This is a genomic window from Mycobacterium sp. 852014-52144_SCH5372336 (assembly GCF_001665615.1).
GTDB lineage: Bacteria > Actinomycetota > Actinomycetes > Mycobacteriales > Mycobacteriaceae > Mycobacterium > Mycobacterium neumannii_A.
In genome coordinates, this window is sequence record NZ_LZSW01000020.1 from 1 (window position 1) to 57671 (window position 57671).

Consider the following 57671-nt stretch of genomic DNA (forward strand, 5'->3'; position numbering starts at 1 on the left):
CGCGGATGCGGATAACCACTTGGCATGCGCAACGCTCCTAAATCCAGGGATGTTGCACTGACCGTATGAATCTGCCCCACGAAAGGTGTGCGGGTAACCCACGTTCGGCGGAGGCGGCCGCCGGGCGGTCCCTCAGCCGCCGGTGTTCCCGATCAGCTCGACGCCGTTTCCGTTCCAGCGGAACCTGACCACGCTGTCGAGGCCGGGAACGCCGTTGGAGTAGCGCAGCGCGACCGTGTCGCCGGTGCTCTCCGAGGTGTCGACGCCGTTGAACCCGTAGGTGTCGGGCGCCCCGCTCGGGATGAACTTGCCGAGGTGGAACATGACCGCCCGCGTGTTCGGGTTGGTGGCGTTGGTGTTGGCCTTGACGATGACGACCGATAGCTGCGCGCACTCGTTGTAGTTGCCTGCGATCGGCTCCGGGTTCCAGCCCTGGTCGCTGCGCGGGTCGCGGGGCAACTCGGCCACCGCCCTGGTGATCTCCGGCGCGGCGAGGTTGACCGCGCACGGATCGGCCGCGGGTGCGCTGGACGCCGCCGCGTTCGGGGCTGGCGGCGGCGGCCCGGCCGGGGGAGGTGCGGCGGGGGGCATCGCATCGGGCGTCTTGGAGACCGTCGAGTCGCCCGCTCCGCAGCCGACGGCGACCACCAGCACCGCCGAGAGCGCCGCCGCCGATCGCATGAGGCCGTTGAGCCGAACCGTGCACATCACCTGAGCCACCCTTGCAAATCGCGTCGACCAGGTCGCGCCGACACACCGCGTGGCGAATCGGGCTGCTCGCGGGCACTAGACTCGACGCCGATGACCTCCGCCGAGTCGGATGCGAGCCACGACGGCTCGACCGGCGACCTGACCTTCGACGACCTGCAGATTCACCCTTCGGTGCTGCGGGCCGTCGTCGACGTCGGCTACGAGACGCCGTCAGCGATACAGGCGGCCACCATTCCGGCCATGATGGCGGGTTCCGACGTGGTGGGTCTGGCCCAGACCGGTACCGGCAAGACCGCCGCGTTCGCGATTCCGATCCTGTCGAAGATCGACACCGACAGCCGGGCGACCCAGGCGCTGGTCCTGGCGCCGACGCGCGAACTGGCGCTGCAGGTGGCCGAGGCGTTCGGCCGCTACGGCGCGCACCTGCCGGAGGTCAACGTCCTGCCGATCTACGGCGGGTCGTCGTACGGCCCGCAGCTGGCGGGGCTCAAACGCGGCGCCCAGGTCGTCGTCGGCACGCCGGGCCGGGTGATCGACCACCTCGAGAAGGGCCGCCTGGACCTGTCGCGGCTCGACTACCTCGTGCTCGACGAGGCCGACGAGATGCTGCAGATGGGCTTCGCCGAGGACGTCGAGCGCATCCTGTCCGACACCCCCGAGTTCAAGCAGGTCGCGTTGTTCTCGGCGACCATGCCGCCGGCGATCCGAAAGATCACCAAGAAATACCTGCACGACCCGGTCGAGGTCACGGTCAAGGCGAAAACCGCCACCGCAGAGAACATTTCGCAGCGCTACATCCAGGTCTCCGGCCACCGCAAAATGGATGCGCTGACGCGCGTGCTCGAGGTGGAAGAGGGCGACGCGATGATCGTGTTCGTCCGCACCAAACAGGCCACCGAAGAGGTCGCCGAGCGGCTCAAGGCGAGAGGCTTCGCCGCGGCAGCGATCAACGGAGACATCCCGCAGGCGCAGCGCGAGCGCACCATCGCCGCATTGAAGGACGGCAGGATCGACATCCTGATCGCGACGGATGTCGCCGCACGCGGTCTGGACGTCGAACGCATCTCGCACGTGTTGAACTACGACATCCCCAACGACACCGAGTCCTATGTGCACCGCATCGGTCGCACGGGCCGGGCGGGCCGGTCCGGGTCGGCGTTGCTGTTCGTCACCCCGCGTGAGCGCCATCTGCTCAAGGCCATCGAGAAGGCCACCCGGTCCAAGCTGGTCGAGGCGGAACTGCCCACGGTCGAGGACGTCAACGCCCAGCGGGTGGCGAAGTTCCTCGACTCGATCACCGAAGCGCTCAATGCGCCGGGCGTCGACGTCTTCCGCAGCATCATCGAAGAATACGAACGCGAGCACGACGTGCCGATCGCCGACATCGCTGCGGCGTTGGCCACACAGGCGCACGGCGGTGACGAGTTCTTCATGGTCGAGCCGCCACCGGAGAAACGACGCGAACGCGAAGAGCGTCCCCGCCGCGACAAGCCCGACCGCAAAGCGCGGGAAGGCCTGGCCACCTACCGCATCTCGGTGGGCAAACGGCACAAGGTCGGACCCGGCCACATCGTCGGCGCCATCGCCAACGAAGGCGGCCTGCACCGCAGCGACTTCGGCCACATCACCATCCGCCCGGATTTCTCGTTGGTGGAGCTGCCCGCCGATCTGCCGAGGAAGACACTCAAAGCCCTTGAGAACACCCGTATCTCGGGGGTGAAGATCAACCTGCAGCCCGACCGACGGCCGGACAAGGGCCGGCACAAGCAGAGATGACGCTGTCGCGCGACTTGGACGCGCAGGGCGGACTGGAATCCGTCAGCAGGGTCGAACGTGTCTCCTCGCTCACCGGTATCCGCGCCGTCGCCGCGTTGTTGGTGATGCTCACCCACGCCGCGTACACGACCGGCAAGTACCCGCAGGGCTATGTCGGCCTGGTGTACTCCCGCGCCGAGATCGGAGTACCGATCTTCTTCGTGCTCAGCGGATTTCTGTTGTTCTCGCCGTGGGTGAAGGCGTCCGCGGCTGGGAGGCCCGGACCTTCGGTGCGCCGCTACGCCTGGCGCCGGGTGCTTCGCATCATGCCCGCGTACGTCGTCACGGTCCTTACGGCATACCTCGTCTATCACTTCCGCACGGCGGGCCCGAACCCCGGACACACATGGGAGGGGTTGCTGCGTAACCTCACGCTGACCCAGATCTACACCGACAACTACCTGTATTCGTTTCTGCATCAAGGGCTTACGCAGATGTGGAGCCTGGCGGTCGAGGTCGCGTTCTACGCGGTGCTGCCGCTGCTGGCGTGGTTGTTGCTGGTGGTGCTGTGCCGACGACGGTGGCGTCCGGGCCTGCTGATCGGCGGACTGGCCGCCCTGGCGCTGATCACGCCCGCGTGGCTGATCCTGGTGCACACCACCGACTTTCTGCCCGACGGTGCGCGGCTGTGGCTGCCGTCGTACCTCGTCTGGTTCATCGGCGGGATGCTGCTTTCGGCGTTGCAACCGCTGGGGGTGCGGGCGTACGGCCTGGCGTGCATACCTCTGGCGGTGGCGTGCTATTTCATCGCGTCCACACCCATCGCCGGGGAGCCGACGACCTCGCCCGCCGAGCTGCGCGAGGCGCTGGTGAAGGTGTTCTTCTACACGGTGATCGCCACGCTGGCGGTGGCGCCGCTGGCGCTCGGTGATCGCGGCGTCTACGCCCGGTTGCTGTCCAGTCGGCCGATGGTGTTCCTCGGCGAGATCTCCTACGAGATCTTCCTGATCCACCTGATCTTGATGGAGCTGGCGATGGTGGAGGTGCTGCACTATCCGATCTACACCGGTTCGATCGTCATGCTGTTCCTCGTCACCTTCGTGATGACCGTCCCGCTGGCGTGGCTCCTGCACCGGTTCACCCGCGTGCGGTCCTGACGGCACCGCGTTGACGGGTTGATCGCACGCACCAGGTGGGTGGGATCAACCCGCTTAGGCCCCCAAGCGGGCAATCTGCCGCTTCCGCACATCGGAGATTAGGGTAGCCTAACCGGGACAGCGACACGGAAGGCTAGTGATGTCGGACAAGAAGCCAACGCGAGGTTTCCAGGGCGCGGTGCTCAAGCTGCTGCGCGCGGGCGACTATCGGCTGACCGTGACGGGTAAACGCGAGATCAGCCCGCACTACCTGCGGCTGAGCTTCGACGCAGGCGGCATGCTCGAAGGCTCGCCGCTGCACCCGACGATGTGGATCCGGATGTGGTTCGCCGACGGCGAGAAGCTGCATCAGCGCGGCTACACGCTGGTCGACCCGAACCCACAAGCCGACACCGTCGACATCGAGTTCGCGCTGCATGACGGCGTCGCCTCGCACTGGGCGGAAAACGCGCAGCCCGGGGACACGATCGAGGTCACGGTGCTCGGCAGCAACTTCACGCTGCCCGAACCGCCGCCTGCCGGTTACGTGATCGTCGGCGACACCGCGTCGCTGCCCGCCATCAACTCGTTGCTGACCGCCATCGGCGACACCCCGGCGCGGGTGTTCCTGGAGGCGGCACACGACGACGACCGGCAGCTACCGGTCGGCCGCACCACCGACGTGATGTGGGTGGACCGCAAGAACGCAGGCGAGGCGCTGGTGGAAGCGGTGGCCGCAGCCGCGTTCGACGCCCCCGACCACTTCGGATGGGTCGCATGCGACAACCGCACGACCCGCGCGGTGGCCAAGGTCTTTCGCGAGCAGTACAAGATCTCGAAGAAGGCGATCAAGGCTCAGGCTTACTGGGTGGCCTGACGCATCCGGCGCTAGAGCGTCGGCTCCCGTTGGCCCGGCAGCACGATCGGAACGACGAACTCCTCGAGCATCGACCGCTCGTCGTCCTCGTCATGGCCGGGGAACAGCATCAGCGAGGTCATCACCCGCACCAGCCACCGCGCGCGGTGTGCGACCAACTCCGGTGCGTCGGGACCGAGCGAGATGACGAACGCCTCGGTCAGCGCCTTGATCACCTCGGACTCCTCGGCCATCTCCGCACCGATCGGTCGCTGGGTCGTGGCGAACCACGATGCCAGGGCTGGGCTTTCGCGAACGTTGCGCAGCGAGGCCAGCATCCCCTCGATCAACCGCTCACGCGGATCGGTCAGCGCGTTGATCTGTTCGGTCATCTCGCGGTACAGCCGGTAACTCTCGCGGTGCACGTAGGCGGTGTAGAGCGCTTCGCGGTTCTCGAAGTACCGGTACAGCGTGGCGCGAGAACATCCTGCCGCCGAAGCGATCTCGTTCATGCCGACGGTCGCGGCCTCCTTCTGGGTGAACAGCTCACCGGCCGCGTCGAGAATGCGGTCCGCGGCCACCTCGGTGCGCCGCGCGGCCAACCAGTCACCGGCCATCAGGCGACCACCTCGAACGGAACGGACAGCGGTCGTCGCACATAACTACCACCGGCCCAGACGATTCCGTTCTCGTCGACCTCGAAGTCGGGGATGCGTGTCAGCAGTTCGGTCAGAGCGACGCGCGACTGCATGCGCGCGGCGGCCGCGCCGAGGCAGTGGTGTGCGCCGTGGCTGAAGGTCAGGATGTTGCGCGGTCTGCGGGTCACGTCGAGTTCGGATGCGTCATCGCCGAATTGGCGTTCGTCGCGGTTGGCCGATGCGTAGAGGAACAGCACCCGCCTGCCCTCCGGGATGGTGGTGTCGGCCACCGTCACATCGCGGGTGACGGTGCGGGCCAGCCCCTGCACCGGCGAGGTCATGCGCAGAAACTCGTCGACCGAATCCGGTATCAGCTCCGGGTTTTCGACAAGAAGGCGACGCTGGTCGGGTCGCTGATGGAGCAACTGGACCGAGCCGCCGAGCATGCCGGTGGTGGTGTCGTTCCCACCGGTGACCATGGTGAAGGTGAACGCGAGGATCGACAGCACACCGGCGATGTCGCCGTCGGCACCCACACCCGCGGCCACCAGATGCGACACGGTGTCGTCCTCCGGCTGGACCCGTCGACGCTCGATGAGATCGGTGAAGTAGGCCATCATCTCGCCCAGCTTGTCGCCCAGCGTCTCGAGCGCACCGCCGATTCCGCCGTCGGCGGTGTTGGCGGCCACGATCGCCTCGGTCCAGCCGTCGAACTTGTCGCGATCGGCCTCCGGTACGCCGAGGTAGTGGGCGACGACCATGGACGGCAGCGGTTTGAACAGTTCGGCGACGATGTCGCCGCCGCCGTTGCTCCGGATGCGCTCGATGCGCTCGATGACGTAGTCGCGGACCTTGGGCTCGACCGCCTCCACCTGTCGAGGCGTGAATCCCCGCGACACCAGCTTGCGGAACTCGGTGTGCACGGGCGGGTCCTGCATGACCATCGGCGGGTTGTCGGCCAAGCCGATCAGTTCGAGCTCCCCGTAGTTGACCGTGAGCCCCTGCGCCGAGGAGAACGTCTCGTGATCACGCGCGGCGGCCCAGATGTCGGCATGGCGCGACATGACGTAGTAGTCGTGATCGGGCCGGTCGCTCGGCACGACGTGGTGTACGGGATCGTGGTCGCGCAGCGACTGATACATCGGCCACGGATCGGCCCACGTGTCGGCGTTGGCGAGCTGGAATCGAACCGGCGTGTCATGAGACAGAGCAGCCGTCATGTCTCATTGGTACGACAGAACCGGGGGCCATGTCAATAGCATCAACGTCGAAACCGACGAATTGGTCGAATCCGGCGAGTGATTTCAACCAATACGTCGGTCTCGGCGCAATCAGATCGCGGCACCCGGGTTGAGGATGTTGTCCGGATCGAGCGCGGCCTTGATCCGCCGGTTGAGCTCCATCGCCTCCGGGCCGATCTGACCGGCCAGCCACGGCCGCTTCAGCCTGCCGACCCCGTGTTCGCCGGTGATCGTGCCGCCCAGGCTCACGGCCAGATCCATGATCTCGCCGAACGCCTGGTGGGCGCGGTCGGTCATCGCGGGATCGACGGGGTCGTAGACGATCAGCGGATGCGTGTTGCCGTCGCCGGCATGCGCGATCACCGAGATCAGCAGTTCGTGGTTGGCCGCGATCTTGGCCACGCCGCCGACCAGATCGGCCAACGCGGGCAATGGAACTCCGACGTCCTCGAGCAGCAGCGAGCCCTTCAACTCCACGGCCGGAATGCAGAACCGCCGCGCGGCGACGAAGGCCTCGCCCTCCTCGGGGTCCGACGTCGAGACCACTTCCTTGGCGCCGTGTTCGGTGAAGACGTCGGCCATGAACCGGGCGTCTTCGGCGCCGGACGGACCACGGTCGTCAGAGGCGGCCACCAGCATCGCGGCAGCGCTGCGGTCGAGGCCCATCTTCAGCTTGTCCTCGACGGCGTTGATGGCCGCCGAGTCCATGAACTCCAGCATCGAAGGCCGGATCCTGGCCGTGATCGCGACGACGGCCGCCGCCGCGGATTCCACCGAGCCGAAGGCCGCGACCACAGTGCACGCCGCCGACTGCGCGGGCAGCAGCTTCAACGTCACCTCGGTCACCACGCCGAGCGTGCCCTCGCTGCCGACGAACAACTTGGTCAGCGGCAGCCCGGCGACGTCTTTGAGCCGCGGACCGCCGAGCCGCACCGCGGTTCCGTCGGCGAGCACCACCTGCAGTCCGAGCACGTAATCCGTTGTGACGCCGTACTTCACGCAGCACAGGCCACCGGCATTGGTGGCCACGTTCCCGCCGATGCTGCAGATTTCGAACGACGACGGGTCCGGCGGATACCACAGCCCGAACTCCGCGACCGCCTTCTTGACCTCCGCATTGAGCAGACCGGGCTGGACGACGGCGGTGCGCGTCACCGGGTCGACGGCGATGTCGCGCATCTTCTCGGTCGTCAGCACGATGGCGCCGTCGAGGGCCGATGCGCCGCCGGACAGTCCGGTGCCCATACCGCGTGGCACCACAGCGATCTTGTTTGCGGTGGCCCAGCGCAGTACGGCTTGTACCTCTTGGGTGCTGCGTGGCCGTACCACCGCCAGCGGTGTGCCGGCGTTCGGGTCGAACGCCCGGTCCTGCCGGTATGACCCCAGGATGTCCGGATCGGTGACGACGGCTCCCTCGGGCAGCGCGTCGACCAGATCGGCCAGGGGTGACTCCACGCCGCCATGGTACGAGCCGGCGGGTTCGACTGGTCCGCTGCCGCGTGACGGCGGCTCGAAAACCCGCGCGGGTGGGAGAACTGCGGGATATAGTTCCGCGGTGATCAGCGGGGATCCGCTGGCGGGACGTGACGGCGAACTGGCAATCATTCGCCGCGCACTCGGGGGCAGCGACAAATCCGGCGTCGTGATCGTCGGCGCCGCAGGGGTGGGCAAGACCCGGCTCGCACGTGAGGTGCTTCGGCTCGCCGACCGCGCGGGCGACCGTACGAACTGGATCGTCGGCACCGAATCCGCGAAAGCGCTACCGTTGGGCGCGTTCACCGCCGTCATCGACGAGGCCGTCGCCGAGCAGGTGCCGAACGTACGCCAACTAATCAATTCCCTTGTCGGGCAACATCGTCACGGCCGCACCCTGATCGGGGTCGACGACGCGCATCTGCTCGACGGGCTGTCTGCGCACCTGGTGCATCAGCTTGCGCAGACGCGGGCGACCCGTCTTGTCGTCACCCTTCGCGCGGGCGCCGACGAACCCGATGCGATCACCGCGCTGTGGAAGGACGGACTGCTCGTCCGCCTCGACCTCGAACCGCTGTCCGTCGACGCGGCGCGCGCCGTGATCGAGCAGATCCTCGGTGGTGCGGTGGACGCCCGTAGTGCTCACCGGTTCTGGAAGCTGACCGGTGGTAACGCACTCTTCCTGCGCCAGTTGGTCATGGACCAGATCGACGCAGGCCGGCTGCGGCAGACGGCTGGGGTATGGATCTGGGACGGCGGCGTGGCGGTGTCGCAGAGCATCAGTGACATGGTCGGGCGCCAACTGCGTGAACTGACCCCGGCTGTCGCCCTCGTCGTCGACACGCTGTCGCAGTGCGAACCGCTGGCGGTCGACGCCCTGTGCGACGTGGTGGACCGGGACGCGCTGGAGACTGCCGAGCGAATGCGGCTGGTGACCGTCGAGCGAAGCGGGGCGAATTTGGCGGCGCGCCTGGCCCATCCGCTGTTCGGCGAATTGCGTCGGGCCACCGCCGGCGAGCTCTACCTGTCGAGGATCCGCGGCAGGTTGGCCACCCGGCTCGCCCACGACGGTGAGCCCGACGGTCAGGCGACGGTGCGACGGGCACTGCTCGCGCTCGAATCGGACCTGCCACCGGACCCCGACCTCTTTCTGACGGCGGCTCGGGGCGCGATGACGCTGCTCGACCTCGAACTCGCCGACCGGTTCGCGACCGCGGCGGCCGACGCCGGTGCCGCCGAGGCGCCGGGGCTGCGCGCGTTGAACCTCTTCCTGCTCGGCCGCGGCGCGCAGGTCGAGGAAGTGTTGAGCCGGATGGTCGGCGACGGCACCGCAAGCGCACACCGCTGGTCGATTGTGAGGGCGGCCAACCTGATCTGGATGCTCGGCCGCATCGACGACGCGGGTGCGGTGCTGACCCGGCTGGCATCGGGTCCCGAGTCGACGGCCGAGCAGTTCGCGCGCATGGCCGTCGAAGCGTGCGTCGACGCCGCATCGGCGCGATGTGACGCCGCAGCCCAAAAGGCCACGGCCGCACTGGAGTCGGGACTGCTGACCGACTTCGACGCGATGTTGGCGGCGGTGGCGCTGACGATGGCGCTGGGTGCGCTCGGCCGGGCCGACGAACTTACCGCGGTCGCGGAGTCGGCGCTGGAGCGGGCGATGACGTCGTTTCAGGCGTCGCACATGCGGTTCTGGTTCGCCAGCGTGTATGCCCGGGCCTGCCGGTTGACCGGACGCGTCGACGAATGTGAGGCCATGACACGGCGAATCGCGGACTCCGCCAAAGAGATGCCGAGCCTGGCCTACGCCAATCTTGCGTCGCTGCTGGGTAACGCCGAACTCATGCGGGGCAACGTCCGCGCAGCGGTGACGCTGTTGCACGAGGCGTTGGCCGGTGTGCAAAGGCATGGTGTGACAAGCGGTTTGCGGCCGGCCACCTGTTTCGCCCTGGCCGAGGCGCACGCGAAACTGGGTGAGGGGAAGGCGGCCGAGGACGCAATCGCCGAGGCGTGTGAGAGCGTGCCACCCGACTACGTGTTCATGCAGACGGCGCTGAGCATCGCCACCGGATGGTCCTTGGTGGCCAACGGATGCGTCACCGACGCCATCGCCACCGTGCGAGCGGCGGCGTCCCAAGCCCGCACGCGTCGCCAGCCCACTCACGAGCTGGCGTGTCATCAGGCGGCGGCGCAGTGGGGTGACACATCGTGCGCCAAGCCCGCACGTGAACTCGCCGACGCACTCGGGTTGCCGTTGGCCGATGCCGTTGCGCGCCATACAGAAGCGTTGGCCGCCGACGACGGCGAAGGATTGCTCGCGGCCGCCGACGCCTACCGCACCATCGGTGACCGGGCGGCCGCAGCCGACGCCGCCGCGCAAGCGGCGGTCGCGTTCACCCGCGGCCAGCACCGCAAGCGCGGCCTGTATGCCGCCGCCGTGGCCAAAGAACTCAGCGACGCCTGCGGGGGACTGTGCACACCGGCCCTGAGGGTTCCGGCCAGTCAGCCGCTGACCGGCCGTCAGCGCGAGATCGTCGAGTTCGTGGTGGCCGGTTTGTCGAACCGTGAAATCGCCGAACGGCTGGTGATGTCGGTGCGCAGCGTCGAGGGCCACATCTATCGCGCGTGCCAACGGGTGGGGGCGAGTTCTCGTGAGGAACTCGCCGCAATCGCCAGGCAGGGCCCTGCTCGCTAAACCGTTGGCGGGTGGTCGAGTTCGCGCAGGCCGGGCAGGAACACGGCGATGATGCCCAGCAGCAGCATCGGCAGCGCCAGTGCGAGAAACGTGGTGTGCAAGCCGGCCGAGTCGGCAAGCGGCCCGGCGATGATCAGTCCCAGCGGACCCGCCGCATACGCCAGCGATCCCATCACGCCCACCACCCGGCCGCGCAGATGCTGCGGTGCCCGCGTCTGCATGACGTAGTTGTAGATCGGTTGAATCGGCCCGTAGACCAGCCCGACGATCGCCGAGAGCACCAGGATCAGCGGTAGCGGCGGCAGGAATGCGATGACCGTCATCGCGACTCCCAGCGTCAGCACCGCGGTCAACATCGTCACCCGACGGCTGATGTACTTCGAGGACACCGCATAGCCGAGCGCGCCCACCAGGCCGCCGATGCTCAACGCCATCAGCACCCAACCGAGTTGCACGGGTTCGTCGCGGTCGGTGAAGTACTTGGGGAACAGGACCGACTCCATCGGCATGTAGAGCCCGGTCACCACCAGGTCGACGATCGCCAGCGTGCGAAGGACCCTGTTGTGCCAGACGAACCTCAGCCCTTCCACGACGCCCGCCCACACCCCCTCGGGCAGGGAGGTGCGGTCGGGCGTACCGGCTCCCTCCAACCGCAGGACGGCGATCGCGGCGATCGAGAGGACGAATGCCGACGCGGTGACCCACATCGTGTTGATGCCGCCCAGTGTGGCGATCAGCAGGCCGCCGATGCCGGGTCCGACGATGTAGGCGAGGTTGAACACCGCCTCGTAGACGCTGTTGGCGCGGTCCAGCGTCCACCCGGCGCCAATCGCCGCTTCGGGCAGCATCGTCTCGCGAGCGGTCATCCCCGCCGGGTCGAAGAAGGCGCCCAGCGCAGCCAACGCGGCGAGCACCGCGACGTTGACGGCCTCGACGCCGAACGTCAGCGCCAGCACGGGCACGGCGGCCACCGACAGCGCGGAAAGGGCATCGGAGATCATCGAGACCAGCCGCCGGCCCAGATAGTCGACGGCGGCCCCTGCGATCAGCGTCGCGACGAGCAACGGCAGCGAGCCCGCCATCGCCACGATCGAGGCGTCGAGCGCAGAGCCGTTGCGTTGCAACACCAGCCATGGGAACGCGACGAGCGAGATTCCGTTGCCGGCACCGGCCGTGAGCGCGGCGAAGAAAATCAGTATCAGGGGACCGCGCCGGCTATCCGTCATGAGTTATCGCGGCAGAATCTAACAGCGCACAGGCCCGTTCGGCATCAGATTTCCCTACCAGGCACAGTGGTGCTGTGCAGCGCTTGCCTCACCCGCGGACCGGTGGGCGGTTCACGTCGCCGGTTCCTCCCGGCTCGGGCTGGCCGGGTGACCCCGCCACGTCTAGGACCGCCGTCGCGCAGACCGCCGCGCACGTCGTGTCGATGGCCGCGGCGACGCAGTCGCTCGCAGAGCTCGACGCCGAGGTATCGGTGTGCCGCGCCTGTCCCCGTCTGGTCGAGTGGCGTGAGGAGGCCGCTGTCGTCAAGCGCAGGTCCTACGCCGACGAGCCGTACTGGGGCCGTCCGGCTCCGGGCTGGGGGTCATCGCGGCCCCGGGTGTTCGTCGTCGGTCTCGCGCCCGCGGCCCACGGGGCCAACCGCACCGGCCGGATCTTCACCGGCGACCGGTCGGGCGATTTTCTGTTCGCGGCGCTGCACCGGGTGGGCCTGGCGAACCAGGCGCTGTGTGTCGACGCGGCAGATGGCTTGGCGCTCAACGAGACCCGCGTGGCCGCCGCCGTGCGCTGTGCACCGCCGGCCAATGCGCCGACACCCGCCGAACGCGCGACCTGCGCTCCGTGGCTGGATGCCGAATGGCGGCTGACGGCTGCGCACGTGCGCGTGGTCGTCGCGCTCGGCGGGTTCGCATGGCGGGCGGCGCTGCAGATGCTGCGCACGGGCGGTGTGCCGGTGCCGGTGCCCGCGCCGAAGTTCGGCCACGCCGCCACCGCCGAGATGGGCGGCGTCACGTTGGTGGGCTGCTACCACCCCAGCCAGCAGAACACGTTCACCGGCAAGCTGACGCCGCGGATGTTCGACGACGTGTTCCGCACGGCTAAGGCGCTAGCGTCCGTCGAATAGTCGCGAACTGGGCGACGGCCAACTCCTGCAGGGCCGAATCCGCGAAGTCGTCGTAGTGCGCGATGGTCCATTCGTCGAAGACCTGCAGAATTCGGAAAACGAGCTCCGCCTGCAACGGCTCGGGCAGGTCGGCGCGGACGGCACCGGATCGACGACCGACGTGCAGCACCCGGCGCACCCACTCCCGGACTGCTCCGAGCGCTCCGCCGACGGCGGTTTTCGCCGGGCCGGGGGCCTGCAGGTAGAACATCCGTCCCAGCAGCAGGAACGTGGGCTCGCGCTGCGAGGCCCAGACGAGCTTCGTGAAGTACCGTTCGATTTTCGGCCAGAATTCCGTTCCCGCGAATTCCTCGGGCTCGACGACGTCGATTTCGGCTGCCACGTCAGCGATCAATTCCCCCACCACGAATTCGTAGAGTTCCGCCTTCGAAGACAAGATGTAGTAGAACGAACTCTTGCTCATCGCGCAGTGCTCGATGATCCGGTTGAGCGACGCGTGTTCATAACCCGCGGAACCGAATTCGAGGGCCGCCGTCTTTACCAAACGCCGCCGCCTCTCTGCGGGCATGCGGGCGATTCTTGCCGAGGTCACGATTCAGGATAACAGAGTGGACCACCCGGTCCACTCAATGGTAGCGTGGAAAATATGTTGAGTCCGATAAGCCTAGAAGAGCAATACCAGCAGGCGACCGCGGACGAATTGCGAATTTTGGTTGTCGGCGCCGGGATCGCCGGTGTGACGGTTGCGCAACTGCTTCGCGGGGACGGCAGGCACCCGGTCCTGATCGAGCGCGCCGAAAGCGCGCCCGCGCAGGGTTACATGCTCGCGTTGATGCCGATGGTCGACGCCGCACTCGACGACCTCGCCGTGCGCGACGCGTACCGCGCGGCGAGCGTTCCACTGAAGCGGTACGCCGTGCACGGTCACACCGGCCGCATGCTGCGGACGGACTCGACCGTCGACCTGATGTCGCGGTACGGCGACTACCGCGGCATTGCCCGCGGTCGGCTGATCGATGTACTGGCCGATGCGGGCTGCCCGGTGACGTACGACTCGGTGGTCACCGACCTGGCGGAGACGTCGGCGGGTGTCGACGTCCGCGTGAGGAGCCAAGGCGCCGATCACCGCATGCATTTCGATCTCGTCGTGATCGCCGACGGAATGCACTCGAAGTCACGCGATTTCGTGCTCGACGGGCAATCGGTGCAGTGGGTGGACACCGGCTGGGGCGGCTGGGTGGTGTGGGCGCCCGACGAAGGCGACTCCGATCTCGGTGAGGAGTTGTGGGGAGCGGGCGGCATGGTCGCGATGTATCCGGTGGCCGATGCGCTCGGGGTGTTCCTCGGCGGGCCGCGTGAGGACACCGCGGCAGGTCCCGCGCCCTTCGTCACGGCGATGCGCCGTGGCCTCAAGACCGTCAACCCCAGACTGGACCGCGCGATGGCCGCCGTCGCCACCGACCCCGATCCCTACTACTGGTCATTGACCGACTGCCGCGCCCCGCGCTGGACCACCGAGCGCACCGTTCTGCTCGGTGACGCGGCGGCCGGGTTCCTGCCGACCGCCGGCGTGGGTGCGGGCATGGCGATGGAGTCGGCGTGGGTGCTCAGCCGCGTGCTCCGCCATGCGCCCCGCATCGCACTCGGTGAGCTGCTGCGCGCCTACGAACGCGGACAACGTCCCCGCATCGAGGCGGCCCAAGACAACTCGCGCCAACTCGCCAAGGTGATGTTCCGCCGCAGCCGGTCGCTCGCCGTCGCCCGTGAGCTCGCGATGCGCGTGATGAGCGTCGAACGCGCGCTGCGGCCGATCCAGCGCCTCCTGCAACAGCAGCCCGACCCGGAAGCGCTGGTGGACGCGGTACGGGGAACGTCCATGCGCTCAAATGCGTTGTGATTGCTATGCGTCTCTCAGTCCTTGATCTCGTACCGGTGCGCACCGACCAGTCGACCTCCGATGCACTGGCAGCGTCGACGCGGCTCGCGCAGACCGCCGACCGCCTCGGGTACACCCGCTTCTGGGTCGCCGAGCACCACAACATGCCCTCGGTGGCGGCCACCAGCCCACCGGTGCTCATTGCGCACCTCGCTGCGCACACCGAACACATCCGGGTCGGATCCGGCGGGGTGATGCTGCCGAATCACGCGCCGCTGGCAGTCGCCGAGCAGTTCGCACTCTTGGAGGCGGCCCACCCGGGACGCATCGACCTCGGCATCGGCCGCGCGCCCGGCTCGGACCCGGTGACGTCGATGGCGCTGCGCGGTGCCGCCGGTCGCGACGATCGTGACATCGAGGCCTTCCCCGACTATCTCGACGACGTGGTCGCTTTGATGAGCGCGCGGGGCGTGCGCGTGCCGATTCCGAATCAGCGTTACGTCCTCAAGGCGACACCCGCTGCGGTGAGCGAACCGAAGCTGTGGCTTCTGGGGTCGTCGATGTATTCGGCGCACCTGGCCGCCGCGAAGGGACTGCCGTACGTGTTCGCCCACCACTTCTCGGGCCAGGGCACCGCGGAGGCGCTGGAGGTGTACCGCTCGGAGTTTCGGCCCAGCGAGCTGGCGCCCGAACCCGTCACCTTCCTCACCGTCAACGCGGTCGTCGCCGAAACACGTGAGGAGGCAGAGGCTTTGGCGTTGCCGAACCTTCAGATGATGGCGCGGCTGCGCACCGGTCAACCGTTGGGTCCGTTGGATCTCGTCGAGGACGCCCAACAGCAGGAGCTCACACCGCAGGCGCAGCGCATCGCCGAAGCCTCCTTTGGGCGCGCTATCGTCGGGGATCCAACCGAGGCGGCCGAGCAGGTGCGCGCGCTGGCCGACCGGTTCGATGTCGACGAGGTCATGGTCAACCCGGTGGCTTCGGCCCGCCGCGGCACCGACCCGGCGACCGCGCCGGCCCGCGACAAGACGCTGGAACTGCTGGCCAAAGAGTTGTTCTAGGCGGGCGTCAACTGGCGGGCCGGTTATCAGGCGTCAACCGGCGGGCCGGTTATCAGGCGTCAACCGGCGGGCCGGTTATCAGGCGTCAGCCTGACCACCGGGATCGGACGTGACGTCCGCTTCTGATAGCCGATGTAGCGGTCCTTGTTGCCGCGCATGTCGTTGACGATCTTCCACAGTCGCGGGAAGTCGGGATCATCCTGAGTGACCGGAATCGCCGTGACCTTGATGCGCTTGGGGCCGACGTTGATCTCGACGTTCGGATCGGCCTTGAGGTTGTGATACCACCCGGGCGCCTTCGGTTCGCCTCCCTTCGATGCGACCACCAGATAGTCGTCTCCGTCGCGCGCATAGGCGAGCGAATTGGACCGCCGCAGACCGGTTTTCGCACCGACCGTGTGCAAAATCAGCATCGACGGTGCGCCAGGGATGGTGTGGCCGATGCGGCCGTTGGTGCCCTTGTAGATCTTGTCGTGCAGCAACAGCATCGGGTAACCGATGTACTTCTCGTACCAGGGCATGCTCATGGGCTCAGTCTTGCGCAGCCGAGTCGAGTTCCGCCAGCGCCTCGCGCAGCAGCCGTCCCGACTCCTCACGGTCCGGGTCGCGGCGAAGGAGCATGTTCTTGGCGAACGAGAGCTTGTCGCCCTGCTGCCGCGGCAGCACGTGCAGATGGATGTGGAACACCGTCTGAAACGCGGCCTTGCCGTCGTTGATCACCACGTTGTTGCCGTCGGCGTGCAAACCGGACCGGCGTGCGGCACGCGCGATCCGCTGGCCCACCCGCGCCAAGGTGGCGACGGTCTCCGGCGGCGTGTCGGTCAGGTCCACCGTGTGCCGCTTCGGGATCACCAGCGTGTGTCCGCGGCTGAACGGGCGGATGTCGAGGATGGCGAGGACGTCGTCGTCTTCGTAAATGCGGATGGCGGGGGCCTCGCCGGCGACAATGGCGCAGAACACACAGGACATGCCGCCACGGTAGCGCTCAGCCCGCGACGTTCTCCTTCGCCCATGCGGCCAACCGCCGATCTCGCTCCTCACCAGAGATGTCCTCGACGCGTGTCATCACCGACCAGCGAGTGCCGAACGGGTCGACTATCGACGCGAACCGGTCGCCGGTGACGAACGTCTGCGCCGGTTCTCGCACGACAGCTCCGGCCTGTTCGGCCCTCGACACGACCGCGTCAACGTCCTCGCAGTACAGCCCGATCGAATACGTGGCAGGTCCGGATGGGTCCGGCGCGGCGATCTGGTACGCCTCGGCGGGATCGCCGAGTTGCAGGCGGCCGTTGCCGAAGTCGAGTTCGGCGTGCGCCACGGTGCCGTTCGGACCGTCCATGCGGTCGACCAGCGTGGCGCCGAACACCGAGGTGTAGAAGTCGATCGCGGCCGCGGCGCCGTCGAGGCAGAGGAAGGGGGTCAGGCTGGTGTAGCCCTCGGGCATCTTGTTGACGGTCATGGTCGCCACTTTGGATGCCCCGTGCCCCGGGGTTATTGGAATTTCGCGACAGTCCGAATGCCTCGGGCATGGCGACGTTTCGTAGCCTCGATCCCATGTGCGATGGCGGAACGTCGGTACATGCGAAGCCCGTGCGCGGTGTCGTCGGGCGCGCCGCGAGCGCCTCGGTATTCGACCTCGACCGCTGCGCTCCTTCGCGCCGAGCGGCTCCGTTCGTTGAGCACTTCTGGTCGGTTCAGTGGGATCTCGCTGACGAAGAGCCGTTCACCAGCACGGTGATCACATTTCCGTCGGTGCACATCACTCATGAATGGGGCAGTGACAAAGCGCGCCACGGCTTTGCGTTACCGAACAATTTGGTGCACGGCGTCGTGGACCGCGTGTTCGAGACGACCATCGGCGGACGCGGCGCAGTGGTGGGCGCGCGATTCCACCCCGGAGGCTTCACCGCGCGCTTCGATCGCGACGCGTCGACCCTGACCGGACGAGTGGCGCCGGTGGACGATGGTCTCTTCGGCTCGGTGGTCGATCTCCACGACGATGTGGCATCGGCCGCCCTGCGCCTCGACGATTTGATCGCGGCACACAGCGGTGGACTCGGCGAGACCTACTTGGCCCTCCGCGATCTGGTCGACCGGATCAGTGACGACGATCGGCTGCACCGGGTGGAACAGGTGATGCAGCTGTCGCCGTGGAGCACGCGCACCACACAACGGGTCTTCCGCCGGTATGTCGGCGTGCCGGTCAAGTGGGTGCTGTGCCGTTACCGACTGCAGCAGGCGGCGCTCGAGATCGAGACGAACCCGGGCGTGGACTTCGCCGACCTCGCCGTGCGCCTCGGGTGGTACGACCAAGCGCATTTCATCAACGATTTCCGGACGATGCTGGGTGCTACACCCGGTGAATACGCCGACCGACACCGGGTCTGAGCGGCTACGCTGCGGCCGTGGACACCAGCGAGCTTGTCTTCGCAGGCGCCGCTGAGCAGGCGCGGTTGCTCGCGTCCGGCGTCATCACCGCTCCCGAATTGCTCGGCCACTATCTTGAGCGGATCGCTCGACTCGACACCACGCTTCGCTCGTACCGCGTGGTGCTCGAAGCCGGCGCACGACGCGAAGCGGACGCCGCGCAACGGCGGCTTGACGCGGGGGAGCGGGCGCCGTTGTTGGGCGTGCCGATAGCGATCAAGGACGACGTCGACATCGAGGGTGAGACGACGACCTACGGCAGCGCCGCACACGGGCCCGCCAAGACCCGCGACGCGGACGTGGTGCAGCGGCTACGCGACGCGGGCGCGGTGATCATCGGCAAGACCACGGTGCCGGAGATGATGCTGTGGCCGTTCACCGAGACGGTGACGTTCGGCGCGACCCGCAACCCGTGGAACGTCGACTTCGCGCCCGGCGGCAGCAGCGGCGGAAGTGGCGCGGCGGTGGCCGCCGGTCTGGCGCCGATCGCGCTCGGTTCCGACGGAATGGGCTCCATCCGCATTCCGGCGACGTGGTGCGGATTGTTCGGCCTCAAACCGCAACGAGACCGGGTGCCGATCGCGCCGCACGACGACGCGTGGAACGGCCTCAGCGTCAACGGCCCGATCACCAGAACGGTGGAGGACGCGGCGCTGTTCTTGGAGGCGACGACGGGGGAGTCCGGATTCGTCGCGGCCGCCTCCGCAGAGCCTCGACGCCTCCGAATTGCGTTGAGCGACAAGCTTCCTCCGCTGCTGATGAGCCGGGTGGGGCGCGCGCAGCGCGCGGCGTTGAAGGAGTCGGGTGAGCTGCTGCGGGAACTCGGTCACGAGGTGGTCGACCGCGACCCGGATTACCCGGCCTCGGTGATGTTCGACCAGGCACTGCCGCGGTATTTCAGGGGCTGCTACGACGACGTCCAGACGCTGCCCCATCCGGAGCGGCTGGACGCCAGGACACGCAGCTTCGCTTGGGTCGGCGGAATGATCTCCGATCGGCGGATGGCGGCGATCCGCGACGCGGAAGCCCGTACCCGCGACCGGATTCAGTCCATTTTCGACGACGTGGACATGGTGCTCACCCCGGGAACGGCCAGGGGCCCCTCGCGCATCGGGACGTATCAGCGCCGGGGGATGCTGTCGACGCTGTTGTCGGTGGCCTCGCGAGTGCCGTTCCAGGCGTTGTTCAACGTGACGGGTCAGCCGGCGGCGGTGGTGCCGTGGGGTTTCGACGGTGCGGGCGTACCGACGTCCGTGCAGTTGGTGGGCAGGCCCTTCGATGAGGCGACGCTGCTGTCGCTCGCCGGGCAGATCGAGCGCGTACGCCCGTGGGCGCACCGGCGTCCGCCCGTGTCCTAAGTCGCCGCCTCGGAAAGGGCTTCGCGCCAGATCGTGAGCTTGTCGGCGAATGGCATGGTCTGCGCCGGGCTTGTCGACGGCAGTCGTCGGTACCGCAGATCGCTCGCGACGCGGACGAGCCGCGTGAAGTTTCTCTCGGCCGCCGCACCGTTGAACAGCACCACTTCGATGCCGCGGTGTTCATCGAAGAACCGCTGAAAATCGTTCGGAACCATGCTTTCCGGCCTCACCGCGGAGTCGAGGCTGCCCTCGCGCTGACAGGAGTGCAAGACGTCCCAGGCGGCGATCCCGTGAGCCGTCAGGGCGGCGCAACGCTGCTCGTACGGCGCGTCGGCCGTGAACCCGAAGACGTCGCCCATGATGCGCCAGAAGGCATTGCGTGGGTTGTCGTAATACCGCTGGGCGGCGAGCGAGATGACGCTGGGCATATTGCCCAGGATCAAGGTGTGTGCATCATCGCCGACAATCGGCGGCAAGCCGTACAGCACCGCTGAACCCATTCCTCGACTATCGCACGCGGTATACGTTGGGCCGGTGGCCGATGACTTCGACGTCGAAGGGTCGGGTCTGCTCGACGGGCTCGAAGGTGACGAGCGCGCCGAGCGCGCCGAGCTGGTCGAGTGGTTGGTGAGCAAAGGCGTCGACGTCGAGGTGATCCGAGAGGCGTTCCTGCCGATGCTGCTCGGCGCGCGTCAGGCGCTCGGCGACGACGGGGTCTACGTCTCCGCGCGCGAAACCAGCGAGAAGACCGGTATCGATCTCGAACTGCTGCAGCGTATTCAACGCGCGATGGGACTGCCTACAGTCGATGACCCCGATGCCAAGGTCTATCTGCGTGCCGATGCCGAAGCCGCGGCGTACGGTCAACGTTTCATCGAGATCGGAATCCTGCCGGACCAGATCATCCAGATCACGCGCGTGCTCGCAGAGGGGCTGTCGAAGGCCGCGGAGGTGATGCGGTACGCCGGGCTGGCTTCGGTGCTCGACCCTGGCGCATCCGAAGTCGTCATCGCCAAGAACGCCGAGGCCCTGGTGCGTACGGCCGATCCGCTGCTCGGTCCGATGATCCAGGACATGTTGCGGTTGCAGTTGCGCCATCTGATGGAGACCGAGGCGATCACCGCGTCAGAGCGCGCGAAGGGTCAACGGCTGCCGGGCGCACGGCTGGTGACGATCGCGTTCGCCGATCTCGTCGGTTTCACCAGACTCGGCGAGGCGGTGCCCCCGGAGGATCTGGAACAGCTCGCCCATCGGCTGTTCGATCTCGCGCATGAGGCGTCCGTCCCGCCCGTGCGGTTCGTCAAGACGATCGGCGACGAGGTGATGCTCGTGAGCCAGGAACCGGTACCCCTGCTCGACGCGGCGCTGACCCTCGTCGAGCAGACCAACGACGACGAGGACTTCCCACGGCTGCGCGTCGGCCTGGCCACCGGAATGGCGGTGAGCCGCACCGGTGACTGGTTCGGCGGGGCGGTGAACCTCGCGAGCCGCATCACCAGCGCCGCGCGGCCCGGCACCGTTCTGGGCTCGGAGTCGACGCGCGACGCCGTCGGGGACGATGAGGGGTTCTCGTTCTCGTTCGCGGGGGCGCGACATCTCAAGGGCATCAAGTCGGATGTGAAGTTGTTCCGCGTGCGGCGGGGAGGCGACTGAACTTGGCAGCGGTTCGAACCATTGTTCGAGGCAGCGAAGGGCCGTGAGACGACCGCTGGCATTTCGAAACGGCTGCTGGCGTAGGTGATCTACGATCCAGGAATGAGCCGCGTCGCAAAAGCCGTGCTGGTCACGCTGTTCGTCGCATCATCCGGGCTGCTCGGTGTGGGTGCGGCGAACGCCCAACCGCCGCAGCCGGCATGCGGCTACACGCTGTCGCCGCCGCAGGTTGTGAACACCGGCGGCGTGAGCAAGGTGACGGCGACGGTCTCGTTCCTCGCTTGCGGCGCGCCGTTCCAGCCGGCGTACAGCGTCGCGTGCGTCCACCAGGCCGGCCATGATTCTCAGGGGCAGTGCACGCAGGCGCGGGGGCCGGCCGCCGCGCAGGTCTTCTTCGAGCCGTATCAGCCGGGCGGGACCTACATCGCGAGCGGGCGCGGCTGCGGCAAGGTCTTTCAGGACGCGCTCGAGCCGAACTGCGACATGCTCGGCCCGATCAACGCGACGCTGTAGATCACCGCGACGCGGTAGCCGAGAACCGGCGCAGCCGAAGGCTGTTGCTCACGACGAACACCGAACTGAATGCCATCGCCGCACCGGCGATCATGGGGTTCAGCAACCCGGCCGCCGCCAACGGCAACGCCGCGACGTTATAAGCGAACGCCCAGAACAGGTTTCCCTTGATCGTCGCCAGCGTCCTGCGAGACAGGCGGATTGCGTCGGGGACCGCGTTCAAGTCGTCGCGGACCAAGGTCAGATCGCTCGCCTCGATCGCGACGTCGGTGCCGCTTCCCATCGCGAGTCCGAGATCAGCCTGGGCGAGGGCCGCCGCGTCGTTGACGCCATCGCCGACCATCGCGACCACCTTGCCGTCAGCTTGCAGGCGCTGAACGGCATCCACCTTGTCCTGCGGCAGTACTTCGGCGACGACATCCTCGATGCCCACCTCCGCGGCGATCGTGCGGGCCGCGGCCTCGTTGTCGCCGGTCACCATGATCGGCTTCAGCCCCAGCGCACGAAGCCGCGAGATCGCTTCGGGTGAGGTCGGTTTGATCGCATCCGCGACCACCAGCACCCCCCGGGCCTCACCGTCCCATCCGACGACGACGGCGGTGCGACCCTGTGACTGCGCCTGCCGCACCGTGACTTTCAGCGACGCGGGAAGCTCGTGCGACGACAGCAGCCGTTGCCGTCCGACGGTCACATCGCGCCCGTCGACCCGTCCGCGCACCCCGAGACCGCGCAGGTTGGTGAAACCTTCCACCGTCGACAGCTCACCCAGCTTCTCCCGCGCGCCTGTCACGATGGCCCTGGCGATCGGATGCTCGGAACCATCCTCGACCGCACCGGCCATCCGTAACACGTCGTCGGGCCGTTCAGCGTCGGCGGCGACGACGTCGATCAACGTCATCCTGCCGGTGGTGATGGTCCCCGTCTTGTCCAACACGATGGTGTCGATCCGCCTGGTCGACTCCAGCACCTCGGGCCCCTTGATCAAGATGCCCAGCTGCGCGCCGCGACCCGTACCGACCATGAGCGCGGTCGGCGTGGCCAACCCCAGCGCGCACGGGCATGCGATGATCAGCACTGCCACCGCCGCGGTGAAGGCCATCGCGGCCGACGCCCCGGTGCCCAACCAGAAGCCCAGAGTCGCAACCGATAGCGCGATCACAACCGGCACGAACACACCCGAGATCCGGTCGGCCAGCCGCTGTGCGTCGGCCTTCCCGCTCTGGGCGTCCTCGACCAGCCGCGCCATCTGGGCAAGCTGCGTGTCGGCGCCGACCCGCTTGGCCCGCACCACGAGTCGGCCGTCGACGTTGACCGTCGCACCCACGACCTCGTCACCGGGTCCGACGTCCACCGGAACCGCTTCGCCAGTCAGCATCGACGCATCCACCGCCGAGGCGCCCTCGACCACGACGCCATCGGCGGCGATCTTCTCACCGGGCCGCACCACGAATTCGTCACCGACACCGAGCTGATCGATCGGAATCCGTTGTTCGCGGCCATCGCTGCGAGTCACGACGTCCTTGGCGCCCAGCTCCAGCAAGGCACGCAGGGCCGCGCCCGCGCGCCGCTTGGAACGCGCTTCGAAATATCGCCCGGCCAGAATGAATGTGGTGACGCCTGCGGCGACCTCGAAGTACACGCTGCCCGAGCCGTCGGTGCGTGACAGCGTCAGCTCGAAGCCATGGGTCATTCCCGGGGTGCCTGCGGTGCCCCAGAACAACGCGTAGACCGACCATCCCAGCGCGGCGAGCGTGCCCATCGAGATCAGCGTGTCCATGGTGGCGCTGCCGTGGCGCAGGTTCGCCCATGCGGCACGGTGGAAGGGCCACGCTCCCCACACCACCACCGGCGCCGTCAGCGTCAGCGAGAGCCACTGCCAGTTCGTGAACTGCAGAGCGGGGATCATCGCCATCGCGATCACCGGAACCGTCAAGGCGAGCGAGACCAGCAGCCGGTGCCGCAGGGTGGCGGTCGGATCGTCTTCGACGGCGGTCGCCTGTTCGGTAGGCAGGTGCGCTTGATACCCGGCGTCTTCGACGGTGGCCACCAACGCCTCCGGGGTCACGTCTGCGCTGTACTGGACGCGCGCCTTCTCGGTGGCGAAGTTGACGGTGGCCGTCACGCCCTCGATCTTGTTGAGCTTGCGCTCGATTCGGTTCGCGCATGACGCACAGGTCATACCGTCGATGGACAGCTCGATCGTGTCAGTGGCCATGGTCGGCCTCGCCGTGGTCGTGGGTAGGGACGTCCTGCTGCGCGGAGGAGGGATCGACCGACACGGTGAACTCGGCTGTGCGCACGACGTCGCGGTGTTGGAAGTCAAGGAAAAGGCGGTACTTCCCGGCGCTGGGGAACGTGGTGTGGAACTCGATCGCCGGGCCCGGGCGGGTACCCGCGTCACCGGGTCCGCCCATCGGATGCACGTGCAGATATGCGAGGTCGGCGGCCCGCAGCGCAACGAGGTGGCCGTAGGCCCCCAAGTACGGCTGCAGGTTGTCGACCGGAATCCCGTTGCGGTGGACGTTGAGCGTAAGAGCCGATGCCTCACCGGCTTTTGGGGTCCCGCTGAGCGTGACGGTGTAGTCGTCGACGGTCGCTGACGTGTCGGCCGCGGGCAGTGGAACGGGGGAGTATGGGCCTGCGACATGCACGTTGGCCCCGAGCGTGAGCGCGGGACCGCCGCTGGGCACGAAGTCGGCGAAGACGCGGTAGTCGCCCGCGCGGCCGAAATCCACGAGAGTCCGCCATGCGCCGCGGTCGTCGAGCACAGGGTGAAGGTGCTGGAAAGCGGACAGGTCGTTGCGGACCACGATCAGGTGCAACAGCTTCTCGTGAGTTTCGTCGAAATTCGTCACCGGAGAACCCTGCTGGTCGAGGATCCTGAACTCCAGAGGAGAGTCTCGGTTCGCCGGCGGGAGCGGTTGTGGCACGTCCAGCGTGTAGCCGCTCTCGGTCACCTCTAAGCCGCCGGGCGCCTCGGTGGGCTGTGCATCTGCGTGCGCGGTGGAGTGCTGCGCGGTAGCGGCATCACCCTCAGGGCCGAACGAGCGGCCGACCCACATCGAGGCTGCGAACACCACCGCGAGCGCGGCGATGAACGCGGCGATCCGAGGGGCGGTCTTCATCAGCTCGCCAACTTATAGCCGGCCTCTTCCACGGCGGCCTTGATGGCGTCGGCCCCGACGGGTGCGTCACTGTCGATGGTCACCGCTCCGCTGGCGACATCCACGTCGACCGCCTTGACGCCCGGGATCTCCCCCAGTTCCTCGCGCACCGATGCGGCGCAGTGTTGGCAGGTCATTCCGGTGACTGTGACAGTGGTGGTAGCCATGGAACCAGCGTACCTGATACCCCCTAGGGGTATTCATTCAGGTGCGCTTCCCGGCCCCGGCGCGGCCACCGTGGCAGCATCGGCATCCATGCGTGTTCTCACCCAACGGGTCACTTCAGCAGCCGTCACGGTGGACGGCGAGGTCGTTGGGGCGATCGAGCCCAAGGGGCAGGGTCTGCTCGCCTTGGTCGGCGTGACGCACGACGACGACGCTGCCAAGGCTCGGCGGATGGCCGAAAAGGTCTGGCAGCTCCGGATTCTCGACGACGAGAAGTCCGCCTCGGATGTCGGCGCCCCGATCTTGGTGGTCAGCCAGTTCACCCTGTACGCGAACACCGTCAAGGGCCGGCGCCCGGCATGGAACGCCGCCGCGCCGCGCGCGACCGCAGAGCCGTTGGTCACCGCGTTCGCCGATGCGCTGCGTGACCTTGGTGCGTCGGTGTCGACCGGCATATTCGGCGCTCACATGCAGGTTCAGCTGGTCAACGACGGCCCGGTGACCGTGCTGCTCGAGCTGTGACTATGTGGTGGCGACCGGCGGTGCGCCTTCCGAGGGCTGCACGATCACGAACCCCTGCCCGTGGAACGCGACCTGGATCGCCTCACCGGAGCCGCGGCCGATGAGCGCGCCGGCCTTGAAGCTGGTCTTGAGCTGAGTCTGGAGATTCGCCGACCACGCCACCACCGCATTGGTGTCGGCGAACGTCGGCGCCTCGGCGGCATTGAGCACCACCGGGGGCCCGTCGGTCGTCAGCGCCACCCAACCGGTTCCGCGCAGCGTGGTGTTGAACAGGCCGCCGGTCGCGATGCTGCCGCCCCGCACGCGTTCGATGTTCCAGTTCAGGTTCGAGGAGAACGCCAGCACGTTCTTGCCGCTGATCGACAAGCCGGAGTTGGTCAGCTGCAGCAGATGCACGTCGTAGCCCCGCTCGGCGAGGAAGACGTCGCCCTGTCCCTGGCAGCGCATCAGCGGCAGCCCTTCACCGGTCAGTGCCTTCTTGATGAACTTCGAGGCACCGCCGCCCTCGAACGCGAAGTCGACGTTGCCCTGGTACGCCACCATCGAGCCCTGCCGCGCCATGAACGGCTCCCCAAGGCGCACCCGCAACATTTTGGTGTTTTGATTGGCGATGGCCTTGGCTTCTTTTTCGCTGAACCGGCCGTCCACCAGATCGCCGCTGATCCCTCCGAAGCCGTCGCCTGCAGGCTGCCCGACCGCCATCGCCTGCGCAGGGGCGGCCTGCTGTGGTGGAGCCTGGCGTGCTGGGGGAGGTCCCCCGAGCGAGGTCAGCGGTGCCCTGCCGACCTGCCCTTGGTGCGACACCTGGTCGGTCCAGTTGTGCCCGTCCCACCAGCGGTACTCATAGCGACCTTCGGGATCGGGTCGCCAGCTTCCGTTGCTCGGTGCTGTCATGGTCTACAAACTAACCGGACGGCCCTCCTGCGGTGAGGTACTTTGCGCGCTGATCCATCGCGCCCGAAACCACTCGACGACTGGCATTCTTGTGCCATGGCAAAGGAAATCGACCGGGTCCGGGCGCAGAGCGCCTTCGCGGTCCTCAAGCAGCATCCGGGCATGGCGCTCTTCGTCGCCTCACCTGCGCTCATCGCGGTCGGGCTGGTGTGGTGGTTGGTGAGCCCGACGCTGGCCGTTCTGCTGTTGATCGCTGCGATCGTCGGCGGCGGCGCGCTGCTGCTGCGCAAGCGCGGCTAGTCACAGACGTCGTCCGGTTTTGTCGGTGTCGATGACCCCTTCTGACCTGGAGCGTTCGCTCTCAGCGAACAGTCACCTCGGAGGGGTGTAACGGTGTAAGCATGTAATCATGCGACACAATATCCATGGCCGGCGCCGCCAAGGCGGCTGGCAACAGGCTCAGCAGCCCGATGCGGGCGACGCCGCCGACTGGTTCGCCGGTCGGCTTCCCGAGAGCTGGTTCGGCGGAGACCCGACGGTGGTGGTCGACCGCGAGGAAATCACCGTCATCGGAAGGCTCGCGGAACCCGAAGGCGACGAGAGCGAGGCCCGCGCATCCGGACGGGCCGCGCGGTTCCGTGAGGAGACCCGCGCCGAACGCATGCGCATCGCCGATGAGGCCGAGGCGCGCTACGGGCGCAAGGTCGCGTGGGGCATCGAGATCGGGGCGCCGGGCGCCGACAACTATGAGCGAATCATGTTCACCAACATGGCCGTTCCGGTGATGACGCGACTGCGCCAACCCGAACGTCAGGTGCTCGACACGCTGGTCGACGCGGGTGTGGCGCGGTCCCGCTCGGATGCGCTGGTGTGGTCGGTGCGGCTGGTCGGTGAGCACGCCGAGGAGTGGCTGGGCAAGCTGCGCGATGCGATGCGCAACGTCGACGAACTGCGGGCCGAGGGACCGAACCTCTAGATTCGCTCCACGCCAACGTATTGCGAACTCAACGCCGCCGTCTGGGACAGCGGGTCCACCGGAGCGCCTTCGACCAACAGGTTGCGGTTCGCACCGTAAGAGACCGGCGCGTCGTGGCCGCGCGGATCGAAAACCCGTGAGCCCCAACCGTGGTCGACGATGATCACCCCTTGACGCGGACGGTCGTCCACCACCGCCGTCAACTCGACCTCGCCGACCGGAGAGAATACCCTGACCAGGTCGCCGTCGCCCACCCCGAGATCGGCCGCGTCCTTCGGGTGAATGATCACGTCGTTGCCCTTACCGGCGGGATGAAGCCCGGGTAAGTCGTTGAGCCACGAGTTCATCGAGTGCCGGTGTCTGCGGTTGGCCAACTGGAACGGATAGCCGACGGGTGCCGCCGGAAGCGGATCGGCGAGCAGTTCGCGGGCCCGCGCGACGAACTCGGGTGGTGCCACGTGCACCTTCTTGTCGTCGGTTCTCAACGCGTCGCGGAAATGCCCGAACTCGCGGGGACCCAACACCCAGCCGTGCGGGTGCGATATGACGTCTCGCCATTTGATCCTGCGCCCGTTGGACTTTCGTGACGTCGCCACGATCAGGCGGTCGATCCAATGCGGTCCGAACTCCAGGGCCGGCCTGCGCGTCACACGCGCCGCGGCCGGCGTTGCCTTGATGAATCCGTTGAGGCCCTTGGCGCCGAACAGCGGTCTGCCCATCGCGATCGCGAGGTCGGTGAAGATGCGCCACTCCTGCCGGACTCCCGGCGGCGGCTCGACGACCTTGGCGCCGTACTGCAGATACGGCTCGTCGTGCATGTTGCTGGTGAACGCGAGCAGGTCGTTGCGCTCGAGCCAGTGGGCCGCGGGCAGCAGCCAGTGTGCATGGCGGTGGCTCTCCCGCTGGACGAAGTCGATCGCGACCAACAGGTCCAGATCGGCCAGGGCACGGTCCAGCTTGTCGCCGTCGGGGCCGGAGATCACGGGGTTGCCGCAGTTGATCAACAGCGCGCGAATCTGACCGTGGCCCGGTGTGGTGATCTCGTCAGGCAACTCGCTGAGTGCGTGTGCGCCCGCGACCATTTCGCGGCCCAGCAGCCGACTGTAGTGCGGCTTGGCCTTGACCATCGCCGACATCCGGATCGCGTCGACGTAGCCGGGTTCGAAGCGACGTCCGCCGGGCCGGTCCATCCGGCCGGTGATCACGTTGAGCACATGCCCGAGCCACTCGGCGACGGTGCCCGCCATGTGCAACGACACCCCGGTGCGCGTGACCACCATGGCCCCGCGCGCTGCGGCGAAGTCGCGGGCAACCCGCTCGATCTGGTCGCGGGGGATGTCGCAGCGGGCGGCGAGTTCGTCGAGGTCGACGTCGGCGACCAGCGCATGCAGATCGCCGACTCCGGTGGCCAGTTCCGCGCAGTCCTGCCGATGTTCGAGACGCTCATCGAGGATGACCTTCACCATCGCCAGCAGCAGCGCCCAGTCCTGCCCCGGACGCACCGGGAGGTGCACGTCGGCCTTCTCGGCGGATTCGGTGCGCAGCGGGTCGACCGCCACGATCGTCGCGCCCTGTTGTTGACGTGCCAGCGCACGTCGCCACCCACCGGGTACCGTCTCGAGCCAATTCCACGCGCTCACAGCGGGGTTCGTGCCGACCAGCAGGAAGTAGTCGCAGTTGTCGACGTCGGACACGGGCACCATCAGCATCGAGCCGTACATCGCCTCCGCGACGACGTGCATCGCGTTCTGGTCGACCGAGCCCACGGCGTAGCGGTTCTGGGTCCCGAGCGCGTCCAGCCAGCCGTTCATGAAGATGACGTTGGACGAGGAGAAACCCGCAGGGTTGCCGTAGTAGACACCGACTGCGTCGGGTCCGCCCGCCTCGATCGCGGCGTTCATCCTGGCGGCGATGTCGGCGATGGCCTCGTCCCAGGTGGCCTCCACGTAGGAATCGCCGACGCGGCGCATGGGGTTGAGGATCCGGCGCGGATGCTCGACGAGCCTGTGTGCGGTGCGGCCCTTGGCGCAGAAGTCCCGCCAGCTGTGCGGATTCTGCTTGTCGGCGGCGATCTTCGTGACGCGGTTGTCCTCGACCGTCACCTCGAGTCCGCAGGAGGCCAGACAGATCCGGCAGAACGTGTAGACCGTTTCGCTCATCGCCTTGAGCGTACGACGCTTAGGCCTGCGTCATGGACCAATAAGCGCCATGCTTAGCGACCAACTCCGCATGGGTGCCGCGTTCGACGATCTCGCCCGCGTCCATCACCACGATGCGGTCGGCGTCCCGGATGGTCGACAGCCGGTGGGCGATGATGAAACTCGTTCGGTCGCGGCGTAACTCGGCCATCGCCTGCTGGATCAGCAGCTCGGTGCGGGTATCCACCGAGCTGGTCGCCTCGTCGAGGATCAGCAGGCTGGGCTGGGCCAGCACCGCGCGCGCGATTGTGATGAGCTGTTTTTCGCCGGCGCTGATGGAGGCGCCGTCGTCGCTGACGTGGGTCTGATAGCCGTTGGGAAGCATGTGGACGAACCGGTCGACGTATGCCGCCTTGGCCGCCGCGATCACCTCGTCCTCGGAGGCATCAGGTCTGCCGTAGGCGATGTTCTCGAAGATGGTGCCCGCGAACAGCCAGGTGTCCTGGAGCACCATCCCGATGCGGGACCGCAGCGAGTCCCTGCTGACCGTCGAGATGTCCACGCCGTCAACCAGGACCCTGCCGGAGTCGACGTCGTAGAACCGCATCAGCAGGTTCACCAGCGTGGTCTTACCCGCGCCCGTCGGCCCGACGATCGCCACCGTGCTGCCGGGTTCGGCAATCAGCGACAGATTCCGGATCACCGGGGTGTCGGGGTGGTAGCCGAACGTGACGTCCTCGAACTCCACCCGACCGGCCTGCCCGCCCGTTCCCGGCTTCACGACCGGTAGCCGGTCCGCGGGATCGGGCGCCTCCTCTTCCGCGTCGAGAAGGTCGAAAACCCGCTCCGCACTGGCCACACCGGACTGCAGCGTGTTGTACATGCCCGCGACCTGCGTCAGCGGCTGGTTGAACTGGCGGACGTACTGGATGAACGCCTGGATACTGCCCAGCGTGATCTGGCCCGTGGCCACCTGCAACCCGCCGACCACGGCGACCGCGACATAGCTCAGGTTGCCGATGAACGTGGTGGCCGGCCCGACCAGACCGGAGAAGAACTGGGCGCCGAAGGCGGCGTGATACACGTCGTCGTTGCACTCGCGGAACCGCTCCTGCGCCGCGGCACGGTGACCGAAGGTCTTGACGATCGTGAAGCCGCTGTAGGTCTCCTCGATGTGGGCGTTGAGCCTGCCGGTGTTCGCCCATTGCGCGACGAACAGTCGCTGCGACCGGCGCGCGATGGCCCGGGTCGCCCACAGCGACAGCGGCACCGTCACCACGGTCAGCAGTGTCAGAAGCGGTGAAATGGTCAACATCATCACCAGCACCGAGAACACCGTCAGCACGGACGTCAACAGCTGGCTGATGGTCATCGACAACGAGCCCTGGATGTTGTCGACGTCGTTGGTCACCCTGCTGAGCACCTCGCCGCGTTGACGAGAGTCGAAATACGACAGCGGCATTCGATGCAGCTTGTCCTCGACGTCGGAGCGCAGCCTGGCCATGGTGCGCTGCACCGCGACGTTGAGGAGCAGGGCCTGCAACCACACCATCAATGCGGCGACGAGATACAGCCCCAACGCGAGCAGCAGGGTCCGCCCGACGGCCTCGAAGTCGACACCTCGCCCCGGGACGACGTTCATCCCCGACAGCAGATCGGCGAAGGTGCTGTCACCACGGGCGCGGGCGGCGTCGATGGCCTGCTCCTTGGTGATCCCCGCGGGCAGCGCACGGCCGACGACGCCGTTGAACAGAAGATCGGTGGCGTGCCCCAGTATTCGCGGGCCGATGACGCTGATCGCGATGCCCGCGACGCCCAGGAGTATGACGCACGCGGTCAGGCCGCGTTGCGGTGTCAGCCGCTTGACCAAGCGGATCGCCGAACCCTTGAAGTCGCGCGAGCGTTGGGTCGGGGCCTGCATCACGCCGCGGATCGGCCGGCCCATCGGGCCGGTCACTGGGTGTCCCCGACGATGGCGAGCGACTGGGAGTCGGCGAACTCGGCGTACTGCGGGCAGTCCCTCAGCAGGGTTTCGTGAGTGCCGACGCCGACGATCCGGCCGTCGTCGATCACCACGATCTGATCTGCCTCGATCACCGTGGAGATGCGCTGGGCGACAACGATGACCGTCGCTTCTGCCGACGCCTCACGCAGCGCAGAGCGCACGCGGGCGTCGGTGTGCACGTCGAGTGCGGAGAACGCGTCGTCGAACAGATACACCGCGGGTCGGCGGATCACCGCCCGGGCGATGGCCAGCCGCTGACGCTGTCCGCCCGAAAAATTAGCCCCGCCCTGCGCGACCTTCATGTCCAGGCCGTCGGGGTGGGCGCGCACGAAGTCGTCGGCCGCGGCCACCCGCAGCGCGGCCCACATCTCCTCGTCGGTGGCATCCGATTTGCCGTACCGCAGATTGTCAGCGACGGTGCCCGAGAACAGGTATCCACGCTGCGGCACCAGGCCGAGCACCGACCACAGCTGCTCGGGGTCGTAGTCGCGTACGTCGACGCCGTCGAGATACACCGAACCGCTCGTCGCGTCGTACATCCGGCAGATCAGCGACACCAGCGTCGACTTGCCCGACCCGGTGGAGCCGACCACCGCCGTCGTTGTACCCGAGCGTGCCGTCAGCGAAATATCCTGCAGTACAGGTCGTTCAGCGCCGGGATAGCTGAATGTCGCGGCCTCCAACCGGATCTCGCCCCGGATCCTCGACGGCCGCACCGGGTCTTCGGGGCTGACGATGTGCGGTGCGACCGAAAGCACCTCGGAGATCCGCTCAGCACACACCGACGCACGCGGGATGATGACGAGAATGAACGTGGCCAGCAGGACCGCCATCAGTATCTGCATGAAATAGGCCAGGAACGCGATCAGCGAACCCACCTGCATCTGCCCGGCGTCGATCCGCAGCCCACCGAACCAGATCAACGCGACGCTCGAGACGTTGATCACCAGTGTCGTCGTGGGCAGCATCAGCGCCTGCCACCGTCCGGCTTCGAGCGCGGTGACGGCCAGCGCGTGGTTGGCTTCGGCGAACCGGTTGCGTTCGAACGGTTCTCGGGCGAACGCGCGGATCACACGCAGGCCGGTGAGTTGGTCGCGCATCACCCGGTTGATGTCGTCGACCATTCGTTGCATGCGGCGGAAGATCGGAAGCAGGTGACGCACGATCCAGTAGTTGGCCAGGGCCAGGATCGGCACGCTCACCAACAGCAGCCAGGACAGCCCGGCGTCCTGATGCAGCGCCATGAAGATTCCGCCGATCGACATGATCGGCGCGGTGACCAGCATGGTGCAGGTCAGCTGCACCAGCAGTTGGATCTGCTGGACGTCGTTGGTGGTGCGGGTGAGCAGCGACGGTGCCCCGAAGCGTGCAGCGTCCTCGGCCGAGAACCCGGTCACGTGGTTGAACATCGCCGCGCGCAGGTCGCGGCCGACGCCCATGCCCGCCCGCGAGCCGAAGTACACCGCCCCCACCGCGCACACCACCTGCAGTGCGGTGACCGCCAGCATCACACCGCCGAGTTCGACGATCCGGCGCAGGTTCCCGACCGCGACGCCGTCGTCGATGATCGCGGCGTTGACCGTCGGCAGGTACAGCGAGGCGAGCGTGCTGACCAATTGCAGCGTGGCGACGGTGGCGAGCAGCGCCCGATATGGCCGCGCGTACTGTCGCAGCAGCGCCCATAGCATCCCGTTACTGTCGCACATCCGATATATGTGCAGGTCAACCGGCATGTCGGTGGTTGACCTCCAGAGCTGCCGCTACAGTGCATGGCGTGACTCACAGCACGCGCGTGACCCGCTGCCTGGCCCTCGCGGCGGCGGTGGTCATTCCGCTGTCCGCATGCTCGGATTCCGAACCCGCAGGCCCGCAAGTGCCCGAGGACACCACAGCTCCCACGGAGAACGTCTCGCACGGCCCGTTCTTCCCCCAATGCGGCGGCATCAGCGACCAGGAGGTCATCAAGCAGACCCGGATTCCCGGGCTGATCAACACCGCCAAGACCTCCGTCGGATGTCAGTGGCTGGCCGGTGGCAGCATCCTGGGTCCGCACTTCTCGTTCACCTGGTTCCGCGGCAGCCCGATCGGGCGTGAACGCAAGACCATGGAACTGTCGCGCACCGCGGTCGAAGACATCAGCATCGAAGGCCACGACGGGTTCATCGGGTACAGCGAGGACCCGATCAACGGCGTCAACCTCTGCGAGATCGGCATCCAGTTCGACGACGACTTCATCGAGTGGTCGGTCAGCTACGGCGCGAAGCCGTTCCCGGATCCGTGCGAGGTGGCCAAGGAACTGACCCGCCAATCGATTGTGAACTCCGAATGAGAACCGCGCCCGCTCGTCGGCTGATCGCGGGCATGGTCGCCGTGCTCGCTTCGTTGTCCGTGCTCACCGGTTGCACCCAGACGGTCGAAGGCACGGCGGCCAAATCGGGGACGGGCGGCGGACCGCGCAACGAAGACTCCGAGCGCCAGTACCCGAACCTGCTCAAGGAGTGCGAGGTGCTGACCGAAGACATCCTCGCCGAGACCGTCGGCGCCGACCCCCTCGACATCCAGAGCACGTTCGTCGGTGCGGTGTGCCGCTGGCAGGCGGCCAACCCCGGTGGCCTCATCGACATCACCAGATTCTGGTTCGAACAGGGCGATCTGGACCACGAGCGCGAGGTGGCCCAGCGACTGGACTATCGGATCGAAGACCGCAGGGTCGCTGGGATCCAGTCCATCGTGATGCGGCCGAACGATCCGAACGGGGCGTGCGGTGTGGCCAGCGACGCGGCCGGGGTGGTCGGCTGGTGGATCAACCCGCAGTCGCCGGGGATGGACGCCTGCGGAATGGCGATCAAGCTGATGGAGTTGACGCTCGCCACCCGCGCGTAGCTTCGCCGGCTAGCGCGGCACGTGGAAGGTGACCAGCGCGGCGCCGTCGAGGGTGAGCCGGTCCCACGGTTCGCCGGTGCGCAACACCGCGATGGACGACGTCGGGAACTTCAGCGAGATCTGTTCGGCCGCACCGATGTTGCTGCCGTCCACGGTGGCCAGGCCGAGCGCGACACCCGACATCGCCGGCTCGTGGCCGATCACCAGCAGGGTGCTGACCTCGAAGTCGAAGTGTGACCGGACCCGGTTGATCTCGTCGATCACCGTGCCCGGAGTCGCGTCGTAGAGGCGATCGCGGTACTCGACGGGCGCGGCGATGCGGGCGCGTGCAAGCGTCTCGCGGGTTCGGGTCGCGGTGGAACACAACACGGCGTCGACGGCGGGCGCGTGGGCGCGCAGCCAGTCGCCGGCCAACCCGGCCTCGCGCACGCCCCTCGGCGCCAGCGGGCGATCGTGGTCGCCGACCCCCGGCGGGTAGTCCGACTTGGCGTGCCGGAGCAACAGCAGCGTGCGGTACCGGTCGGTCACCGGACTAACGGTAAGGCATGCCGCCGCACCTCCCGGGACTTGTCGGCGTGCCGCCCTACACTCGCGGTGCCCGGCAAACACACCAGGGGAAGGGGGCGCTGAGATGCGATTCGTGCACACCGCCGACTGGCAACTCGGGATGACGCGATACTTCCTCAATGGTGAGGCGCAGCCCCGTTATTCGGCAGCGCGCCGCGACGCGGTGGCCGAGCTGGGACGGGTGGCCGCCGACACCGGTGCGGAGTTCGTCGTCGTCGCCGGCGACGTCTTCGAGCACAACCAGCTCGCGCCACGCGACATCAGCCAGTCGCTCGAGGCCATGCGCACCATCGGCGTTCCCGTCTACCTGCTGCCGGGCAACCACGACCCGCTCGACGCCTCGTCGGTCTACACAAGCCCGCTGTTCGTCGCCGAGTGCCCCGACAACGTGTCGGTCCTCGACCGCGCCGGTGTGCACGAGGTGCGGCCCGGCCTCGAACTGGTCGCGGCGCCGTGGACCTCGAAGGCGCCGTCGTCGGACCCCGTTGCGGGCGTGCTCGAGGGTCTTTCCGCCGACGGGGTGACGCGGGTCGTCGTCGGCCACGGCGGTGTGGACATCTTCGTGCCGGACAAGGAGCGGCCGTCGCTGATTCGGCTGGCGGCGCTGGAGGCGGCCGTCGATCGGGGCGCCGCGCACTATGTGGCTCTGGGCGACAAGCACTCTCGGATGCAGGTCGGGTCCACCGGGCGGATCTGGTATTCCGGGTCGCCGGAGGTCACCAACTACGACGACATCGAAACGGACCCGGGCCATGTGCTGATCGTCGACATCGACGAGGACGACCCGGCCCGTCCGGTGACCGTCGAACCGCGGAAGGTGGGCCGCTGGCGGTTCGTCACGCTGCGCCGCGGAGTGGACAGCGACCGCGACGTCGCGGACCTGGACATCAACCTGGATCTGTTGCCGGACAAGGAACGCACCGTGGTCCGGCTCGCGTTGACCGGATCGTTGACGGTCACCGACAAGGCCGCCCTCGACACCTGCCTGGACAAGTACGCCCGACTCTTCGCCGCGTTGAGGGTGGACGACAAGCAGAGCGACATCGCGGTCGTTCCCGCCGACGGCGAGTTCGACGACCTCGGCATCGGCGGCTTCGCCGCATCGGCCGTCGACGAACTGGTCGCGACCGCACGCTCGGACGGCGAGGCGGCCGATGACGCCCGAGCGGCCCTGGCGTTGCTGCTGCGGCTGTCGGATCGGGGTGTGGCGTGAAACTGCACCGTTTGGTCCTCACCAATTACCGAGGTATCACCCGCCGGGCGATCGAATTTCCCGACCACGGCGTGGTGATCGTCAGCGGGGCGAACGAGATCGGCAAGTCGTCGATGATCGAGGCGCTGGACCTGCTGATCGAAGCCAAGGACCGGTCGGGGAAAAAAGAGGTCAAAGAGGTCAAGCCGACGCATGCCGACGTCGGTGCCGAGGTCGAGGCCGAAATCTCGACCGGCCCATATCGTTTCGTGTACCGCAAGCGCTTTCACAAACGCTTCGAGACCGAGCTGACGATTGTGGAGCCACGCCGCGAACAGTTCACCGGCGACGAGGCGCACGACCGCGTTCGGGCCATGCTCGACGAGACCGTCGACACGTGCCTGTGGCAGGCCCAGCGGGTGCTGCAGTCCGGGTCGACGGCGGCGGTGGACCTGTCCGGATGTGACGCGCTGTCACGTGCGCTCGACGTGGCTGCCGGTGAGGCCGTGCAACTTTCGGGTGCCGAACCGCTGCTGGTCGACCGCGTCGAAGACGAATACCTGCGTTACTTCACCCGCACCGGCAGGCCCACGGGTGAATGGGCCGCTGCCGTCAACCGATTGCGAACGGCCGAGGAGGTGTTGGCCGAGGCGGCGGCCGCCGTGGCGCAGGTTGACGACGCCGTCCGCAGGCACGCCACGCTCACCGACGAACTGGGCCGGCTGGCCGCACAGCGCGCTGACGCGGCGAAGCAGGTCGCCATTGCGCAGAACGCCGCCGACGAGGTGGCCGCGCTGAGGGGACAGCTCAAGGAAGCCGAGCTGGTTCTCGCGGCGGCACAGGCCAACCACGACACGTCGCGTACCGCGGTCGAGGAGCGGCGCCGCCTGCGTGCGGACATCGAGCAGCGGACCGCCGCGATGGCCGACCTCGAGACCGCGGCGGCCCAGGCCGGCGAGAACCAGTCGACGGCCGCCGAGGTGGCCGAGCTCGCCGAGGCCGCCGCCGAGCAGGCGCGGAAAGCGTTGGCGGACATTCAGTCCCGAGTCGAAGCGGCGCGCAGCGCCGTTCAACGCCTTGCCGACCGCGACGAGGCCGATCGCATCACCGCGCAACTGTCGAAGATCGAGACCGCTCAGCGTGAACTCGACCGCGTGCAGGACGAACTCGCCGAGGTTCGGGTGACCGGTGAGAGAATGCGGGCCATCGAATACGCCAAAGCGACGGTCGACGCCGTGGCGGCACAGGTCGAGCTGGCGTCGGCGCACATCGAGCTGATCGCGACGGCCGCCGTCGAGGTACGCGTCGGAGACCAGGCGATCGCCCTCGGCGCCGGCGAGGCGTGGACGGCCAGCGTCAGCGCCGAGACCGCCGTCGAGGTGCCGGACCTGCTGATCGCTCGGCTGGTGCCCGGCACGCCCGCCTCGCAGACACAAGCCAAACTCGATGCGGCACAAGATGTGTTGGCGTCGGCGCTGACGGTGTGCGGCGTCGACGACGTCGCCGAGGCACGCGCCCTCGATCAGCGGCGGCAGGAGTTGATCACCACCCGGGACCGGCTGGGCGCGAGGGTCGAGGCGCTGACGGGCGACGAACCGGCCGACCGGCTCAGCGCGCGGCTTGCTGACCTCAAGGCGCGTCAGCCGGAGGTGGCCGAACTGTTCGATATCGACGCCGACGCAGCCCGCGCCGAACTCGACGCGGCGAGCGCCGCGCAGAAGCAGGCGATCGCCGATTGTGAAAAGCAGCGCAAGGTCGCCGAGGAGGCCGCTAAGCGGTTGGGGGAGTGCAACACCCGGTCGACTGTGTTGCACGAGAAGTTGGTCGGTGCGCAGTCCGAGCTCGCGTTTGCCCGGGAGCGGTTGGAGGGGCAGCGCGCCACTGTCGGTGACGACGAGCTGGCGGTGCGGGCTCAGGCGCATGCCGACGAAGCGCTGCGGGCCACGGCGCTGGTCGAGGAATTGAGCCAGGAGCTGGCCCGCGCCGAGCCCGACGCCGTGGCCGTGGCTCTTCAGGAGGCGACGCGCCGGGCCGACGCCCTGTCGGCCGGGTACGACCAGATGGCTGAGGAGTTGCGGGAGGTCAGCACGCGGCTGACGGTGTACGGCACCGAAGGCCGCAAGGGCAAGCTCGACGAGGCGGCGACGGAGCGGGAGCACGCCCTCGCCGAATACGAAAGAGTGCAGCGCCGCGCGCGGGCCGCGGAGCTGTTGCGGTCGGTGATCGCTAGGCACCGCGACTCCACCCGGCTGCGTTACGTCGAGCCGTTCCGCGGCGAAGTGGAGCGGTTGGGCCGCATGGTGTTCGGGGACAGCTTCGAAGTGGAAGTCGACAGTGCGCTACGGATCTGCACCCGTACGCTGTCGGGCCGCACCGTGCCATACGACTCGCTGTCCGGTGGGGCCAAGGAACAACTCGGCATCGTGGCGCGACTGGCCAGCGCGGCGCTGGTGGCCAAGGAGGACAGCGTGCCGGTGGTCATCGACGACGCGCTCGGATTCACCGATCCCGACCGCCTGGTCAAGATGGGTGCGGTGTTCAACGCGGTGGGCGGCGACGGGCAGGTCATCGTGCTGACGTGCAGCCCGCAGCGGTACGCGGCCGTCGACGGAGCCCAGCACATCGCGCTCACGGCATAGCCGCATCCGTGTACGGACCGGCTGTCGGTGGCGTCGATCTCCGGTCGGGTTTCCTCCACTTGCGCGTTTCTCCGTCCCGAAAAACCTAGACTCCGGCGGATGGAAGCCGACTACATCGTCGTGGGAACCGGCTCGGCAGGGTCGGTGGTGGCCGCCCGGCTCAGCGACGATCCGTCCGTCCGGGTCGTCGCACTGGAAGCGGGTCCGCATGACAAGGACAAGTTCATCCGCATCCCCGCAGGCTTCGTCAAGTTGTTCCGCGGCCCGATGGACTGGGACTACCTGACCGAACCGCAGAAAAAGCTCGAGGGCCGCCAAATCTATTGGCCGCGAGGCAAGATGGTCGGCGGGTCGTCGTCGATGAACGCGATGATGTGGGTCCGTGGATTCGCCGCCGACTACGACGATTGGGGCCAGGCCGCCGGCGAGCAGTGGGACTACGCGCACCTCGAGCCGTACCTGCGCCGTATCGAAGCGGGTCCGCTCTCGATCAGCAAGCAGCGCAGCCCGCGCAGCGCCACCGCCAAATGGCTCACCGCTGCCGAAGAGTGCGGCTACCGAATCGAGAAGCCGAACCAGGCGGCGCCAGAAGGCTTCTGCGAGACGCTGGTCACCCAGCGCCGCGGTGCCAGGTGGAGCGCCGCCGACGCCTACCTCAAGCCCGCCCTCAAGCGCAAGAACCTCACGCTCGAAACGGAGGCGCTGGCGACCAGGGTGGTGTTCGAGGGCCGGCGCGCCGTCGGCGTCGAGATCGACCAGCACGGCACCCGTCGCGTCATCAAGGCCCGGCGCGAGGTGGTGTTGTGCGGCGGCGCCATCAACAGCCCGCAGCTGTTGATGCTGTCGGGCATCGGCGACGGCGAACGGTTGGCCGAGCACGGCATCCAGACGCTGGTCCATGCCCCGGACGTCGGAGCCAACCTTCTCGACCACTTCATCGCGGCACTCGGCTTCGACGTACCCAACGACAGTCTGTTCGCCGCCGAGAAGCCGCTTCAGCTGCTCAACTACCTGCTGCGACGCCGCGGGATGCTCACCTCGAACGTGGGGGAGGCCTACGGTTTCGTCCGGAGCCGATCCGACCTCGCGTTGCCCGATCTGGAGCTGATCTTCGCCCCGGCCCCGTTCTTCGAGGAGGGCATCGGCGACCCCTACGACACGCACGCCGTCGTCCTGGGGACAGTCCTGCTCAAGCCGGCCAGCAGCGGCACCATCGAACTGCGTTCGGCCGACCCGGCGGACAAGCCGATCATCGACCCGCGCTATCTCACCGATCCCGACGGCGCCGACCGTGCGGCGGTGATGGCCGGCCTGCGTATCTGCGCCACCATCTCCCAGGCGCCCGCGCTCGAGGGCGTCATCGGCAAGATCGCGCGGCCCCTCGACTCAGCGGCGCTCGATGAAGCGACGCTGGAACGCGCGCTCGCCACGTTCTCGCACACGCTGTACCACCCGGTCGGCACGTGCCGCATGGGGCGCGACGACGCGAGCGTGGTCGACCCGAACCTGCGCGTCCGCGGCGTCGAAGGGCTGCGAGTCGCCGACGCGTCGGTGATGCCGGCGATCATCCGCGGGCACACCCACGCGCCCAGCGTGCTCATCGGGGAGAAGGCCGCCGAGCTGCTGCGTGCCTGATAGCCGCGAGTGTCAAGATGGTTCCATGGCCGAGCGCGACCGCGACGACGCCGGGCGTCCCCGCAACACCCGACCCCGCGATGCTCTGGGGCGTCCGCTGCCCCACGGCAGCGAGGGTGTCGAGCGCATCCCCGACGACCTCGACCTGCCGCCGACCGAGACACTCGCCTACGCCCAGGAGCTCCTCGACGACGGCATGGCGTTTCACGCGCACGAGGTGTTGGAGGCGGCGTGGAAGAACGGCCCGGACGCCGAACGCACACTCTGGCAGAGCCTGGCCCAACTCGCCGTCGGCATCACGCACATCCAACGGGGAAACACCCAGGGAGCGCTGGCGGTGTTGGACCGCGCACGCGCTGGTCTGGCCGACGCCTCAGTCGCCCACGACGTCGACGTCCCGGGACTCATCGACTATGCCCAGACGCTCATCGACGACCTCGAAGCGGGAGCGGCGATCGACCCGCAGCGATTGCGGCCGCGCCTGTCCTGATGCGGTCTGTGGATTCGCACCGGCGGCCAGCACCGCTACGACTCCACAAATCACTGGGTGGGTGAGGGTCAGAAGTAGGCGTTCGAGGGAATCGGGGTGCCGTGCAGCAGGTTCTGCCAGATCACCCTGGCCTTTGTCTACCGACGCCGCGCGTCGCGGGCACTGCTTTGACTCAGCGCGAACCTAAGACTCCGCCAACGCCAGCACCTCCTGGAATCCCTCGACCAGGCAGTCGTGGAACAGGTCGTAATCCGGTATCGCGCCGGTGTCGACGTTGATGCCGAAATGACAGGTGCCCGCATAGGTCAACAACGTCACGTTGACGGCTGCGCCGATCGTGGGCCCGAACGCGTACTGCGCGCCGACGCGCGCCCCACCGAGATAGACCGGGACCGGGATGCCCGGCACGTCGCTGGCGACGAAGTCGACGTGGCGCAGGATGGACCCGATGTACCAGCGGGGCATGAGGTTGAGCGCCCCGGCGATCGTCTGGGTGTAGGGCAACGAGCGTTCGTGACGCACGTTGTCTGTGCGACGGCGTATTTCGCTGATCCGGTCGGACGGGTCGGCCACTCCCGCGGGGATGTCGAACCGCATGAGCGTGATGTGGTTGCCGCCCATCGCGTCGGTCGTGGCCCGCAGGTTGATCGGCATGGTCAGATGCAGATCGCCGATACCGACGCCGTGCTTGTCGTGATAGCGGCGCAATCCGCCGGCGACTGCGGCGACGAAGGCATCGTTGAGGGCGCCGTCGCAGCGGTGCGCCGCCTCGCGCAGCCGATGCAGCGGAACGTCGTGCACGGCGAGGTGGCGCACGAGGCTGCGTCGCGTCATGAGGGGCGAGCCGGTGCTGTTCACCGGCCGGACCGTCCGGTAGATCGATGCCGCCGTCGCCGCCGCGGAACTCAAAGTCTGCTGGGGTCGGCGAATCCCGCCGAACAGCCATCCGGGGGCCGACTTGACCACGGCGCTGACGGCTGCGCCGGCCAGCCCGGCGTTGTACCGGATCGTGTCCCCATAACCCGTGAACCACGACGCGGCCTGCGCCTGCGGCTCCGCGGGCAGCGGCTCGACGGTGCTCGGGCCTTCCTCCAGGTCGAATAGGATCATCCCGATCTGGACGCCGCCCACACCGTCGGTCAACGCGTGATGGAACCGGCACAGCAGTGCCGCCGCGCCATCTTCCAAGCCGTCGATCAGGGTGGCTTCCCACAGCGGCCGGGCCCGGTCGAAGTCGGCCATCTGTGCCAGTCGCGCCATCTCCAGCACCGTCTGGAGCGTGCCGGGCGCCGGCGCGGTCACTCGCCGAAGATGGAAGTCGAGGTCGAAGTCGGGTGCAGACTCCCACCGCGGCGGTGCCGGCGGCGGCGACTGCGCCACCCGCTGGCGGAACATCGGCAGCATGCGGCTGATCCGGTCGAAGCGGTTTCGGACCGCGGCCCAATCCGGAACCCGCTCGAGCATGATCACCGTCACCACCGTCGACCTCAGCCGCGGGTCGGTTTCCATCGCCCAGGTGAAGGCGTCCGAGTTGCGCATGAATGCAGTCATAAGATCTCCCGCACTCACGCTACGACGGCGTGTCACTCACCGCGATGCTCTCGCGGAGCCAGAGGACCAAAGACCCCGAAGATGACCACGAAAGTCCTACCGGACCGGGTCAGGGCTTCATGAAACCGATCTTCGTGTAGTCGGCGTCGGCCAGGCCGAACGCACCGAAGTTCGCCAGATTGCTTCGCGTCGCGATGTTTCCCGGCGACTGGGTCAACGGCAGGCTGAACACCTCTTCGAACAGCATCTTGTCCAGCTCGTTGGCCAGCACCCGGGCTTTCGCGGGATCCAGTTCGCCGACGGTCTGCTCGATCTTCGCGTCGATCTGTGGGCTGCCGATCTGTCCGAAGTTGCTCTCGGCTCCGGTCCGGTAGATCTGCGTCAGGCTGGCGAGCGGGAAAGCGTCACCGCTCCAGGAGAATTGAGCGATGTCGAAGTTGCCGACGGTGACGTAGTCGGTGAAGAAACCGGCCGCAGGCCGGACATCCAACTCCAGTTTCACGCCGATCTGGGCGAGGTTGTTCTGCGCGATCTGTCCGTACTGCCGGGTGCTGAGCGAGTCGAACAGCACGTCGCGGATCACGAGTTGGCGGCCGTCCTTCTCCCGGAACTGGCCATTGAGTCGCCAACCGAGCGCGTCGAGTTCCTGCTTGGCCTTCTCCGGGTCGAAGGCGATCGCGCCGCTGTTGTCCTGGTAACCCTCCTGGCCCGCAACGAAGATGTGGTTGTTCAGTGGTGCGGGGTTGTCGGCTAGCCCGCGCTGGGTGACTTCGGCGATGGTCTTGCGGTCGATGCCCTTGGCGATCGCGCGTCGCAGCGCGGGGTCGGCCAAAATCGAACCCGGGGAGCCGTTGAACGTGAAGTGGTACCAGGCCAGACCGGGCGCGCGCCGGATGGTCACGCCCTGCGTGCGTCGAGCGATCTCCATCTCGTCGAGCGTCGCCAGACCGGTGGCGTCGATCGTGTTGTTCTGCAGCGCGGGGATGCGTGCGGCGTCGTCGAGGACCAGGAACGTGATGCTGTCCAGCAGCGGCTGCTCACCCCACCATTTGGGGTTGCGGGTCAACGTGATTCGTTTGGCACCACGGTCGAGGTTGGAGACGATGAACGGTCCCGCCGACGGGCCGGGGCCGTTGAGCTGACCCTTGTTGAAGACCTCCGGGTTCTCCGTCGAACTCTTGGGCACCAGCATGCTGGTGCCCGCGAACATCCCGCGCCAATCGGACCACGGCTCGGCGAACGTGATGACGGCCTGGCGGTCGTCGACGCCCCGCTCGACCTTCTCGACCCGGTCGCTGCCGTTGGTCGCGGCGATCGCGAACCGGTCGTCCTTGCCGCTCGTGGCGTTGATCTGGGACTGGATGTCCTCCCAGGTGATCGGCGCGCCGTCGCTCCACACCGCTTCCGGGTTGATCGTGTAGGTGACGACCTGCGGGTCGGTGCTCGTCAGCTCCACATCGGTGAAGTAGTCGGTGTTGACGGTGGCCGAGCCGTCGGGGCCGATCCGGAACGCGCGCGGCATCGCCGGTTTCATCAGCGAGTTGTTGTCACCGGTGTTGCCGTCGATGTGCAGCGGGTTGAAGTTCGGCGGGAACTCGTTGATCGAGAGTCGGAGGTTGCCGCCCTGCTGCAGGTTGGCGACGTCCTGCGGGTTGATGTCGTTGGTGTTTCCCACCGCCGCCTCGCCGCCGGCGGAGGGGGCTTCCTCGGAACCTCCCGAGCACGCGGTCAGGGTCAGCGCGGCGATCATGGAAGCCGCAGCAAAGCGTCGCATCCTCATGCGGTCCGACTTTAGCGGCGATTCACCTGCGGTCGCGGCACCGCGGCCAGCAACCGCCGGGTGTAGTCATGCTGTGGGTCGGTGAACACCTGGTCACCGTCGCCCTGCTCGACGACGGTGCCCTTGTACATCACCGCCACCCGGTGGGCCAGGTGCCGCACCACGGAGAGGTCGTGGGAGACGAACAGATAGGACAGCCCGAAGCGCTGCTGCAGATCCAACAGCAGGTTGATGATGCCGGCCTGGATCGAGACGTCCAGGGCCGACACCGGCTCGTCGAGCGCGAGGATCTTCGGCTGTAGCGCGAGCGCCCTCGCAATGCCGATGCGCTGCTTCTGCCCGCCGGAGAACTCGGCCGGATACCGGGTGGCGTCTTCACGTTGCAACCCGACGATGCCGAGCAGCTCGCCGATCCGTTCGTCGCGCCGGCGCTTGTCGAAACCGTTGGCCTGCAACGGTTCGGCGAGCACCTCGAACACCGGCAGCCGCGGGTCCAACGAGGCCACCGGGTCCTGGAACACCACCTGCAGGTCCCCGCGCAGCTCGCGGCGGGCCCGCCGGTCGAGTGAGGCCACATCCTTGCCGAGCACCTCGATGGAGCCGCCTTCCGGGGCGGTCAGCGCCAGGATCTGGTGCAGGGTTGTCGACTTGCCCGATCCGGACTCTCCGACGATGCCCAGCGTGCGACCCTGGTGCAGTGCGAAGCTGATGCCGTCGACGGCGCGCACCTCACCGACCTGGCGGCGAAACACCACACCCTTGGTCAGCTTGTAGGTCTTGACCAGATCATCGACGCGCAGCACCACCGGCGGCTCGGCCGAAGACGGTGTGTCGGGCGGGGCCGTGGACACGCCGTAGATCTCGGCGGCGCTGCGGCCGACGACGTGTTCGGTGCGGATGCACGCGGCGAAATGGCCCGACCCGGAGTCCATCGGCAGCAGCTCGGGCTCGGCGGCGCGGCAGTCGTCGATCGCAAGCGGACAGCGCGGGGCGAACGGGCACCCGGGCGGCAGCGCGGCCATCGACGGCGGTGCCCCCGGGATGGGGATCAGGCGCGCGCCTTGGGCGGCGTCGAGGCGCGGCACGGAGCCCAGCAGCCCGACGGTGTAGGGCATGCGGCGGTCGCGGTAGAGCTGATCGACGCCGGCCACCTCGACCGCACGCCCCGCGTACATCACCAGGGCGCGGTCGGCGAATTCGGCGACCACCCCCAGGTCATGGGTGATGATCAGGACGCCGGCGCCGGTCACATCGCGGGCGGTCTTCAGCACTTCGAGGATCTGCGCCTGCACCGTGACGTCCAGAGCGGTCGTCGGCTCGTCGCAGATGATCAGGTCGGGATCGTTGGCGATGGCGATGGCGATCACGACCCGCTGGCGTTCACCGCCGGACAACTCATGCGGAAACGACTTGGCCCGTCGGTCGGGCTGGGCGATGCCGACCAGCTCGAGCAGTTCGACCCCGCGCTTCCTGGCGGCCTGCCGACCGATGCCGCGCTGGTGGATCCCGATCGCCTCGGCGATCTGGTCGCCGACGGTGTAGACGGGGGTGAGCGCCGACATCGGGTCCTGGAACACCGTGCCGATGGCCTTGCCGCGGATCGCCGACATCCGCTGGTCGGACAGGCCGATCAACTCGTCGCCGTGCAGGCGGATGGAACCCGACACCTCGGCGTACTCGGGCAACAGCCCGACGACGGCCATCGCGCTGGCCGACTTGCCCGCCCCGGATTCGCCGACCAGCGCCACGACCTCGCCCTTGCCGACGTCGAAGTTCATGCCGCGCACCGCTTCCACTGGTACCGAGTCCGTGGGGAACTCGACGGTGAGGTCGCGGACCTGGAGCAGGCTCATCGCTTGCGCCTCCGCAGCTGACGCGCACCAGGATCGAGCGCGTCGCGCAGGCCATCGCCGACGAGGTTGGCGCACAGGATGATCAGGACCAGTACACCGCCGGGGAACAGAAACAGCCAGGGGAACGTCGTCGCCGACTTCGTGCCGTCCGCGATCAGCGTGCCGAGCGACACATCGGGCGGCTGGATGCCGAAACCCAGGAAGCTCAGTCCTGTTTCGGCCAGCACTGCCACACCGACGTTGAGTGCCGTGTCGATGATGATGATCGACGCGACGTTGGGCAGGATGTGGCGGATGATGATCCGCCAGTTGCTGACACCCATATAGCGTGCGGCCGCGACGAATTCGCGGTCGCGAAGGCTCATCGTCATGCCACGGACGATCCGGGAGCTGATCATCCAGCTGAACAACGACAGCAGCACGATCATCCAGATGATGTCACCTTTGGTGCGCTGCACCACGATTGAGATCAGCAGGAAGCTCGGCACCACCAGCATCAAGTCGACCAGCCACATCAGGGTGGGGTCTCGCCAGTCGGCGAAGTACCCCGAGATCGTGCCGACAGTCGCCGCGATGATCGTCGAGATGAACGCGACGCAGACACCGATCAGCATCGACTTCTGCATCCCGCGCAGCGTCTGGGCGAAGAGGTCCTGTCCCAGCGCGTTGGTGCCGAACCAGTGCTCGGGGCTGGGCGGCTGCTGCAGCGCGAAGTAGTCGAGATCGTTGTAGCTGTAGGGCAACAGGGGCGGCAATGCGTAGCACCCGATGAACATGACCACCAACAGCACCAGGGAGATGACGGCCGGCTTGTTGCGCAGGAACCGGCGGAACACCAGCGTTCGTCGCGACGCGAAGCCCTCCGAGACGCCGGATTGCGCGGTAGTCGACTTCTGTGTGGTGGCGGGTTCGGTCATGACGCCCGCACCCTCGGATCGAGTGCGGCGTAGACCACGTCGGAGAGCAAGCCGGCCAACAGGATCATCGCGCCGGACAGCACGGTGATCGCCGCGACGATGTTGATGTCCTGGTTACCGATGCCGGTGACGATCCATTCCCCGATGCCGTACCAACCGAAGATCTTCTCGATGAACACCGCACCGGTCACCAATCCCGCGACGCTGTAGGCGAACAACGTCGCCATCGGGATCAGCGCGGTGCGCAGGCCGTGCCTGACGAGCGCGCGCCGCCGCGTCAGGCCCTTGGCCCGCGCGGTGCGGATGAAGTCCTGACCGAGGACGTCGAGCATGGCGTTGCGTTGGTAGCGGCTGTAGATCGCGATCGAGGAGATGGCGAGCGTCATGCTGGGCAGCACCAGGTGCTGCAATCGGTCGACGAACTGGTTCCACGCCCCCTCGATGGGGAAGGGCGAAGTCTCGCCGGTGTATTCGAAGATCCGCACGCCGAGCACGTTGTTCACGCCCAGCGCGGCCAGGATGAAGAGGTTGGCCAGAACGAAGGTCGGCGTGCTGATCACCAGAAGGGACAGCACTGTCACGACGCGGTCGCTGAGCCGGTACTGCCTGATGGCGCCCCACGCCCCGGCGGCCACGCCGATCACCGTCCCGACGACCGAGCCGATCACCAACAGGCGGAGGCTGACACCCACCCGGCGCCACAGCTCGTCGGTGACCGGCTGCCCGCCGATCGTCATACCGAAGTCGCCGCGGATGGCGCCCGATACCCAGTGGGCGTACTGCTCGAGCACCGGCTTGTCGAGATTGAGTTCGACGCGTTTGGCGTCGATGACGCTCTGTGGCGGGCGCGGGTTGCGGCTCTCCAGGCTGTCGAGGGGATCGAACTGCCACGACGCGAGCAGGAAGACGAGGAACGAGGCCAGTGCCAACAGCACGACGTAATTGAGCAGTCGGCGCGCCAAGAACCGCGTCATGCGGAGCGTCCGTCGGTCGGCTGCATGCGCTCAGGTTAGGAGATTACTGCCGCGATGGCCGGTATGCGGGCCGTGGAGCGCGGCAAGCTGCGCGATTTGGCGAATACGCACCCAGGGTTCAGCACGCTCGCAGGAACGCCCTGTTCAGTGAATGCGCAACTGAGTTTGACCGATGGCCGCGCCGACGGGGCGACTGGGTAACCACGAATGGAGTGACTCAAGTGGTTCGTGACGGGAAGCGACGAACAATTCACTTCAAAGCTATCTCTGCGGTTCTCGGCTGCGCCGCGATCGTCGCGTTGACGGCGCTCGGCACGGCGGTCGACCAAACGTCCGACCCGACTTCGATCGCGATTCCGAGGATGACCGTCGGCGCAACGGACACTCAGACCACACCGTCCAAGGCGCCCGGCGTGGGCAGGGCGGAGCCGACCATCAAGGGCCCTGCGCCGTTCGCCGTGAAGAGGTGAGCGGCCGCCCAACACGTGGGGCCGTGTGACCGGCCCGTTTCGCCGGGCTTCCGTTCGGTTATCCACCACCTGAGGGTTCGACGACGAAACCCTGTTTGCGCTGTTAGACGGGCCGCGACGGCGATCGCGCCCGCCGGACCAAACGGAGACCGAAGTGAACACGAAACAGGTCAAGTTGTTCTCGGCAGCGGTCGGGACCAGTGCCCTGCTCGCGATGGGGGCCTTCTCGGTCGCCTCCACCACGGCCGCCCAGGATGACGAACCACCCGTGACCCCGGGACCGGTGACGACGTCGGAGATCACGACCGGCGAGACGGTCACCGATAGCAAGGCTCCCGAAACCCCCACGACGTCGGTGGCCACGCCGCCGGTGACCGCCGAACCGGCGCCGACCGGCTAACCGAGCCGGGCGGTCTCACAGCCGGCACAAAGGACGCGCACAGCCGCTCCTCATGGGGGCCGCGATAATGGAGCCGTGGCGACCCTCGGCGTGAGCGAGCAGGACTCGGGCCGAGTCGTCATGCGTCGCGCCGACGGCACACCGATCCACGTACTGGTTGTCGACGACGAACCGGTGCTCGCCGAGCTGATGTCGATGGCCCTGCGCTACGAGGGCTGGACCATCACGACCGCCGCCGACGGGGCTTCGGCCATCGCCTCGGCGCGCCAGACCGCGCCCGACGTCGTGGTGCTCGACGTGATGCTGCCGGATATGAGCGGCCTCGACGTGCTGCGCAGACTGCGCGAGCAGATTCCCGGGTTACCGCTGCTGCTGTTGACCGCCAAGGATTCGGTGGAGGATCGCATCGCGGGGTTGACCGCAGGCGGCGACGATTACGTCACCAAACCGTTCAGCATCGAGGAAGTGGTCCTGCGCCTGCGCGGGCTGCTGAGGCGCACCGGTGTGGCCACAGAACCGGACGGCGCGAAGATCGTCGTCGGTGACCTGGTGCTCGACGAGGACAGCCACGAGGTGACGCGCGGCGGTGAGCTGATCACCTTGACCGCGACCGAATTCGAGCTGCTGCGGTTCATGATGCGCAATCCCAAACGCGTGCTGAGCAAGGCGCAGATCCTCGATCGCGTATGGAGTTACGACTTCGGCGGCCGCTCGAACGTCGTCGAGTTGTACGTCTCGTACCTGAGAAAGAAGATCGACAACGGGCGAGCGCCGATGATCCACACCCTGCGCGGTGCCGGGTATGTCCTCAAGCCCGCGCGCTGACGGGCCGTCGACGCGGATCCGCTGGCCGCGGACGTGGTCGTTGCGCGCTCGGCTGCTCGCTTCGCAAATCGTGTTGCTTGCACTGGTGTGCGCGTCGGTCGGGATGGGGACCGTCCTTGCGCTGCAACACTTTCTGGTCAACCAACTCGATGGGCGTTTGGCCGAGACGGCTCGACGGTCGGCCGGCCTGTTCGAGTTCGGCCCGCCTCCGGGGCCGCCGGGAGTGCCACGACCGGGTTTTCGTCATCGCATGATGATCCGAGACGATCTCGGGCCGGGGCCCGCGTTTCTCAACGCGCCGGGGCAGGCAGCCCGCACCGTCGGCGCGGTCGTGTCGGGCGACACCCCGGTCGACGCCGGCGTGATCAAAGCAGACGGCACCCGCAGCCAGATCAGCACGGCCGCAGCACAACAACTCGCGCGCGTGGCGCCGGACTCGCCGACCACCATCGACCTCGACGGGCTCGGCCGCTACCGGGTGGTCGCAATGCATTCGCCCCGACGCGGCGACACGATCGTGATCGGGCTGCCCACCTCCGACGTCGACGACACGTTGTTCACCGTCGCGATCATCTTCTGCGTGGTCGGGGCGACCGCGTTGATCGGCGGGACGACGGCAGGCGTCGTGATCATCCGCCGCCAACTCGCGCCGTTGGCAAGGGTTTCCGATGCGGCACGCCAGGTCGCCGATCTCGAGCTCGACCGCGGCGAAGTACGATTACCGACGCCGATCGTGAAAGTCGACCCGGCCGGCGAACATACCGAGGTCGGACAGCTGGGCTCCGCGCTGAACCGGATGCTGGACCGGATCGCGTCGGCGTTGTCGGCGCGCCACGCCAGCGAGACACGCGTGCGCCAGTTCGTCGCGGACGCCAGCCATGAGCTCCGCACGCCGCTGGCCGCCATCCGCGGCTATACCGAACTGGCGCAACGCAAACGCGATGACGTCCCCGATGACGTCGCCCACGCAATGAACCGAGTGGAGTCCGAGACGCGGCGCATGACCGAACTGGTCGAAGACATGCTGCTGCTGACGAGGCTCGACACAGGGCGCCCGCTACAGAGCGAGTCGGTGGATCTTTCCCGATTGATCCTCGACGCTGTCGGCGATGCCCACGTCGCCGGGCCGGACCATCGGTGGCAGCTCGATCTCCCCGAGGAGCCCGTCGTCGTGGTCGGCGATCAGGCACGCCTGCACCAGGTGCTGGCGAACCTGCTTGCCAACGCGCGTACGCACACTCCGCCCGGCACGTCGGTGACGACCTCTTTGCGCGTGGCCGATGACGGGTCTGCGGTGCTGACCGTCGCCGACGACGGCCCCGGAATCCCCGGGTGGCTGCAGCCCGAGATCTTCGAGAGGTTCGCTCGCGGCGACTCGTCACGGTCTCGTCGCGACGGGGGGACCGGCCTCGGGTTGGCGATCGTGGCCGCCGTCGTCAAGGCCCACCGCGGCACCATCGAGGTGGTCAGCGCCCCCGGCGACACCCGCTTCGTGGTGACCTTGCCCAGCCGGTGATCTGCTCCTTCATTCGATCGGCCTGATTTTCTTGGGCCTCTTCTCGGGGGCGCGGTTATATGGTCGACGGATGTCTGTGACCGACGAATATCTGAAGAACAACGAGGAGTACGCGAAGACGTTCTCCGGTCCGCTGCCGCTGCCGCCGAGCAAGCACGTTGCGGTGGTGGCGTGCATGGATGCCCGTCTCGACGTTTACCGGATTCTCGGTCTGGGCGACGGTGAGGCCCACGTCATCCGCAACGCCGGCGGGGTCATCACCGACGACGAGATCCGCTCGCTGGCCATCAGCCAGCGGCTGCTCGGCACTAAAGAGATCATCCTGATCCACCACACCGACTGCGGCATGCTGACCTTCACCGACGACGGTTTCAAACAGCAGATCCAGGACGAGATCGGCATCAAGCCCGAGTGGGCGGCCGAGTCATTCATCGACCTCGAAGTGGACGTGCGGCAGTCACTTCGACGGATCGAGGCGAGCCCGTTCGTCACCAAGCACGAGTCGGTGCGCGGGTTCATCTTCGACGTAGCGACCGGCCGGCTCACCGAAGTCACCCCGTAGCCCCTTTTCTCACTGCCGCGAGCGACCGTGTCTGTACACGAAACGCCGCCAAATTCCGGCATTTTGCGGTCGCTCACCGCTCGCGAGTGACCGCTAACCGACCTTGTAGGTCGCGATCGCCTTCGCCACGGCATCGCCGTCGACGGTCACGACGTCGACTTCGCAGTTCACCAACGTCTTGCCTCGCCGCAGCACCCGCCCGATGGCGACCAGGTCACAGGCGCGAGCGGGCGCCAGAAACTGCATCGACATCGACGTGGTGACCCCGCGCAGTGACTTCGGCACCTCGGCTTGCGACCACGCCGCGGCCATCACCGCGACGTCCGCCAACGCCGCAATCGCGCCGCCGTGCACCATGTCGCCGACGGTCACGTTCGACTCATCCTACGGCAGTCGCAATCGGATCGCGTCGCCGTCGAGTCGCTCGGCGACGATGCCGAGTTTCGCGACGAACGGGGACTGCGGGATGAACTGCGCCATGACATCGTCACCCGTCCGGGGCGGGGAAGTGGTGGTCATGGGTCGAGTATCGGCACTGGGCGCGTCGAAGCAATTACCTCGCGGGTAAGCGTTGAGCGCACGCTCGCGTTCCCTTGAGCGCGGCCAAACTGTCGACTTTTGGCGGTGTGTCCTGGGCAAACACGCACGCTCGCGCCACGAAGGGGAGGCACGAAAGGGAAGCGGGGCACCGACCGGTCGCGTTGACACTCCGGGCGGCAGCGGTGTCTAATATCGGGTAATGATCGTAAATATGGTCATTCCTACCAACTTTACGAGGAAATCATGACGACCACGAGCGAACAGCTCAACGCGGGGCGCTATGAGCTCAGCCATCTGCGGTCCCTGGAAGCCGAAGCCATCCACATCATCCGTGAGGTCGCCGCCGAGTTCGAGCGGCCCGTGCTGCTGTTCTCCGGCGGCAAAGACTCCATCGTGATGCTGCATCTGGCGCTCAAGGCGTTCCGCCCGGGGCGGCTGCCGTTCCCGGTCATGCACGTCGACACCGGACACAACTTCGACGAAGTGCTGCAGACCCGCGATGAGCTCGTCGAGGAGTTCGGTGTTCGGCTGGTCGTGGCCAAGGTGCAAGACGATATCGACGCCGGCCGCGTGGTCGAGACGATCCCGTCGCGCAACCCGCTGCAGACGGTGACCCTGCTGCGCGCGATCCGCGAGAACAAGTTCGACGCCGCGTTCGGCGGCGCCCGCCGCGACGAGGAGAAGGCACGCGCCAAGGAGCGGGTGTTCTCCTTCCGCGACGAGTTCGGCCAATGGGATCCGAAGGCCCAGCGGCCCGAGCTGTGGAACCTCTACAACGGCCGCCACCACAAGGGCGAGCACATCCGCGTGTTCCCGCTGTCGAACTGGACCGAATTCGACATCTGGTCCTACATCGGCGCCGAGAAGATCAAGCTGCCGTCGATCTACTACGCCCACCGCCGCAAGGTGTTCGAGCGCGACGGCATGCTGCTGGCCGTGCACAAGTACCTGCAGCCCCGCAAGGACGAGGAGATCGTCGAGAAGACCGTCCGGTTCCGCACCGTCGGCGACGTCACCTGCACCGGCTGCGTGGAGTCGCACGCCGCAACGGTTTCCGAGGTCATCGCCGAGACGGCGGTCTCGCGGCTCACCGAACGCGGCGCCACCCGCGCCGACGACCGCATCTCCGAGGCCGGTATGGAAGACCGCAAGCGAGAGGGCTACTTCTGATGACTCGCACCACCGAGCGGCCCACCACCCGGACCGCCGCGACGCTGCTGCGAATCGCCACCGCGGGTTCCGTCGACGACGGCAAGTCGACCCTCATCGGACGGCTGCTGTTCGACTCCAAGGCCGTCATGGAAGACCAACTGGCCTCGGTCGAGCGGACTTCCAAGGAACGCGGTCACGACTACACCGACCTGGCGCTGGTGACCGACGGCCTGCGGGCCGAGCGTGAGCAGGGCATCACGATCGACGTCGCCTACCGTTACTTCGCAACGCCCAAGCGCAAATTCATCATCGCCGACACCCCCGGCCACATCCAGTACACCCGCAACATGGTGACCGGTACGTCCACCGCACAATTGGCGATCGTCCTGGTCGACGCGCGCCACGGTCTGCTCGAGCAGTCGCGGCGCCACGCGTTCCTCGCGTCGCTGCTCGGCATCCGGCACATCGTGCTCGCGGTGAACAAGATGGACCTGATCGATTGGGACAGAGAGCGTTTCGAGAAGATTCGCGACGACTTTCATGACTTCGCCGCCCGCCTGGACATCCACGACGTGACGACGATCCCACTGTCGGCACTCAACGGCGACAACGTCGTCACCAAATCCGACAACACCCCGTGGTACGAGGGTCCGCCGCTGCTGAACCACCTCGAAGAGGTCTACATCGCCGGCGACCGCAACCTCGTCGACGTGCGGTTTCCTGTTCAGTACGTGATCCGTCCGCAATCCTTGGAGCATCACGACCACCGCAGCTATGCGGGCACCGTCGCCGGCGGCGTGATGAAGGTCGGCGACGAGGTCGTCGTGCTTCCCGCGGGGCTGACGTCACGGATCGCGGCGATCGAGGGACCCGCCGGTCCGATCGATGAGGCGTTTCCTCCGATGGCGGTGGCGATCAGCCTCACCGACGACATCGACATCTCGCGCGGCGATCTCATCGCACGTCCGAACAACCAGCCGCGGGTGGCGCAGGAGTTCGATGCCACCGTCTGCTGGATGGCCGACGGCTCCGCGCTGGAACCCGGCCGCGACTACGTCATCAAGCACACCACCCGCACCACGCGGACGCGGGTCACGGCGCTGGACTACCGCCTCGACGTCAACACGCTGCACCGGGACAAGGACGTCACCGCGCTCAAACTCAATGAGCTGGGCCGCATCTCGCTGCGCACACAACAGCCGCTGCTGCTCGACGAGTACAGCCGCAACGCGACCACCGGCTCGTTCATCCTGATCGACCCGAACACCAACGGCACGGTCGCCGCCGGCATGATCCTGCCGCAGGTGACCGCCCGCACCTCGAGCCCCAACACCGTCCGGCACGAGTCGCTGTGCAAGGCCGAGGACCGGCTGAGCAAGGGCAGGACCGTGTGGTTCACCGGCCTGTCGGGCTCCGGCAAGTCGTCGGTGGCGATGCTCGTCGAGCAGAAGCTGATCGAAAAGGGCGTTCCCGCCTATGTTCTCGACGGTGACAACCTGCGTCACGGTCTCAACGCCGACCTCGGTTTCTCGATGGCAGACCGCGCCGAGAACCAGCGCAGGCTGGCCCACGTCGCGGCGATCCTCGCCGACTCCGGACAGGTTGTGCTGGTGCCCGCGATCAGCCCGCTCGAGGAGCACCGGGCCCTGGCCCGAAAGGTGACCACCGAGGCCGGGCTCGACTTCTTCGAGGTGTTCTGCGACACCCCGCTGGAGGACTGTGAGCGACGCGATCCGAAGGGCTTGTACGCCAAGGCCCGTGCTGGTGAGATCACTCACTTCACCGGCATCGACAGCCCTTATCAGCGGCCGAAGAATCCTGACCTGCGCCTGACACCCGAACGCGATCCCGAGGAGCTCGCGGACATGGTCATCGAGCTGCTCGAAAGTCGCCAGTGAGCGATCACGATCTCGCCGCCCGGCTGGCCACGGCGGCCGGAAAGCTTCTGCTCGACGTCCGGGACGAGCTCGCCGACGCGACCGCCGCCGAACGAAAAGCCGCCGGAGACAAACGCTCCCACGATTTCCTGACCGAAGCGCTGGCGACGGAGCGGCCAGACGACGCGGTGCTGTCGGAGGAGGGCGCCGACGACCCGGTGCGCCTGACCGCCCAACGTGTCTGGATCGTCGACCCCCTCGACGGCACCCGGGAATTCTCCGAACTCGGACGCGACGACTGGGCGGTGCACGTTGCCCTCTGGCAGGCAGGAGGACTGGTGGCCGGGGCCGTCGCGCTCCCGGCGCAGGGTATGACGCTGGCCACGCCGACGGTCACGCCGCCCCCGCCGCAACCCGAGACGCCGCGGATCGTTGTGTCGCGCACGCGGCCTCCGGCCATCGCGCTCGCGGTGCGCGACGCGCTGGGCGGCACGTTGGTCGAAATGGGGTCGGCCGGAGCGAAGGTCGCCTCCGTCGTGCAGGGACGCACGGATGTCTATGTGCATGCGGGAGGCCAGTACGAGTGGGACTCGGCAGCCCCGGTCGCCGTCGCCCGCGCCGCCGGGCTGCACACCTCACGAATCGACGGGTCGCCGCTGTCCTACAACCGCCGCGATCCGCTACTGCCCGACTTGGTGGTGTGCCGGCCCGAACTGGCCGACGCGGTGCTGCGGGTCACCGCGGCCGACTAGCCCGAAACCCTAGTCCAGGAACGCGAATCGTTCCCGGATCTGCTCGGGAATCAGACCGAACTCCTCCGGGGTGTAACGGTGTTGGCCCTTCCCGTCGCGGGGATTGGCGCGGTTGTACTCATCGACCAATGCGTCGAGATCCTCGGGCGGAGTCATTCCGGCGGCTGAATAGACATGCTGCAGGGCCGTTTTCGGTGACGACACCAGGTCGCGGTAGTCGATGTCGACGAACGTCGCCGCATGCGTCGGCGTCCGGTCGCGCACCTGGAGGGCACGCCGGAACCACAGCTCGCTCTGCGTGACCTGTTGGCGGCCCACCTCGAACGCGTCGACATCGTCGCTGTAGGTGCTGCGGTACACCGCGAACAGGCTTGCGCCCGAGGTCAGCGTCGCCACGATGTTGCGGTGGATCTGCACAACCACCAACCCCGGAAACGTCTCGATCAGGTGGTCCAACTCGGCGGTGTGCGCGGGAGCCTTGAGCACGAATCGACGGTCGTCGTGGCGGGCCAGCAGTTGCAGTGCCTCGCGGTAGCGCGCGTAGGACCCGGTGAAGTCCTGCGCGGCAAGCCATTCGGCGTAGCCCGGCAACCGCATCATCGACGTGAAGCCCCAGTTGCGCAGGTCGGTGCCCATCGCGAGCACGCACTCCTCGGGCAGCGACGGACCGGACGGATGCACGATCGCCATGTCCGGGTTGAGCGTATGCAGCAGTTGGCTGGCCGTCGCGCTCACCTCGGTGGGGTCGGGACGGAAGGGTTCGATGAACAGCCAGGGCGATACCAATTCGGCAGGCAGCGGTGCGCGCAGACGAGGGTCGGTGCCCAGCAGGCGGAACAAAAACGTCGTGCCGGTGCGCCACCCGCCGATGATCACGATCGGCGGGGGCAACGCGGCGTCGCACAGATCGCGCCGCGCAGCACGGCACTGCGCAATCCGCGCACCCGCGAGCAGCCTTCCGGTCGCCGACTGCAGCGCCATCCGGATGCCGAGGGCGTTGAGCCTGCCGTCCTGGTCGGCCGAGCCCAGGAAGGCGTCCAACCCGTCGGCCCATCCGGGCGCGAACTGCTCAGGGGTGTATTCGCCACGCCGGCATGCCCGTTCAACCACACGTTGGGCGTCGAACCGGTAGCGGTGCGGATTCTCGGCCCGGTCCTTGGCCGCCTCGGTGTAGATCTGCTCGGCCACTTCGGTGCGCCGCGGCGGCCGCCACGTCATCGCAGCTCCTCCAGCCGGATCCGGCGCGCCGTGGGCAGTTCCGGTTCTCCGACGGGGTGGAGGAACCGCAGGACGAACAGCCCGAAGGGCCGGCCCTCGGTGTCGAGCCAGTCGTAGCCGTCGACACCCGGGTTCTCCGCCGCGAGTACGAACCGAAACCTGCCATCGGTCAGGGTGGTCGAGGCCGCGGTACGGGTGACGGTGCGGTGACGGTGGTCCAGCGAGTTGAGGAAGCGGTTGTACAGCACGATGTTCCAGTGCCGACACGCCGGCACCGAGCCTTCGAGCACCAACGCCTCACCGTCGGCCAACTGCCATGCGCCGCGAACGTAGTGGATGCCCGGCTCGGTGAACGCTGCGCCCCCGGCCATCGCCGACCAGTGCCGCACGCCGTTCGGTGCTTTCAAGTCGGCGGCTGTCGACAGTTCGAAAACGTTGGTCACGTTGGCGATCACGGTGCCCAGCCGCGAGAGCCCGCGGTCCAGATCAG

The 57671-nt window shown here is 67.5% G+C and carries 52 protein-coding genes and 2 pseudogenes (1 of these 54 running past the window's edge); 28 read left to right on the forward strand and 26 right to left on the reverse strand.

Annotated features, from left to right (window positions below; genetic code table 11):
- Positions 1–132: 132 nt before the first annotated feature.
- Complete coding sequence (locus tag A5759_RS04260; RefSeq protein WP_082961978.1) at positions 133–708, reverse strand: LppP/LprE family lipoprotein; 576 nt, start codon at positions 706–708, stop codon at positions 133–135.
- 93 nt (positions 709–801) lie between these two features.
- Here A5759_RS04260 and A5759_RS04265 point away from each other — a divergent pair, with 93 nt between their 5' ends.
- The 3 genes from A5759_RS04265 to A5759_RS04275 all read left to right on the forward strand — a co-directional run bounded on the left by A5759_RS04265 (position 802) and on the right by A5759_RS04275 (position 4479).
- A complete protein-coding gene (locus A5759_RS04265; protein ID WP_068194298.1) occupies positions 802–2487 on the forward strand; it encodes a DEAD/DEAH box helicase in 1686 nt (561 codons plus the stop codon).
- Entirely contained in the window at positions 2484–3623 is a 1140-nt protein-coding gene (locus tag A5759_RS04270; protein WP_068194304.1) for an acyltransferase, read from the forward strand. Before A5759_RS04265 ends, A5759_RS04270 begins: the two co-directional genes overlap by 4 nt.
- Before the next feature lie 139 nt (positions 3624–3762).
- Positions 3763–4479 (forward strand): siderophore-interacting protein, encoded by a 717-nt coding sequence (locus A5759_RS04275; RefSeq protein ID WP_068194310.1) that lies wholly within the window; start codon positions 3763–3765, stop codon positions 4477–4479.
- Between the two features lie 11 nt (positions 4480–4490).
- Here A5759_RS04275 and A5759_RS04280 read toward each other — a convergent pair whose 3' ends face one another.
- From A5759_RS04280 to A5759_RS04290, 3 genes are all read right to left on the reverse strand, one after another.
- Complete coding sequence (locus tag A5759_RS04280) at positions 4491–5075, reverse strand: TetR/AcrR family transcriptional regulator (RefSeq protein ID WP_068194312.1); 585 nt, start codon at positions 5073–5075, stop codon at positions 4491–4493.
- Positions 5075–6316: a cytochrome P450 gene (locus tag A5759_RS04285; RefSeq protein WP_068194314.1), complete on the reverse strand. Its 1242-nt coding sequence runs from the start codon at positions 6314–6316 to the stop codon at positions 5075–5077. Before A5759_RS04285 ends, A5759_RS04280 begins: the two co-directional genes overlap by 1 nt.
- Positions 6317–6427: 111 nt before the next feature.
- Complete coding sequence (locus tag A5759_RS04290) at positions 6428–7792, reverse strand: FAD-binding oxidoreductase (protein ID WP_068194316.1); 1365 nt, start codon at positions 7790–7792, stop codon at positions 6428–6430.
- Between the two features lie 100 nt (positions 7793–7892).
- Here A5759_RS04290 and A5759_RS04295 point away from each other — a divergent pair, with 100 nt between their 5' ends.
- Positions 7893–10505, forward strand: coding sequence for a LuxR family transcriptional regulator (locus tag A5759_RS04295; RefSeq protein WP_068194317.1), 2613 nt, complete (start codon positions 7893–7895; stop codon positions 10503–10505).
- Here the strand turns inward: A5759_RS04295 and A5759_RS04300 are convergent.
- Entirely contained in the window at positions 10502–11731 is a 1230-nt protein-coding gene (locus tag A5759_RS04300; protein WP_066842556.1) for an MFS transporter, read from the reverse strand. The genes A5759_RS04295 and A5759_RS04300 overlap by 4 nt on opposite strands.
- An 83-nt stretch (positions 11732–11814) precedes the next feature.
- Between A5759_RS04300 and A5759_RS04305 the strand changes: the two genes are divergently transcribed.
- A complete protein-coding gene (locus A5759_RS04305) occupies positions 11815–12633 on the forward strand; it encodes a uracil-DNA glycosylase (RefSeq protein ID WP_197505952.1) in 819 nt (272 codons plus the stop codon).
- Here A5759_RS04305 and A5759_RS04310 read toward each other — a convergent pair.
- Positions 12608–13201: a TetR/AcrR family transcriptional regulator gene (locus A5759_RS04310; protein ID WP_068194322.1), complete on the reverse strand. Its 594-nt coding sequence runs from the start codon at positions 13199–13201 to the stop codon at positions 12608–12610. The two genes, A5759_RS04305 and A5759_RS04310, sit on opposite strands and share 26 nt — an antisense overlap.
- A 78-nt stretch (positions 13202–13279) precedes the next feature.
- Between A5759_RS04310 and A5759_RS04315 the strand changes: the two genes are divergently transcribed.
- Both A5759_RS04315 and A5759_RS04320 read left to right on the forward strand, forming a co-directional pair.
- Entirely contained in the window at positions 13280–14530 is a 1251-nt protein-coding gene (locus A5759_RS04315) for an NAD(P)/FAD-dependent oxidoreductase (protein ID WP_068194324.1), read from the forward strand.
- A 5-nt stretch (positions 14531–14535) separates the two neighbouring features.
- The gene (locus tag A5759_RS04320; protein WP_068194330.1) at positions 14536–15573 is read left to right on the forward strand and encodes an LLM class flavin-dependent oxidoreductase; all 1038 of its coding nucleotides are present in this window, start codon (positions 14536–14538) and stop codon (positions 15571–15573) included.
- 59 nt (positions 15574–15632) lie between these two features.
- Here A5759_RS04320 and A5759_RS04325 read toward each other — a convergent pair whose 3' ends face one another.
- The 3 genes from A5759_RS04325 to A5759_RS04335 are packed head-to-tail and all read right to left on the reverse strand — an operon-like array spanning position 15633 to position 17032.
- Complete coding sequence (locus A5759_RS04325; RefSeq protein ID WP_082961979.1) at positions 15633–16094, reverse strand: nitroreductase family deazaflavin-dependent oxidoreductase; 462 nt, start codon at positions 16092–16094, stop codon at positions 15633–15635.
- 10 nt (positions 16095–16104) lie between these two features.
- Positions 16105–16542 carry an HIT family protein gene (locus A5759_RS04330; RefSeq protein ID WP_068194338.1) on the reverse strand — a complete coding sequence of 146 codons (438 nt, stop codon included), beginning with the start codon at positions 16540–16542 and terminating at the stop codon, positions 16105–16107.
- Between the two features lie 16 nt (positions 16543–16558).
- Positions 16559–17032 (reverse strand): VOC family protein, encoded by a 474-nt coding sequence (locus A5759_RS04335; protein WP_068194341.1) that lies wholly within the window; start codon positions 17030–17032, stop codon positions 16559–16561.
- Positions 17033–17127: 95 nt separating this feature from the next.
- Between A5759_RS04335 and A5759_RS04340 the strand changes: the two genes are divergently transcribed.
- Together A5759_RS04340 and A5759_RS04345 are read left to right on the forward strand one after the other, a co-directional pair.
- Positions 17128–17961 (forward strand): helix-turn-helix domain-containing protein, encoded by an 834-nt coding sequence (locus A5759_RS04340; protein WP_068194345.1) that lies wholly within the window; start codon positions 17128–17130, stop codon positions 17959–17961.
- A 17-nt stretch (positions 17962–17978) separates the two neighbouring features.
- On the forward strand, positions 17979–19358 hold the full coding sequence (locus tag A5759_RS04345) for an amidase (RefSeq protein ID WP_068194346.1): 1380 nt from the start codon (positions 17979–17981) through the stop codon (positions 19356–19358).
- Here A5759_RS04345 and A5759_RS04350 read toward each other — a convergent pair.
- Complete coding sequence (locus A5759_RS04350) at positions 19355–19858, reverse strand: DNA-deoxyinosine glycosylase (RefSeq protein WP_068194348.1); 504 nt, start codon at positions 19856–19858, stop codon at positions 19355–19357. The genes A5759_RS04345 and A5759_RS04350 overlap by 4 nt on opposite strands.
- A 34-nt stretch (positions 19859–19892) precedes the next feature.
- Between A5759_RS04350 and A5759_RS04355 the strand changes: the two genes are divergently transcribed.
- Positions 19893–21011: an adenylate/guanylate cyclase domain-containing protein gene (locus A5759_RS04355; protein ID WP_068194350.1), complete on the forward strand. Its 1119-nt coding sequence runs from the start codon at positions 19893–19895 to the stop codon at positions 21009–21011.
- A 102-nt stretch (positions 21012–21113) separates the two neighbouring features.
- A complete protein-coding gene (locus tag A5759_RS04360) occupies positions 21114–21524 on the forward strand; it encodes a hypothetical protein (protein ID WP_068194353.1) in 411 nt (136 codons plus the stop codon).
- Between the two features lies 1 nt (position 21525).
- On the opposite strand, the gene A5759_RS04365 is transcribed toward A5759_RS04360, so the two are convergent.
- From A5759_RS04365 to A5759_RS04375, 3 genes are read right to left on the reverse strand one after another with little or no spacing between them, the layout of a single operon-like run.
- Positions 21526–23739 (reverse strand): cation-translocating P-type ATPase, encoded by a 2214-nt coding sequence (locus A5759_RS04365; protein WP_068194356.1) that lies wholly within the window; start codon positions 23737–23739, stop codon positions 21526–21528.
- The gene (locus A5759_RS04370) at positions 23729–24649 is read right to left on the reverse strand and encodes a hypothetical protein (protein WP_068194357.1); all 921 of its coding nucleotides are present in this window, start codon (positions 24647–24649) and stop codon (positions 23729–23731) included. Before A5759_RS04370 ends, A5759_RS04365 begins: the two co-directional genes overlap by 11 nt.
- Entirely contained in the window at positions 24649–24855 is a 207-nt protein-coding gene (locus A5759_RS04375) for a heavy-metal-associated domain-containing protein (protein WP_068194358.1), read from the reverse strand. The genes A5759_RS04370 and A5759_RS04375 overlap by 1 nt, the downstream gene beginning before the upstream one ends.
- An 88-nt stretch (positions 24856–24943) precedes the next feature.
- Between A5759_RS04375 and dtd the strand changes: the two genes are divergently transcribed.
- On the forward strand, positions 24944–25375 hold the full coding sequence (gene dtd / locus A5759_RS04380) for a D-aminoacyl-tRNA deacylase (RefSeq protein WP_064396348.1): 432 nt from the start codon (positions 24944–24946) through the stop codon (positions 25373–25375).
- Here the strand turns inward: dtd and A5759_RS04385 are convergent, their stop codons facing one another.
- A complete protein-coding gene (locus tag A5759_RS04385) occupies positions 25376–26269 on the reverse strand; it encodes an AIM24 family protein (protein ID WP_064418845.1) in 894 nt (297 codons plus the stop codon).
- Positions 26270–26365: 96 nt separating this feature from the next.
- Between A5759_RS04385 and A5759_RS04390 the strand changes: the two genes are divergently transcribed.
- Both A5759_RS04390 and A5759_RS04395 read left to right on the forward strand, forming a co-directional pair.
- Complete coding sequence (locus A5759_RS04390; protein WP_068194359.1) at positions 26366–26569, forward strand: hypothetical protein; 204 nt, start codon at positions 26366–26368, stop codon at positions 26567–26569.
- Positions 26570–26678: 109 nt separating this feature from the next.
- Positions 26679–27245, forward strand: coding sequence for a hypothetical protein (locus A5759_RS04395; protein WP_068194362.1), 567 nt, complete (start codon positions 26679–26681; stop codon positions 27243–27245).
- Here the strand turns inward: A5759_RS04395 and A5759_RS04400 are convergent.
- The 3 genes from A5759_RS04400 to A5759_RS04410 are packed head-to-tail and all read right to left on the reverse strand — an operon-like array spanning position 27242 to position 33076.
- Positions 27242–29404: a molybdopterin-dependent oxidoreductase gene (locus A5759_RS04400; RefSeq protein WP_068194366.1), complete on the reverse strand. Its 2163-nt coding sequence runs from the start codon at positions 29402–29404 to the stop codon at positions 27242–27244. The two genes, A5759_RS04395 and A5759_RS04400, sit on opposite strands and share 4 nt — an antisense overlap.
- 19 nt (positions 29405–29423) lie before the next feature.
- The gene (locus tag A5759_RS04405; RefSeq protein WP_068194513.1) at positions 29424–31328 is read right to left on the reverse strand and encodes an ABC transporter ATP-binding protein; all 1905 of its coding nucleotides are present in this window, start codon (positions 31326–31328) and stop codon (positions 29424–29426) included.
- Positions 31329–31336: 8 nt separating this feature from the next.
- Entirely contained in the window at positions 31337–33076 is a 1740-nt protein-coding gene (locus A5759_RS04410; protein ID WP_068194369.1) for an ABC transporter ATP-binding protein, read from the reverse strand.
- Positions 33077–33153: 77 nt separating this feature from the next.
- On the opposite strand from A5759_RS04410, the gene A5759_RS04415 reads away from it, so the two are divergent.
- Together A5759_RS04415 and A5759_RS04420 are read left to right on the forward strand one after the other, a co-directional pair.
- Complete coding sequence (locus A5759_RS04415; protein WP_066842526.1) at positions 33154–33717, forward strand: DUF3558 domain-containing protein; 564 nt, start codon at positions 33154–33156, stop codon at positions 33715–33717.
- Positions 33714–34271 carry a DUF3558 domain-containing protein gene (locus A5759_RS04420; protein WP_068194371.1) on the forward strand — a complete coding sequence of 186 codons (558 nt, stop codon included), beginning with the start codon at positions 33714–33716 and terminating at the stop codon, positions 34269–34271. Before A5759_RS04415 ends, A5759_RS04420 begins: the two co-directional genes overlap by 4 nt.
- Before the next feature lie 9 nt (positions 34272–34280).
- On the opposite strand, the gene A5759_RS04425 is transcribed toward A5759_RS04420, so the two are convergent.
- Positions 34281–34799: a histidine phosphatase family protein gene (locus A5759_RS04425; protein WP_068194372.1), complete on the reverse strand. Its 519-nt coding sequence runs from the start codon at positions 34797–34799 to the stop codon at positions 34281–34283.
- A gap of 103 nt (positions 34800–34902) precedes the next feature.
- On the opposite strand from A5759_RS04425, the gene A5759_RS04430 reads away from it, so the two are divergent.
- From A5759_RS04430 to A5759_RS04445, 4 genes are all read left to right on the forward strand, one after another.
- Positions 34903–36051: an exonuclease SbcCD subunit D gene (locus A5759_RS04430; protein ID WP_068194374.1), complete on the forward strand. Its 1149-nt coding sequence runs from the start codon at positions 34903–34905 to the stop codon at positions 36049–36051.
- Positions 36048–38669, forward strand: coding sequence for an AAA family ATPase (locus tag A5759_RS04435; RefSeq protein ID WP_068194376.1), 2622 nt, complete (start codon positions 36048–36050; stop codon positions 38667–38669). Before A5759_RS04430 ends, A5759_RS04435 begins: the two co-directional genes overlap by 4 nt.
- Positions 38670–38768: 99 nt before the next feature.
- Positions 38769–40304 (forward strand): GMC family oxidoreductase, encoded by a 1536-nt coding sequence (locus A5759_RS04440; RefSeq protein ID WP_068194379.1) that lies wholly within the window; start codon positions 38769–38771, stop codon positions 40302–40304.
- A 25-nt stretch (positions 40305–40329) separates the two neighbouring features.
- Positions 40330–40794 carry a DUF309 domain-containing protein gene (locus tag A5759_RS04445; protein WP_068194383.1) on the forward strand — a complete coding sequence of 155 codons (465 nt, stop codon included), beginning with the start codon at positions 40330–40332 and terminating at the stop codon, positions 40792–40794.
- Between the two features lie 183 nt (positions 40795–40977).
- Here the strand turns inward: A5759_RS04445 and A5759_RS04450 are convergent, their stop codons facing one another.
- The 5 genes from A5759_RS04450 to A5759_RS04470 all read right to left on the reverse strand — a co-directional run bounded on the left by A5759_RS04450 (position 40978) and on the right by A5759_RS04470 (position 47869).
- On the reverse strand, positions 40978–42345 hold the full coding sequence (locus tag A5759_RS04450; protein ID WP_068194386.1) for a wax ester/triacylglycerol synthase domain-containing protein: 1368 nt from the start codon (positions 42343–42345) through the stop codon (positions 40978–40980).
- Between the two features lie 109 nt (positions 42346–42454).
- A complete protein-coding gene (locus tag A5759_RS04455; protein WP_068194389.1) occupies positions 42455–44125 on the reverse strand; it encodes an ABC transporter family substrate-binding protein in 1671 nt (556 codons plus the stop codon).
- Between the two features lie 11 nt (positions 44126–44136).
- Positions 44137–45978 carry an ABC transporter ATP-binding protein gene (locus A5759_RS04460; RefSeq protein ID WP_068194393.1) on the reverse strand — a complete coding sequence of 614 codons (1842 nt, stop codon included), beginning with the start codon at positions 45976–45978 and terminating at the stop codon, positions 44137–44139.
- Positions 45975–46895 (reverse strand): ABC transporter permease, encoded by a 921-nt coding sequence (locus tag A5759_RS04465; RefSeq protein WP_068194396.1) that lies wholly within the window; start codon positions 46893–46895, stop codon positions 45975–45977. Before A5759_RS04465 ends, A5759_RS04460 begins: the two co-directional genes overlap by 4 nt.
- Positions 46892–47869: an ABC transporter permease gene (locus tag A5759_RS04470; RefSeq protein ID WP_068194400.1), complete on the reverse strand. Its 978-nt coding sequence runs from the start codon at positions 47867–47869 to the stop codon at positions 46892–46894. Before A5759_RS04470 ends, A5759_RS04465 begins: the two co-directional genes overlap by 4 nt.
- A 221-nt stretch (positions 47870–48090) precedes the next feature.
- Between A5759_RS04470 and A5759_RS26065 the strand changes: the two genes are divergently transcribed.
- The 5 genes from A5759_RS26065 to A5759_RS04495 all read left to right on the forward strand — a co-directional run bounded on the left by A5759_RS26065 (position 48091) and on the right by A5759_RS04495 (position 51642).
- Positions 48091–48339, forward strand: a complete 249-nt coding sequence (locus A5759_RS26065; protein ID WP_068194403.1) for a hypothetical protein — start codon at positions 48091–48093, stop codon at positions 48337–48339.
- Between the two features lie 154 nt (positions 48340–48493).
- On the forward strand, positions 48494–48739 hold the full coding sequence (locus tag A5759_RS04480) for a hypothetical protein (protein WP_064397941.1): 246 nt from the start codon (positions 48494–48496) through the stop codon (positions 48737–48739).
- A gap of 120 nt (positions 48740–48859) precedes the next feature.
- Entirely contained in the window at positions 48860–49564 is a 705-nt protein-coding gene (locus A5759_RS04485; RefSeq protein ID WP_066842504.1) for a response regulator transcription factor, read from the forward strand.
- Entirely contained in the window at positions 49542–51080 is a 1539-nt protein-coding gene (locus A5759_RS04490; protein WP_068194518.1) for a HAMP domain-containing sensor histidine kinase, read from the forward strand. Before A5759_RS04485 ends, A5759_RS04490 begins: the two co-directional genes overlap by 23 nt.
- Before the next feature lie 70 nt (positions 51081–51150).
- A complete protein-coding gene (locus A5759_RS04495) occupies positions 51151–51642 on the forward strand; it encodes a carbonic anhydrase (protein WP_068194406.1) in 492 nt (163 codons plus the stop codon).
- Positions 51643–51735: 93 nt separating this feature from the next.
- Here A5759_RS04495 and A5759_RS04500 read toward each other — a convergent pair.
- A pseudogene (locus tag A5759_RS04500) lies at positions 51736–52161 on the reverse strand (PaaI family thioesterase).
- 220 nt (positions 52162–52381) lie between these two features.
- Here A5759_RS04500 and cysD point away from each other — a divergent pair.
- The 3 genes and pseudogenes from cysD (at position 52382) to A5759_RS04515 (ending at position 55963) form a co-directional block, all read left to right on the forward strand.
- Positions 52382–53352: pseudogene (gene cysD, locus A5759_RS04505) on the forward strand (sulfate adenylyltransferase subunit CysD).
- Positions 53352–55232, forward strand: coding sequence for a sulfate adenylyltransferase subunit CysN (cysN, locus tag A5759_RS04510; RefSeq protein ID WP_068194409.1), 1881 nt, complete (start codon positions 53352–53354; stop codon positions 55230–55232). The pseudogene cysD and the gene cysN overlap by 1 nt, the downstream one beginning before the upstream one ends.
- Positions 55229–55963: a 3'(2'),5'-bisphosphate nucleotidase CysQ gene (locus A5759_RS04515; protein ID WP_068194412.1), complete on the forward strand. Its 735-nt coding sequence runs from the start codon at positions 55229–55231 to the stop codon at positions 55961–55963. Before cysN ends, A5759_RS04515 begins: the two co-directional genes overlap by 4 nt.
- A gap of 9 nt (positions 55964–55972) precedes the next feature.
- Here the strand turns inward: A5759_RS04515 and A5759_RS04520 are convergent, their stop codons facing one another.
- Positions 55973–57181 carry a sulfotransferase gene (locus tag A5759_RS04520; protein ID WP_068194415.1) on the reverse strand — a complete coding sequence of 403 codons (1209 nt, stop codon included), beginning with the start codon at positions 57179–57181 and terminating at the stop codon, positions 55973–55975.
- A protein-coding gene (locus A5759_RS04525; protein ID WP_068194418.1) for a DUF1214 domain-containing protein crosses the window boundary here: on the reverse strand, positions 57178–57671 show its end. It continues 535 nt past the right edge of the window; the window shows 494 of its 1029 coding nt (coding positions 536–1029); its start codon lies beyond the right edge, outside the window; it ends in the stop codon at positions 57178–57180. The genes A5759_RS04520 and A5759_RS04525 overlap by 4 nt, the downstream gene beginning before the upstream one ends.

Coding starts and splice junctions, on each gene's coding strand:
- A5759_RS04260 (WP_082961978.1), bottom strand. CDS start 708: ATGTGCACGGTTCGGCTCAACGGCCTCATGCGATCGGCGGCGGCGCTC.
- A5759_RS04265 (WP_068194298.1), top strand. CDS start 802: ATGACCTCCGCCGAGTCGGATGCGAGCCACGACGGCTCGACCGGCGAC.
- A5759_RS04270 (WP_068194304.1), top strand. CDS start 2,484: ATGACGCTGTCGCGCGACTTGGACGCGCAGGGCGGACTGGAATCCGTC.
- A5759_RS04275 (WP_068194310.1), top strand. CDS start 3,763: ATGTCGGACAAGAAGCCAACGCGAGGTTTCCAGGGCGCGGTGCTCAAG.
- A5759_RS04280 (WP_068194312.1), bottom strand. CDS start 5,075: ATGGCCGGTGACTGGTTGGCCGCGCGGCGCACCGAGGTGGCCGCGGAC.
- A5759_RS04285 (WP_068194314.1), bottom strand. CDS start 6,316: ATGACGGCTGCTCTGTCTCATGACACGCCGGTTCGATTCCAGCTCGCC.
- A5759_RS04300 (WP_066842556.1), bottom strand. CDS start 11,731: ATGACGGATAGCCGGCGCGGTCCCCTGATACTGATTTTCTTCGCCGCG.
- A5759_RS04310 (WP_068194322.1), bottom strand. CDS start 13,201: ATGCCCGCAGAGAGGCGGCGGCGTTTGGTAAAGACGGCGGCCCTCGAA.
- A5759_RS04315 (WP_068194324.1), top strand. CDS start 13,280: ATGTTGAGTCCGATAAGCCTAGAAGAGCAATACCAGCAGGCGACCGCG.
- A5759_RS04320 (WP_068194330.1), top strand. CDS start 14,536: ATGCGTCTCTCAGTCCTTGATCTCGTACCGGTGCGCACCGACCAGTCG.
- A5759_RS04325 (WP_082961979.1), bottom strand. CDS start 16,094: ATGCCCTGGTACGAGAAGTACATCGGTTACCCGATGCTGTTGCTGCAC.
- A5759_RS04330 (WP_068194338.1), bottom strand. CDS start 16,542: ATGTCCTGTGTGTTCTGCGCCATTGTCGCCGGCGAGGCCCCCGCCATC.
- A5759_RS04335 (WP_068194341.1), bottom strand. CDS start 17,032: ATGACCGTCAACAAGATGCCCGAGGGCTACACCAGCCTGACCCCCTTC.
- A5759_RS04340 (WP_068194345.1), top strand. CDS start 17,128: ATGTGCGATGGCGGAACGTCGGTACATGCGAAGCCCGTGCGCGGTGTC.
- A5759_RS04350 (WP_068194348.1), bottom strand. CDS start 19,858: ATGGGTTCAGCGGTGCTGTACGGCTTGCCGCCGATTGTCGGCGATGAT.
- A5759_RS04360 (WP_068194353.1), top strand. CDS start 21,114: ATGAGCCGCGTCGCAAAAGCCGTGCTGGTCACGCTGTTCGTCGCATCA.
- A5759_RS04365 (WP_068194356.1), bottom strand. CDS start 23,739: ATGGCCACTGACACGATCGAGCTGTCCATCGACGGTATGACCTGTGCG.
- A5759_RS04370 (WP_068194357.1), bottom strand. CDS start 24,649: ATGAAGACCGCCCCTCGGATCGCCGCGTTCATCGCCGCGCTCGCGGTG.
- A5759_RS04375 (WP_068194358.1), bottom strand. CDS start 24,855: ATGGCTACCACCACTGTCACAGTCACCGGAATGACCTGCCAACACTGC.
- dtd (WP_064396348.1), top strand. CDS start 24,944: ATGCGTGTTCTCACCCAACGGGTCACTTCAGCAGCCGTCACGGTGGAC.
- A5759_RS04385 (WP_064418845.1), bottom strand. CDS start 26,269: ATGACAGCACCGAGCAACGGAAGCTGGCGACCCGATCCCGAAGGTCGC.
- A5759_RS04390 (WP_068194359.1), top strand. CDS start 26,366: ATGGCAAAGGAAATCGACCGGGTCCGGGCGCAGAGCGCCTTCGCGGTC.
- A5759_RS04395 (WP_068194362.1), top strand. CDS start 26,679: ATGCGACACAATATCCATGGCCGGCGCCGCCAAGGCGGCTGGCAACAG.
- A5759_RS04400 (WP_068194366.1), bottom strand. CDS start 29,404: ATGAGCGAAACGGTCTACACGTTCTGCCGGATCTGTCTGGCCTCCTGC.
- A5759_RS04405 (WP_068194513.1), bottom strand. CDS start 31,328: ATGGGCCGGCCGATCCGCGGCGTGATGCAGGCCCCGACCCAACGCTCG.
- A5759_RS04410 (WP_068194369.1), bottom strand. CDS start 33,076: ATGCTATGGGCGCTGCTGCGACAGTACGCGCGGCCATATCGGGCGCTG.
- A5759_RS04420 (WP_068194371.1), top strand. CDS start 33,714: ATGAGAACCGCGCCCGCTCGTCGGCTGATCGCGGGCATGGTCGCCGTG.
- A5759_RS04430 (WP_068194374.1), top strand. CDS start 34,903: ATGCGATTCGTGCACACCGCCGACTGGCAACTCGGGATGACGCGATAC.
- A5759_RS04440 (WP_068194379.1), top strand. CDS start 38,769: ATGGAAGCCGACTACATCGTCGTGGGAACCGGCTCGGCAGGGTCGGTG.
- A5759_RS04445 (WP_068194383.1), top strand. CDS start 40,330: ATGGCCGAGCGCGACCGCGACGACGCCGGGCGTCCCCGCAACACCCGA.
- A5759_RS04450 (WP_068194386.1), bottom strand. CDS start 42,345: ATGACTGCATTCATGCGCAACTCGGACGCCTTCACCTGGGCGATGGAA.
- A5759_RS04455 (WP_068194389.1), bottom strand. CDS start 44,125: ATGAGGATGCGACGCTTTGCTGCGGCTTCCATGATCGCCGCGCTGACC.
- A5759_RS04460 (WP_068194393.1), bottom strand. CDS start 45,978: ATGAGCCTGCTCCAGGTCCGCGACCTCACCGTCGAGTTCCCCACGGAC.
- A5759_RS04465 (WP_068194396.1), bottom strand. CDS start 46,895: ATGACCGAACCCGCCACCACACAGAAGTCGACTACCGCGCAATCCGGC.
- A5759_RS04470 (WP_068194400.1), bottom strand. CDS start 47,869: ATGACGCGGTTCTTGGCGCGCCGACTGCTCAATTACGTCGTGCTGTTG.
- A5759_RS04485 (WP_066842504.1), top strand. CDS start 48,860: ATGCGTCGCGCCGACGGCACACCGATCCACGTACTGGTTGTCGACGAC.
- A5759_RS04490 (WP_068194518.1), top strand. CDS start 49,542: ATGTCCTCAAGCCCGCGCGCTGACGGGCCGTCGACGCGGATCCGCTGG.
- A5759_RS04495 (WP_068194406.1), top strand. CDS start 51,151: ATGTCTGTGACCGACGAATATCTGAAGAACAACGAGGAGTACGCGAAG.
- cysN (WP_068194409.1), top strand. CDS start 53,352: ATGACTCGCACCACCGAGCGGCCCACCACCCGGACCGCCGCGACGCTG.
- A5759_RS04520 (WP_068194415.1), bottom strand. CDS start 57,181: ATGACGTGGCGGCCGCCGCGGCGCACCGAAGTGGCCGAGCAGATCTAC.